This is a genomic window from Rhodococcus sp. T2V, assembly GCF_029269925.1.
Classification (GTDB): domain Bacteria; phylum Actinomycetota; class Actinomycetes; order Mycobacteriales; family Mycobacteriaceae; genus Rhodococcus_F; species Rhodococcus_F koreensis.
The window spans coordinates 56021-113691 of sequence record NZ_JARJBD010000003.1; the positions used below are offsets into that span (position 1 = coordinate 56021).

The following is a 57671-nucleotide window of genomic DNA, read 5'->3' on the forward strand; positions in this document are numbered from 1 at the left end:
TCCCCAGGACTCCCGGCGCAGGCGCAGCACCCGGCGCGGCGAGGTGCGGTCCTTCGACATCGTGACGTCCCCCTCACCCGTCGGCCCGGGTCCTCAGACTCTCCGAAGACCCGGGCCCGGTCAAGCCCGGGCGCGGAAATTCGGCTGCGAGTCCACGCGGGGTGTGCCAGTGTCGAACCATGACGAGCATCGGCGGAATCACGATCAGAACTGCGACCGAGCAGGACTGGCCGAAGATCGTCGTGCTCAACGAGATCTGCTTCGTGACACCGCAGACGGAGGAATTCACCGCCCACTGGAGGCAGCTCGTCAGCGGCGAACCACCGGTGATCGCACTGGACGGGGACGAGGTCGTCGGCGCGACGATGGACATTCCCATGACCGTCACCGTTCCCGGCGGCGGCAGCGTCGCGGCGGCGGGCGTCACCGCGGTCACGGTCGCGCCCACCCATCGTCGGCGCGGCGTTCTCCGCGCGCTGTACACCGAACACCACGCACGGATCCGGGAGTCGGGCGTGCCGCTGTCGATTCTCACCGCCAGCGAGGGCGGCATCTACGGACGGTTCGGGTACGGACCCGCGACGGTCGAGTCGACGGTGAGCATCGACCGCCGGTTCGCCGTCCCGCACCCGAAGGCGCCGGACCCCGGCGGTGTGCGGATGGTCCATCCCGCGGAGGCCCGGCCCGCATTCACGGACGTCTACCACCGCTGGCAGCAGGTGACGCCCGGTGCGCAGGTGCGGCCGGAGATCGTGTGGAACCGGATCTTCGCCGACCGCGAGAGCGAGCGCGGTGGCGGCACAGCCTTGTTCGGGCTGGTGCACGACGACGGCTACGTGCTGTACCGCCGCGCCTCCGGCGACAACGGATCGTTCGCCCGGGTGGAGGAGATCCGCACGGTCACCGGCGACGCCCACGCTGCGCTGTGGCGGGCGATGCTCGGCCTCGACCTCGTGCGCCGCATCGAAGCGAACCTCACCCCCGAGGATCCGCTGCCCTATCTGCTCACCGACGGCCGGCTCGTGCGCACCTCCTCGCGTCACGACGAGTTGTGGGTGCGGATCATGGACGTCCCCGCCGCGCTGGAGGCCCGCACGTTCCGCGGCGACCTCGACGTGGTGGTGCAGGTCGACGACGGGTTCCTGGACGCCGGTGGCACATTCGCCCTCACCGTCCGGGACGGCAAGGCCGTGTGCACACGGACCGACGCCGCACCGCAGGTGGTCCTCGACCTCGACGTGCTCGGCAGCCTGTACCTCGGGGCGCACCGGGCGCGGACGTTGGCGGCCGCGAACCGGATGTGGGCCGCCGACGCCGACGTCCTCGACCGGTTCGAGCACGCGTTCGGCTCCGACCGCGATGCCCAGATGGGCTGGGGGTTCTAGCCCGCCGTCCGTGCCTGTTTCGCGAACACGGCCCGCGCCCGCTCGGCGACGGCCCGGGCCCGCGCCGTACTCCGGACCCCTTTGAGCCGGGCGAGGACGACGGGGAGTCCGGGAACGTCGTCGGCGATCGGCAGTGTCGCGACCCTCCCGCCGTCGTACGTCCGGCCCTCCGCGGGCCGCTGGTTCAGGATCGAGAAGCCGTGGCCGCGGGCGACGAGCCCCCGCACCGTTTCGTAGCTCGCCGACCGGTAGCGGACCATCGGGGTGACCCCCGACCCCGACAGCATGGCGAGGAAGTAGTCGCGGCTGCTCGGCAGGTCCAGCAGCACCATCGGTTCGCCCTCGAGGTCGGCGAGCGCGATCGCATCGTGGCCGGCCAGCCGGTGGTCCGGCGGCAGGACGACGTGTGGCCTGGCGACGCCCAGCGTCTCCGTCTCCATGTCTTCGCCCAGCGCGAGGTCGTAGGTGAGGGCCAGTTCCGCGGTGCCGTTCCGCAACGCCGCCCGCACCGCCTCCGCCTGGGTCTCGACGACCTCGACCTCCAGGTCGGGGTGCTGATCGCGCAGATCCGAGATGAGCGTCGGGAGGATGAACGGGGTGAGGGTGACGAAGCAGGCCAGGCGCACCGTTCCCCGGACGTTGTCCTCGTGGCCGCGCGCCGCGTCGAGGACCTCCCCGAGATGGGCGAGGACGCTGCGGGTGTCGCGGAGCATCTCCTCCCCCGCCGCCGTGAGAACGAGCCCGCGGGACCGTTGCCGGATGAACAGCTGGGTGCCGATCTGGTGCTCGAGTTGGGAGATCGCCGACGAGACCGCCGACTGCGCGACCATCAGTTCGTCGGCGGCCTTCGTCATGCTGGAGAAGTTCGCGGCCTCGACGAAATACCTGAGCTGGGTGAACGTCACGTCGGGTCGTCGTTGCATGCGCTCTCCTCGGGATCTGAGGCCACCAGGATCGCAGGTCTCCGACCGGGGAGCCACCCACGGCACCCGGGGTGGCCGCGACGCCCTCAGCGGACGTCGGCCTTCACGAGGCCGGGGTCCGGCTCCGAGCCGGGGCCGTCCTCCCGCGCGGTGCGCGGGCCGGTCGCGGACCGCACCGACGCGCCCCGCACGTAGCCGACCGCGCCGAGGAGCGCGAGCACGGCCAGCGTTCCGAGGGTGAACAGTTCGAACGTCCCCTGGCTCACGCCCCAGATCTCCGCGAAGTCGTAGTCCAGGCCGAACACCGATTCCAGCGTGCCGGGGAACACCGCCACCCAGGAACCGAGCAGCACCCAGGCGAAGCAGAGGGAGCCGAGGACGCGGAAGCCGACGTTCCCGGTGGGCACCCGGAAGGGCCGCGCGACGTCCGGGAACCGGGTGCGCAGCCGGACCGCGGACGGGATGACGATCAGGTAGCTGAGCAGGAACGTCGAGATCGAGATCGTCAGCACCACCGCGAAGATGGAACCGCCGGACCCGGTGATCTGCATCGCCGCGATCATGAAGACGGTGGCGACGACTCCGGACAGGAAGTTGACGCGCACCGGCGTTCCGAGGCGGGGATGGAATCGGCCGAAGAACCCGCCGAAGAAGGCGCCGTCGGCCGCGGCCATCGCCTGCATGCGGTCGCTGATGATCATCCACGCCGCCCCCTGGGTCATCAGGATCACGGCGAAGATCACCCCGGTCACGGTCAGCATGGCGGGCGCGGCGGGTCCGTACACGCTGTACACGGTCGCGACCGCCTCGAGGAGGCCGCCGACACCGGTGATGTCGTCGGCGGGCACCACCAGGAGGATCGCGAAGATCGGCAGCAGGTAGGACGCGGCGGCGATGCCGCAGGCGCGGGCGATCGAGATCGGGACGTCGCGGGCGGGGTTCTTCATCTCGCCGGCGGCGCTGTTTCCGGATTCGAAACCGAGGTAGGAGAACAGCAGCAGCGGCGTCACCCCGAGGAGCCCGGTGAGGGTGGGACTGAAGTCGCCGGCGGAGATGCCGGCGAAACCGTTCTTCGCGGCATAGATCCCGGTGGTGACGAGGAAGAACAGCAGGAAGACGATCTTCAGGAACGCGCCGACCGTCGGAATCCATTTGCCCCGTGCGAGACTCACCACGGCCGCGAGCACCGTCAGCCAGATGAAGACGAGCTTGAACAGGTAGTCCGTCACCGACCCCTCCTCGAACGCGGTGACGTAGTGGTTCCAGGTCTCGGCGGCAATGAACGCCATCGACCCTCCGACCCACACGGGCTGGGTCACCCACGTCAGCAGCGACGCGAGGGCCGCGAGCGGCCGGCCGAACGCCCGCCGGACCCACACGTAGACGCCGCCCTCACCGGTGAACGTGCTGCCGATCTCGGCGAAGATCAGGCCGTACGGCAGCAGGAAGAACACCGCGAGAACCAGTGCCCAGGTGAAGGTCTCCGCGCCGAACGTGGAGACCTGACCGAGAACCTCGACCGACACCACCGCCGCGACGATGAGGAAGACGATGTCGAAACGGCCGAGGGACTTCTTCAGGTGTCGTGTCTGTTCGTCCGCCAGGGCGGTGGGGGTGTTGTCACTCATCGGTGCACCTCGTTGCTGGAGTCGATAGGAATGCGCTTGCGCGTTACCGTGTTTCGGCCGGAACGGTGTCGGTCTTCGGCGGCAACGTTGCAGTGATGCCGGTCACTACTCTCGTCCGCACCTCGCAAATCTGTACAGCACAAAGATCCGGGGTAGTGCATCAGTTCTGCAGATGCCAAGGCTCCGGTGAATCCCTGCGGCTAGTCCGCGGTGAACTCGGCGATCGAGCACGACAGCACGGCGCCGAGGTAGCGAAGGACGCTGTTCCGCGCGGTCCACGGCTCGATGCGCCGGTTCCGCGCGATGATGTGCAGGCCGTAGGCGTCCTCGAGGCTCACCGCGGTGCGGGCGATCTCCTCGGTGGGCATCGACGGCGTGAACACACCCTGGGACCGGCCGATCTCGAGCACCGTGCTGTACAGCGACACCTCCAGGTCGAACAGCGTCGACAGCAGCGCGGAGTGCGTCGCGTTGCGGCTCGCGTGGAGGTGCAGTTCGTAGAGGACCGTACACAGCGGATCGTCGGCGGCATCGGGGATGCCCAGCCGCACCGTGGTGCGCAGCCGCTCGACCGGATCGGCGAGATCCTGCACGGCGTCGTGCCTGCGCCGGTAGAACCGGTCGACCGCGTGCTCGTGCACCTCGACGAGCAGGTCCTCGAGTGACGGGTAGTAGTAGCTGACCAGACCCGCCGACAGGCCCGCCTCCTCCGCGACGTCCTTGATGCGCAGCCCGGTCATGCCCCGCTTGGTGATCGCGGTGGTGGCCGCCGTGACCATCTCACTGCGCCGGACTCCCTGCCTCTTCGGACGTGCCATGACCACCATTATTGATGAACTTCATCAATAAACAAGTAGCGACTGGATCGGAATTTTGCCGACCGAGCCTGGACTTTCCCTACTCGATCGACAATTATTTGAGACAGATCGCAAAGAATCGCCGTCTCGGCGACAGTGGAACGGCCGGCCGGCCGAGTGCGCAGGCCACCCACAGCGACCCCACTTTCCGTCTCCAGTCAGGAACCCACCGTGCGTGATCCGCGATACGACATCCTGTTCGAACCGGTCGAGATCGGACCGGTCACCGCCCGCAACCGGTTCTTCCAGGTCCCCCACTGCAACGGCATGGGCTACCGCGACCCCACCGGCGAGGCCTACATGCGGCGAGTCAAGGCCGAGGGCGGCTGGGCGGTCGTCTGCACCGAGCAGGTCGAGATCCACCCCACCTCGGACATCGGCCCGTTCATCGAACTGCGCCTGTGGGACGACCAGGACCTGCCCGCCCTCACCAGGATCTCCGAGAAGATCCACGAGGGCGGCTCCCTCGCAGGCATCGAACTCGCCCACAACGGCCTGAACAGCCCCAACCTGATCAGCCGCGAGACCCCGCTCGGCCCGCAGAATCTGCCGGTCGTCTCCTGGAACTACGACCCGGTCCAGGCCAGGGCGATGACCAAGTCGGACATCGCCGACCTGCGGCACTGGCACAAGGAGGCCGTGCGCCGGTCGCTGAAGGCCGAATACGACATCGTCTACGTGTACGCCGGGCACGCGATCGGCGGCCTGCACCACTTTCTGTCCCGTCGCTACAACAACCGGACCGACGAGTACGGCGGCAGCCTCACCAACCGCGTGCGCCTGCTCCGCGAGATCCTCGAGGATTCCCGCGAGGTCGCCGACGGCACGGCCGCGGTCGCGTGCCGCATCTCCGTCGACGAACTCCTCGGCGACGAGGGCATCACCCGCAGCGAGATCGAGGACGTGATCGGCCTGCTCGGCGAGACCCCGGACCTGTGGGACTTCGTGCTCGGCAGCTGGGAGGACGACTCCGTCACCTCGCGGTTCGGACCCGAGGCGGAGCAGGAACCGTACGTTCGGGGACTGAAGCAACTCACCACCAAACCCGTCGTCGGTGTCGGCCGTTTCACCTCGCCCGACACGATGCTGCACCAGGTCAAGAGCGGCATCCTCGACTTCATCGGGGCGGCCCGCCCGTCGATCGCCGACCCGTACCTCCCCCGCAAGATCGAGGAGGGGAACCTCGAGGACATCCGCGAATGCATCGGCTGCAACATCTGCGTGTCCGGTGACTTCACGATGTCTCCGATCCGCTGCACCCAGAATCCGACGATGGGCGAGGAGTTCCGCCGCGGGTGGCACCCGGAGCGGATCAAGGTCCGGTCGAGCGAGTCGAACGTGCTCGTGGTCGGTGCGGGTCCCGCCGGACTCGAGGCCGCACGTGCCCTCGGGCAACGCGGTTACGCCGTGAGCCTCGCCGAGGCCGGGAGGCAACTCGGTGGCCGGGTGACCCGGGAGTCGAAGTTGCCCGGACTGTCCGCCTGGATCCGGGTGGTGGACTACCGGCAGCAGCAACTTCGCACGTTGTCCAACGTCGACGTGTTCATGGAGAGCGAGATGACCGCCGACGACGTCATCGACAACGACTTCCACCACGTGGTCGTCGCCACCGGTTCGAGTTGGCGCCGCGACGGCGTCGGCCGGTGGCACACCCACGCCGTGCCCGTCGACGACCACGCCGACGTCCTCACACCGGACGACGTGATGGCGGGGCTGCGACCCGCGGGCAACAAGGTCGTGCTCTTCGACGACGACCACTACTACCTCGGGGCGGTCGTCGCCGAACTCCTGGCGAAGGAGGGGTTCGACGTCACCCTGATCACTCCGGCCGCGCACGTGTCGCAGTGGACGACGAACACCATGGAAGTGGTCCGGATCCGCAAGCGAATCATCAAGGCCGGGGTCCACGTTCAGGTGAACCGCGCCGTCACCGCGATCACCCCCGAAGGTGTCCGCACGGTGTGCGCGTTCACCGGCGACGAACAGTTCTTCGACGCGGACGGCGTCGTCCTCGTCACCGCCCGGCTCCCGCACGACGGACTGTTCCACGACCTGCAGTCGCGCGAATCCGAGTGGGCCGCCGCCGACCTGCGCAGCGTCCGCGGCATCGGCGACGCCTGGGCGCCGTCCACCATCGCAGCGGCCGTCTGGTCCGGGCACCGGTATGCCGAGGAACTCGACGAACCGCCCGCGCCGGGCCCCGTCGCCTTCCGCCGGGAAGTCACCGGCCTGTCGATCGAACCCGTCAGCACACTGACGATCCCCCCGTTCGCCAACGCACAGAATTGAGGAACACCGCGATGACCGGAGTACACCCGATCCCCACCGACGCCGAGAACGTCGCGGCGATGACCCCCAGCGCCTACGTCACCGCGGAGACGCTCCGGGCGGGCGATCCGCAGGAACACGAAATGGTCCACCTGAGCAGCGGCGACGAGAAGTTCACCGTCGGCTCGTGGCGCGCCGAGCCTTACCGCGAGTTCATCGAGTCCTACCCGGGCGACGAGTACACCCGGGTCCTGGAGGGCTCCGTGACGTTGACGGCGGACGACGGCATCGCCCACACCTTCGGCCCCGGCGACGCGTTCACCCTGACCAGGGGGTGGCGCGGGGAGTACCGCGTCGACGAACCGCTGCTCAAACAGTTCGCCATCTACGTTCCCTGACCACCACTTTCGAGCACGAGGATGACGATGCCTGATCCGACCACACTCGACGACTGGACAGCACTCGCCGCGACCATCACGCCGCGCCGCGAACTGTTCGTCGACGGCGCGTTCCGTCCCGCGAAATCGGACGAGACGTTCGATTCGATCAACCCGGCGACCGGTGAACTGCTCGCCCGGGTGTCCGCCGCGGACGCCCCCGACGTCGACGCGGCGGTCCGGTCCGCGCGGGAGGCGTTCGACTCGGGTATCTGGTCGCGCAGCCCGGCGTCCCACCGCAAACGGGTCCTGCTCCGGCTCGCCGAGCTGATCCTCGAGCACCGCCACGAGCTCGCCCTGCTCGATTCCCTCGACATGGGCAAGCTCGTGGTGGAGGCGCTGACCGTCGACGTCCCCTCGGCCGCTGCGCTTTTCACGTTCTACGCCGAGGCCCTCGACAAGATCGGTGGGGAGATCGCGCCCACCGATCCGGGAAGTCTCGCGCTCGTCTCCCGCGAACCGCTCGGTGTCGTCGCCGCCGTGGTGCCGTGGAACTTTCCGCTCGATCTGGCGGTGTGGAAGCTGGCGCCCGCTCTCGCCGCAGGAAACAGCGTCGTCGTCAAACCCGCCGAGCAGGCCCCGCTGTCGGTGCTGCGCCTGGCCGAACTCGCGGCCGAGGCGGGCCTGCCGGACGGCGTCCTGGGCGTTCTTCCCGGGCTCGGCGCCGCCGCCGGCGCCTCGCTCGGCCTGCATCCCGACGTCGACGTCGTCGCCTTCACCGGCTCCACCGAGACCGGGAAGAGGTTCCTCCGGTACGCGGCGGACTCGAATCTGAAGCAGGTCTGGCTCGAATGCGGCGGCAAGAGCCCGAATCTCGTGTTCGCCGACGCCGATCTCGACGAGGCCGTCGAGAAGGCCGTGTTCGGCGCCTTCTACAACCAGGGGGCGGTGTGCTCCGCCAACTCCCGGTTGCTGGTGCAGGAGTCGGTCGCCGATCAGGTCACCGACGCCCTCGTCCGCCGGGCGTCGTCGATCCGGCCGGGCAACCCGCTCGATCCCGGGTCCACGCTCGGTGCCATCGTCGACGAGAAACACACCCGGACGGTCGCCGGTGTCATCGAGCGCGCCCGCCCCGACAGCCGGGTGTTGCTGGGCGGCAACCGGACCACCGTCGACGGCCGCGGATGCTTCCTCGAACCGACGATCCTCGGCGACGTCGCCGAGGCCGCCGAGGTGGTGACGCAGGAGGTGTTCGGACCGGTCCTCACCGTCCAGACGTTCACCGACGAGTCCGACGCCGTCCGCATGGCCAACGACAGCATCTACGGGCTGGCGGCGTCGGTGTGGACGGAGAACCTGAACCGGGCCCACCGCGTCTCCTCCGCGCTGCGGGCGGGCACCGTCTCGGTCAACACCGTCGACGCCATCAGCGCGCAGACGCCGTTCGGCGGGTTCAAACAGTCCGGTTTCGGACGCGATCTGTCCCTGCACGCGATGGACAAGTACACCGGGCTGAAGACGACGTGGATCCGGCTGCGGTGACGCGCGGGCGAACGTACCTGTCGGCGCACCCGCGGCGCCCGGCGGTGCATCCGCCCCGAAACGTGGCACCCCACACCGGCCCGTCGAGCCGCTAAGCTGGCGCCATGTTCGCCCCCGTCCCTCCGGAACCAGATCCGCGATTGCGTTGTACCACAGCACTTCATGGCAACACCTCCACGATGGAGGCGATCACGGTACGCCGGCTCGCCGCGGCCGACTGGGAGGCGGTGCTCCGGATCTACTCCGAGGGGATCGCGACGCGACGGGCCACGTTCGAGACGGTGACCCCGACCAGGTCGGAGCTGGACACACGCTGGCTGGACGGGCACCGGTGGGTGGCCGAGGTGTCGGGGACGGTGGCCGGGTGGGCCGCCCTCTCCCCCATATCCTCGCGACGCTGCTTCCGCGGCGTCGCCGAGAATTCCGTGTACACCGCCCGGGAATTTCGCGGGGAAGGTGTCGGCACCGCACTGATGCGGCGGCTCATCGACGAGGCCGACTTCGCCGGACTGTGGACGCTGCAGGCCTCGGTGCTGGCGGTCAACACCGGCTCGGTCGCCCTGCACCACGCCGTCGGCTACCGGACGGTCGGCGTACGGGAGCGACTCGCGCAGATCGACGGCACCTGGCACGACAGCGTCCTGCTCGAGCGCCGCCGAGACGCCTGACACGGCAGCGCCCCGGGGATACCGTGGAGGAATGCTCCCCATCGTGGATCTCGCCGAACTGGACACACCGGCCGGGCGGGAGCGGTTGCGGGAAATCACCCACCACGTGGGCTTCTTCTACCTCGACGGGCACGGCGTGGACCGGGAGTTGCTCGACCGCGTGTTCACGGTCGCACGGGAGTTCTTCGCACTGCCCGAGGACTCCAAACAGTCCATCGCGATGCTGAACAGCCCGCACTTCCGCGGCTACAACCGCCTCGGCGGCGAGCTGACCAACGGTGAGACCGACTGGCGCGAGCAGATCGACATCGGGCCGGAACGGCCACCGATCCCCGGCGCCGTGGACTACCTGCGCCTGCAGGGTCCCAATCAGTGGCCCGGCGACCTTCCCGACCTGGAGAAGACGATCGAGGCGCTCGACGCCGCGTTCGCCGACGTCGGCATGCGACTGCTGCGCCACTGGGCCGCGTCGCTCGACGCCGACCCGGCGATCTTCGACGACGCGTTCGCGTACGCCCCCGCCACCCTGATCAAGGTGGTCCGCTACCCGGCGCGGCCGAGCGCGGACCACACCGGCGAGCAGGGGGTGGGCGCCCACAAGGACTCGGGTGTGCTGACGATGCTGCTCCTCGAGCCGGGGTCGTCGGGACTGCAGGTGGAGACCGAGGACGACGACTGGATCGACGCGCCCGCGCGGGCGGGGTCGTTCGTCGTGAACATCGGCGAACTGCTCGAGGTCGCGACCGGTGGCTACCTCCGGGCCACCCGGCATCGGGTGCTCACGCCCGCCGGCGCGCCCGAGCGATTGTCGGTCCCGTACTTCCTCAATCCCGCTCTCGACGCCACGGTCCCGGTGATCACCCTGCCACCGCATCTCGCCGCGCGAGCCCGCGGAATCGAGGACGACCCGTCGAACCCGCTCTACAACACGTACGGCGAGAACGCGTGGAAGAGCCGCACCCGCGCCCACCCGGACGTCTACGCACGCTGGTATCCGGACGAGGCGGAACCGGGGTAAAACTCCCGCCACCACCGGGAGTAATGTTCCGGCAGTGTTGCTCCTGACCTCTCGGCGTTACGTCGACCTCCGCCTGCAGGCGAGTGCCATCTGTCCGCGCTCGCGCTGACGCACCGCATCACTCAGGACTCTCTCTCGCCGTCACCGCCCCACCGGGCGCAGTCTCACGGCCCCATGCGAAAGGCACACCCATGCCCAGCCCCGCGCTGTCCACGCGCGCCGAGACCACCTCTCGGCGCCGACTCCCCCAGTGGGCCACGTCGTTCGGCCCCCAGATCGTCACCGGACTCGTCGTCGGCGTCGTCCTCGGTCTCGTCGCCCGCGCCATGCCCGTCGCCGCCGACGGCAACGAGAACTGGCTCGTCGGAACCGTCCACACCATCGGTTCGAGTTATGTGAAATTGCTTACCGTCGCGGTGATTCCGCTGGTGTTCACGGCCATCGTCAGCTCGATCGCCAACCTGCGCGAGGTGGCCAACGCCGCCCGCCTGGCCGTGCAGACGCTGCTGTGGTTCGCGATCACCGCGTTCGTCGCCGTGATCATCGGGATCGTCGTCGGGTCGATCACCCAGCCCGGAGCCCGCACCGGCGTCAGCGCCGCCACCGAAAAGGCGCCCGGCACCACCGGTTCGTGGTGGGCGTTCGTCACCGGACTGGTCCCCAGCAACTTCCTCGGACTGAACGCGAAGACCACCGTCGCCGAGGGCGCGGCCAGCACGTCGCTGAGCTTCAACGTGCTGCAACTGCTCGTCGTCGCGGCCGCGATCGGCATCGCCGCCCTGAAGGTCGGGGCGAAAGCCGAACCGTTCCTGCAGTTCAACGCATCACTCCTCGCCATCGTGCAGAAGGTGCTGTGGTGGATCATCCGTCTCGCGCCGATCGGGACCGCGGCACTGATCGCGAACGCCGTCGCCACGTACGGCTGGGACGCCATCGGCTCGCTCGGCTGGTTCACCGCCGCCGTGTACGTCGGCCTGGCCATCGTGTTCTTCGTCGTCTACCCCGTCCTGATCCGCGCGCACGGACTGTCGGTGCGCGCCTTCTACTCCGGCGTGTGGCCCGCAACACAACTCGGCTTCGTGTCGCGGTCGTCGATCGGCACCCTGCCCCTCACCGAGCGGGTCACCGAACGCAATCTCGGCGTCCCCCGCGAGTACGCGTCGTTCGCCGTGCCGCTCGGGTCGACCACCAAGATGGACGGCTGCGCCGCGATCTACCCGGCGATCGCAGCGATCTTCGTCGCCGAGTTCTACGGTGTGCCTTTGTCGTTCACCGACTACCTCCTGATCGTCGTCGTGTCGGTCATCGGTTCCGCCGCCACCGCGGGCACCACCGGAGCCACGGTCATGCTGACGCTCACGCTGTCGACGCTGGGGCTCCCCCTCGCCGGTGTCGGTCTGCTGCTCGCGGTCGAGCCGATCGTCGACATGGGCCGCACCGCGGTGAATGTCACCGGTCAGGCGCTCGTCCCCACCATCGTCGCCAAGCGGGAGGGCATCCTCGACGAAGCCCGCTACAACGCCGAGCGCACCGGCGACCCGTTCCAGGACGACGACACGGTCGTCGCGGCGTAGCGAACGCTCGACGAGAGCCTTCCCCCGTGGAAGGCTCTCGTCATGGCCGACCTCAGCGCGATCAAACGACGGATCGTCATGCAATTCCAGCGGCACGTCGCCAACCCGCTCACCGCGCGGCTGTCGAGCCAGACCCTCCTCGAGACCACCGGCCGGGTGAGCGGGCAGCCCCGCGTCACGCCCATCGGCGGCCGGCGCACGGGCACCGAGTTCTGGCTGGTGTCCGAGTTCGGGGAGAAGTCGAACTACATCCGCAACATCCGTGCGAACAATGCCGTTCGCCTGCGGATCCACGGTCGGTGGCACACGGGCACGGCGACACTGCTGCCCGACGACGACACGAGGGCGCGGCTGGCCCAGCTGCCCCGGATGAACAGCACCGCCGTCCGCGCGGTCGGTACCGACCTTCTGACGGTCCGGATCGATCTCACCGACTGAGTGGCCGAGACCCCACAGACGCCCACCGAATTGCCATCCGCACACGCAATAGCGTCAGCGTCCGGCCAATCGCTGTGCATCTACGGACCAGTCAGTCCGAACGGCCGTTCGGACATGCACGTTTTGCGGCCTGGCCAGGTGTGATGTTCGCAACTGCGCGTTCGGCCTGCACGCCGGGCGCGGATTTGCTACCGCTCGTCGCGCTCGAATCGAGCAGCTTGCAGATCCGACTTAGCCTCCGCTAATCTGCGGTTTCGCGTGGACATGCCAAAGTCCGCATTTCAGACAACGACGTCTGCCTCACCGGCGCATCGGTACGGGGCCGGTTCTCTGCCGTGATCCTCTCGCCGACGCCACCCGTGCGTCCAGCACGGACCCCAATTCGGCGAGTATCGCGAGGAGACAGTCGGTTGAACACGAGTGCCACCGAGTCCGGCCTGTACGACAGGACGCTCGACAAGAGCAGCTGCGGTGTGGGCTTCATTACCCGCAAGGACGGCATTCAGACCCATGACGTCCTCCTCCGCGGCCACGAGGCCCTGTGTGCCGTTCCTCACCGCGGTGGCATGTCCGCGGAGGGTGTCGGCGACGGCGCCGGCGTGTGCGTCGACCTGTCGGTGCCATACTTCCGGGCCCTGACCGGTGACGGCGACCTCGAGGCGGGCCGCTTCGGGGTCGGCAACTTCTTCCTCCCCACCGACGTCGCGTTCCACGGCGACGCGGAAGCCGTCATCGAGCGGGCTCTCGCCGAGCAGGGGTTCCGGGTGCTGCTCGAGCGGGACGTGCCCGTCGACGCCACCGTGCTCCGGCCCGCCGCGATCCGGCACCAGCTGCCGATCCGGCAGTGGGTGTTCACCGCGCCCGACGCGTGCGCCGACGAGACCGAGTTCGACCGCCGCATCCACGACGCCCTGCTCGCGATCGAGGCCGTCGCGTACACCCAGCCGGATCTGGCCGGGCTGTACCCGCTGTCGCTCAGCGCGCGCACCCAGGTGCTCAAGGGCCGCCTCAACTCGAACGAGGTGATGCCGTACTTCCAGGACCTCGTCGACCCGGCGCACGCCATCCACACGCTGTACTTCCACACCCGGTTCTCCACCAACACCGATCCGCATCCGACGATGGCGCAGCCGTTCCGTCTGATGGCGCACAACGGTGAGCTCAACACCGACAAGAAGAACCGGCTGTCCGAGACGGCGCTGGCCCGCGCCCGCAATCGGGAAATCGTCCGTCCGCACGGTCAGTCCGACAGTTGTCGCCTCGACCAGACGCTGCAGAGCCGCGTCGTGGAGGACGGTCTCGACCTGGTGACCGCGGTCGTGTCGATGATGCCGCCGGCGTGGGAGAACGATTCCACGCTGTCGCCCGAGGTGCGGGCGATGCTCGAGTACTTCTCGCTGTACGAGGAGAAGAACGACGGCCCGGCCGCGCTGATCTTCGGTGACGGCACCGTCGTCGGCGCCCGGCTCGACCGGCTCGGTCTGCGGCCGCTGCGTTCGGTGGAGACGGACGAGTACCTGTGCGTCACGTCGGAGGCCGGGCAGATCGACTTCGACCCCAACACCGTGCTGCACCGCGGACGCATCGAGGCCGGCGGGATGCTGTACTTCGACCACCGCGTGGGTCGCTCGTACTCCACCGACGAAGCCCTCGAACTGCTCGCCGCCCGCAACGACTACCCGACGCTCGTCGCGGAAGCGCGCCGGACCATCGAGGCGCTGCCCGAGGTCGAGGCCGAGCCGGGTCCGTTGCGCTACAACGGCGACCTCGAGCGCACCCAGCGCTACGTCGCGTACTCGCACAACCAGGAAAGCTTCAAGTTCATGATGGACCCGATGCTCGCGTCGGGTCAGGAGAAGATCTCCGCGATGGGCTACGGCAACGCCATCAACGCGCTCTCCGATCAGGAGGGTGGTGTCGCCAAGTACTTCTCGCAGCGTTTCGCGCAGGTGACCAACCCGTCGCTGGACAGCATCCGTGAGGCCGACGGCATGACACTGCGCGTCGCGCTGGGCGCCAAGCCGAACAGTGGCGCCCAGTCGGCCCCGCAGATCGTGGTGCCCTCGCCGATCCTCACCCACATGGACATGCTGCGGATCCGCAAGCAGTCCGAGACGCCGGTGCAGCGGTTCCCCATGCTGTACACCCCGGTGCACGGTGACTCCGCCGCCAACGCGGCGGCGCTCGAGGCCGCGGTCGACGGGCTCTGCGACGAGGTGGAGGCGTTCGCCCGCGAGCAGGGCGGCATCGCGATCCTCACCGACCGGCACGTGGCCACCGACCGCGCCGCGCTGCCGATGATCGTGGCGATCTCCGCGGTCAACCAGCGGCTGATCGAGGAGGGCCTGCGCCTGCGGGTGTCCGTCGTCGCCGAGAGCGGTCAGATCTCGTCCTCGCACCACGTGGCCGCCGCCCTCGGTTTCGGCGCGGCCGCGATCTACCCCCTCGCCGTCCGTCTGCGCGCCGAGGAGAAGTTCGCCGACGACGCCGACCAGGCGTTCAAGCGGTTCGCGAAGGCCGCCGAGAAGTCGCTGATGAAGACGATGGGCCGGGTCGGCCTGTGCACCGCCGAGAGTTACATCGGCGGCGAGTTCTTCGAACCCAACTACCTCGACACGGACGATCGGGTGCTGCGCCGCTACTTCGCGAACGTGAACACCCCGGTCGGCGGTGTCGGGTTCGCCGTCATCGCGCAGGCCGTCGCGGACTGGCATCAGCGCGCGCTGTCGGTCACCGGGGAGAAGGACGTCCCGCTGCTCGGCCTGTTCAAGGAGCGCGCGGAGGGCGCAGGCCACTCGTACGGCACGGCAGCCGTGCGCGGCTTCGTCGACCTCACCGAGGAGCCCATCGCGTTCGACACGGCGGGCACGCAGGACCACACGGAGTCACTGCGACTGCTGCCGCTGAACCGGCTCGAGGACGCGTTCGGTCTCGACGACGACGCGTACCGCAACGCCGGTTTCCAGACGCTGACGCACGAGGCGATCGACCGCTTCGAGATCACCCCCGGCTACCGCGCCTTCGCGCGGACGATGGCCGACGAGCGGACCCGTCGTCCCGCCGCGCTGCGCGACGTGCTGGATCTGCCCGCCGACGTCACGTTCCTCACCACGGCGGCGGAGTTCCGCAAGCAGATGGGCCGCTTCTCCCGCAAGGGCAACAACAGCTTCGCGGTGCGCGGACTCGCCTCCGAGGCCGTCGGCGACGACGGGTTCCGGCTCCGGCTCACCGGCCCCCATGCGGGCGAGGCCTCCGTGCTCGCGGCGCTCGGCGAGTCGCTGGTGATGCGGTTCGGCGACGACCTGCGCGAGCACCGCGTGGACGGCGACACCCTCGTGGTGCGCACATCCGGTGAGGCGCTGCGATGTCTGTCGCTGCTGCGCACCGCTCCGGCGAGCCTGCCGATCGACCGGGTGCAAAAGGCCAGCGAGATCACCCCGTTCCTCACGTCCGGCGCCATGAGCCACGGCGCGCTGAATTCCAACGCGCACGAGGCCGTCGCGCACGGCACCAACATGGTCGGCGGGATGTCGAACAGTGGTGAGGGCGGCGAGCACATCTCCCGTTACGGCACCATCCGCGGTTCCCGGATCAAGCAGTTCGCGTCGGGCCGCTTCGGTGTGTGGGCGGGCTACCTCGCCGACCCGATGCTCGAGGAACTCGAGATCAAGATCGCGCAGGGCGCCAAGCCCGGCGAGGGCGGGCAGCTGCCCGCACCCAAGGTGACCGTCGAGATCGCGGCCGCGCGCGGCGGCACCCCCGGCGTCGAACTCGTCTCTCCCCCACCGCATCACGACACGTACTCCATCGAGGACCTCGCGCAGCTGATCCACGACTGCAAGGCGGCGCGGGTCCGCGTCATCGTCAAGCTCGTGTCCTCGGAGGGCATCGGCACCATCGCGGTGGGTGTCGCGAAGGCGGGAGCCGACGTCATCAACGTCGCCGGCAACACCGGCGGCACCGGTGCCGCCGCGGTGACGAGCCTCAAGTACGCCGGACGTTCGGCGGAGATCGGCGTCGCCGAGGTCCATCAGGCGTTGTGCGCCAACGGTTTGCGGCAGAAGGTGCTGCTCCGCTGTTCCGGCGCGCACCAGACGGCGAGCGACGTGGTGAAGTCGGCGCTGCTCGGCGCGGACAGCTTCGAGTTCGGCACCACCGCCCTGATGATGCTCAAGTGCGTCATGGCCAAGAACTGCAACATCAAGTGCCCTGCCGGCCTGACCACCAACCCCGAGCTGTTCGACGGCGACCCGCGGGCGATGGCGCAGTACCTGCTCAACATCGCGCACGAGACCCGTGAGGTGCTGGCCGAGCTGGGTATGTCCTCGTTGCGTGAGGCCCGGGGACGCTCGGATCTGCTGCAGCTGCTGGACCACCCGTCCAGCGTCGGCCAGCTCGACCTGCGCGCGATGCTCGCCGTGGTCGACGAGGTCACCATCGGCGATCCTGTGTACCTGGAGAAGGACTACACGCTCGACGACGGCTGGCTCGTGCAGCTGCGTGCCGCGCTGGTCGAGCAGGGCGAGGCCACGGTCGAACTCGGCGACGGCGTGCACCTGAGCAACCGCAACAAGAGCGTCGGCGCCCAGCTGGCGGTCGACATCGAACGGATGCTCAATCACGAGCTCACCGACGTCGCGTTGCCCGCCGTCCTCCGCGACGAGCGCGGCCGCGGCTACCTGCGCGACGGCAGCGTCCGGATCGCGACGTCCGGGTCCGCGGGCCTGTCGTACGGCGCGTTCTGCAACGACGGCATGGCCCTGGTCCACACCGGCACCGCCAACGACGGCGTCGGCAAGGGCGCGAACGGCGGCAGCATCGTCGTCCGCTCCCCCGGTGGCGGTTCGGACCGCCACGGCGGCAACGTGCTGATCGGAAACTTCGCACTGTTCGGCGCCACCGGTGGCCGCACGTTCGTCGAGGGCCAGGCGGGTGACCGCTTCGCCGTGCGCAATTCGGGTGCCACCGCGGTAGTCGAGGGCGTCGGCGACTTCGCCTGCGAGTACATGACCAACGGCGCCGTCCTCAACCTCGGCGGCTTCGGCAAGGGCGTCGGCAACGGCATGAGCGGTGGCTTCGTCTACCAGTACGACCCCGAGAACAAGTTGCCCGGCAAGGCCAGCGCCGACTCCATTCTGCTCGGCTCGATCACCGGCGACGACGAGCACGCCGCCCTGCACCGTCAGGCCGTGCACGTGCTGCTCGGGTGGCACCTCGAGGCCACCGGCTCCGCCAAGGCGGCGTGGCTGCTCGAGAACTGGGAAACCGAGCAGCACCACTTCGTGTACGGCATGCCGCGCGCGCTGCTCCAGTACCAGGACAGCGACGAGATCCTGAAGGCCAAGCCCCGCAAGGACCTGGCCGACGAACTGGCCGCCGCGCTGGTCGCGCACCAGGTGCGCAAGTTCAAGCTGGACTACCGGGACGGTCACGCCGTGCTGGACGGCGCCGTACCCGGCTACGGCGAGGCCGACACCGAGGCCATGTTCGCGCTGCTGAACAATTACACCGTGCTGAACGCGGCGCAGGAGATGGCGCTGTCCAAGCTGCCTGGTGTCACGGATCCGTCCGACCCGGCCGTCGACAAGGCCGTCCGCAACCTGCTGCTCACCGAGGACTTCTTCCTCATGCAGCGGTTGCAGCGGTACGCACGGGAAGCGTTGAAGGACTACAGCGACGAGGATCTGGCCGTGATGGTGGCGGCCAAGCGGCTCGCCGACTACAAGGATGCGCTGCGCCGTCGCAACGTCCGGTCCATCGACGCCCCCGGCACGTACGGCTGGATCCTGCACCAGGATGCGAAGAACGTCGACAAGATCGGCCGGCTGCCCGGTTTCGAGGAGCTGTTCGCGCAGCACGCCCTCCCCGATCTGATCCCCACGAGAGACATCTCCACGAAAGACGTGGTGCCCTCATGAAATTGCCCTACATCCCCCAGGACGCCCCGTTCAGCGAGGACCAGCGTATCTGGCTCACCGGCTTTCTCGCCGGAATGAGCTCGCGTCTGGTCGTCGGCGGCTCCGACGCGCCGGCCACGGCGGCGGGTGGTCAGCTGCCCGCCATGCACGTGCTGTACGGCAGCCAGACCGGGAACGCCGAGGGTGTCGCGGAAGACGCTGCGGCCGCGGCACGTTCGCACGGCTTCGCGCCGGTCGTGAGCGCCCTCGACGACGTCGACACGGACGCACTCGCCGCGATGCAGCGCGTCCTCGTCGTCACCTCCACCTACGGTGAGGGTGAGATGCCGGACAACGCCGAACTGTTCTGGCAAGCGCTGGCCGCGGAAACCGCACCGCGGCTCGAGACCACGGACTTCGCGGTGCTCGCACTCGGCGACACCGGGTACGACGGGTACTGCCAGGCGGGCAAGATGATCGACACCAGGCTCGAGCAGCTCGGGGCGCACCGTGTGACGCCGCGCGTCGACTGCGACGTCGACTACGAGGACGCCGCCGCCGCGTGGGTCGCCGACACGCTGCCGCTGTTCGCGGCCGTCGAGGGCATTCGCGGCGAGTCCGCCGTCGCCGACGTCGCCGAGCCGGTGACGAAACCGGCCCGCACACGGTCGCAGTGGAACCGCAAGAACCCCTACAGTTCCACGCTGTCGGTGAACCGGCGGCTGTCGAGCGAGGAGTCCGCGAAGGAGATCCGCCACTACGAGTTCGCGCTCGCCGACAGCGGCCTCGACTACGAGGCCGGTGACGCGCTCGGCGTGATGCCGATCAACGATCCCGCCCTCGTCGACGCCCTCGTCGCCCGGCTGGGCATCCCGGCGGATGCCGCCGTCACTGGCAAGGAGCGGCCGTTCAGCGACCTGCTGCTGCACGGGTACGAGATCTCCACGCCGAGCCACGAATTCATGGACGAGATCGAGAAGCGGGCAGGCGACGAGGAGCTGAGTCACGTGCTGCGGCACGGCGACAAGGAAGCCCTCGACGCGTGGTTGTGGGGCAAGGACGTGCTCGACCTGCTGCTCCTCGAACCGTCGGTGACGCTGACGGCGGACGAGTTCGTCGGGCTGCTGAAGCCGTTGCAGCACCGGGCGTACTCCATCTCCTCCAGCCCGCTGGCCAACCCGGGCAGCGTGCACCTGACCGTCGCCAGCGTCCGCCACAGCTCGGCCGGACGCGACCGCGGCGGTGTGTGCTCCACCTTCCTCGCCGATCGGATCGCCGAGGGCGGCAACGGCGGCATCTTCGTGTCGAAGAACAAGTCGTTCCGGGTCCCCGCGGACGACGACGCGCCGATGATCATGGTCGGCCCCGGCACCGGTATCGCGCCGTTCCGTGCGTTCCTGCAGGAGCGGCAGGCGCGGGGCGCGTCGGGACGCAACTGGCTGTTCTTCGGCGACCAGCACCGCGCGTCGGACTACATCTACGAGGAGGAGATCGCCGCGATGAGCGACAGCGGTCTGCTCACCCGCCTCGACCTCGCCTTCTCCCGCGACCAGGCGGAGAAGATCTACGTGCAGAACCGGATGATCGAGAACGGCGCCGAGTTGTTCGCCTGGCTCGAGGACGGCGGCCACTTCTACGTGTGCGGCGACGCCACCCGCATGGCGAAGGACGTCGACCGGGCACTGCACGACGTCATCGCCACTCATGGCAGTCTTTCCACCGAGCAGGCCGCCGACTACGTGACCAAGCTCAAGAAGGAAAAGCGCTACCTGCGCGACGTGTACTGACCACGTCGGCAGCAACTCACGAGGAGCAAGAACAATGGCAGTGGTGATTCTGTACGGCAGCGAGGGCGGGACCTCCGAGCTGGTGGCCGACAACATCGCCGACGTGCTCGGCGACTACGGCGACACGTCCCTGTACGACATGATGGAGTTCGACGCGGGTGATCTCGACCCCGCGAACTTCCACGTCATCGTGTGCTCCACGTACGGTGAGGGCGAGCTGCCCACCGGCGCGGAACCCTTCTTCGAGGGCCTCGAGGAGGACGAACCCGACCTCACCGGCATGCAGTTCGCGCTGTTCGGCCTCGGCGACAAGGTGTACGAGGAGACGTACAACCGCGGCGGCGAGATCATCGCCGAGAAGCTGATCGCCCTCGGCGCGGTCCAGGTCGGCGAGCACGGCAGGCACGACGGCTCCAGCTCGATCCGCCCGAAGGATCAGGCCGAGGAGTGGGCCAAGAACATCGGCGAGGAATTCCTGGGCTGACCCCCTCAGGCCGGGAGCCGCGACTGCACGCTCCGCACCCAGTCGCGGCTCCCGGCGAGGTAGCGGTCCCGCGCCGACGCGAACAGGTGAACGCTGTCGGCGCCGGGCCAGTCCGCGGGCAGCATCGCAGCAGGCAGGCCCGGGTCGATGTACGGGATGATGCGCCATTCGTCGAGCAGCGGCACGAAACGCACGAACGCGTCGCGCGGCGACACCTCCCCCGCGGCGGACAGAGCGGCGCGGTGGCGGTCCAGGAAGTCGCGGTGCCGCGCGGCGATTCCACCCAGATCCCACCACCGAGCCGCCGCGTCCCCCATCGAATCGGGGACGAACACCGACGTCGACACGAACGTGGTCACGTGCTCGGACAGGCCCAGCGCGTCGACGATGTCCCCGACCTCGCGGGCGAGGTATTCGGGGGCGATCCACAGCCCCGGCGACACGGTCCCGCAGCCGATCCAGCCCAGCCGCCTGCGCAACTGGTGCCGCGCCGCTCGCTGCGATTCGGGGATGGTGAACGAGATCAGCCGCCACGGATCGGTGTCCGCCATCTGACGGAAACCGAAGATCCTCGGATCGCCGCGGGTGAACATCGACTCGGCCTGCTCGGTCACCTCGTACCCGCTGCGGCCGTCGCGGGCGCGCGGTCGGAGCACCCCCTTCTTCTTCAGCCGAGCCACCGCGATGCGCGTGGATTCGGGCGGGATACCGACCGCCTGCATCACTTCCACGAAGTCGGCGATCGCCACCCATCCGCCGAGGTCGCGCACGTACGCGCCGAGCACGGTTCGGATCAGCGACGTGGCGCTGCCGGGTCGCGAATCGAAGTCGTCGAGGATCGCGCTCGCCGGTTCAGTCGGCGAGTTCATCACGGATCGCGAGTATCCCTGTGCACACCTCGCCGAAGCTCGTGCTCAGCGGGCTCAGGCCGAGACGCAACCCCTGCGGGGCACGGAAATCGGGGATGACGCCCTTCGTCCACAGTCGCTGAACGACTGCCTCGAACCGCGGGTGGTCGATGATGACGTGACCACCCCGCTCGGCGGAATCCTCCGGCGAGCCGATCTCCACGCCCAGCGGAACCAGCACCTCGCGCACGAGGTCGAGTGCGTACTCGGTCAGGGCGATCGACTTGGCCCGGACGGCGTCCATCCCGACCTCACCCAGGAGGTCCAGAGTGTCCTGCAGTGCGATCATGCCGAGTACCGACGGCGTTCCGCTGATCACGCGCCGGATGCCGGGCGCCGGCTCGTAACCCTGCGCCATCGCGAACGGGTCGTGGCGCCCCATCCAGCCCCAGATCGGCTGCACGAAGTCCTGCTGGTGGTCGGCCCGGACGTACGCGAACGCCGGTGAGCCGGGTCCGCCGTTCAAATACTTGTACGTGCACCCGACCGCCAGGTCGACCCCCCACGCGTCGAGTTCGAGGGGAACCGACCCGACGGAGTGACACAGGTCGAGCAGCAGGAGCCCGCCCGCCTCGTGCACCACCCGGGCGGCCCTCGCCGCGTCCACCAGGTAACCCGAGCGGTACGCGACGTGGCTGAGAACGACGAGCGCGGTGTGTTCGGACACCACGGCCTTCAGGTCGTCGACGGTGACGCCGCCCCGGGTGTCCGACTCGATCCACCGGAGCGTGAGCCCGAGTTCCCCGGCAATGGACTCGAGCACGTACCGGTCCGTCGGAAAGTTGTCGCGGTCCACGACGATCTCGGTGCGACCCGGCCGCAACGCGAGCGCACCGCGCGCGAGTTTGTACAGCAGGACCGTCGTCGAGTCGCCGATGGTGGTCTGCCCGGCGGCCGCGCCCAGCGACACCCGCGCGAGGGTGTCGCCGATCGTGATCGGCAGTTCGTACCACTCCTCGTCCCACCCGCGGATCAGCCGGCCGCCCCACGACTGCGTGACGAACGCGGTGATGCGCTCGGCGCTCGCCTTGGTGGGCCTGCCGAGCGAGTTCCCGTCGAGGTAGGCAGGCACCGCGGGGTCGTCGGCGCCGATGAACAGGGTGCGGTACGCGCGCAGCGGGTCCGCGTCGTCGAGTTCCGCGGCCCGGGCCGCCAGCACCTCCGTCGACGCGGTCATCGTCGTCCGATCTCGGTGCGCACGGCCAGCAGCTCCGGGAAGAACGTCAGTTCGAGGGCCTTCTGCAGGAACCCGACACCGCTGGATCCTCCCGTTCCGGACTTCATCCCGATGGTCCGCAGCACCGTGCGCATGTGGCGGAACCGCCACAGCTGAAAGTTCTCCTCGAGGTCGACGAACTCCTCGAACGCCTCGTAGACGGCCCAGTGCTCCTCGGAGTTCTCGTACACGAACTTGATCAGCGGCATCAAGTCGTCGTTCAGGCTGTAGGCGGCGGTCACGTCGCGGTGCAGCGCGGATGCCGGCACGTCGTACCCCAGCCGCGACAGGCACTGCCAGAACGCGTCGTACAGACTCGGCTCACGGAGCAGCCGGTCGAGCAGCTCGTGGGCGGCGGGATCGGCCTCGAACACCGTCAGCATCCCGGCGTTCTTGTTGCCGAGCACGAACTCGACGGCGCGGTACTGATAGGACTGGAACCCGGACGAATTGCCGAGGAACTGCCGGAACTCGGAGTACTCGGTGGGCGTCAGCGTGGCCAGCACCGACCACTGCTCGGTCAGCGTCTTCTGGATGTGCTTGACGCGCGCCACGCATTTGAGCGCCCTGCCGATGTCGTCCGCATCGAATGCGTCCCGGGCCGCGAGGGTTTCGTGCAGGACGAGCTTCAGCCAGAGTTCGGTGGTCTGGTGCTGGATGATGAACAGCAGTTCGTCGTGATGCTCGGGCCTGCTCACCGGTTTCTGCGCGCTCAGCAGGGTGTCGAGGTCCAGGTACGAGCCGTAGCTCATCCGCTCGCTGAAATCGGTGACGATCTCTTTCTCGATGGCTCTGGTGTTGGCCTGCACGCCCATGGCCGTCCTCACTGCTGGTGTTCGAGTACCGGGCTCCGACCTCCATATTACATAATCGTGGCGACCGCCACAGTCGTCGAATACGTGCCGATGCTCGCCGCGGACCTCAGGCCAACTCGGCCGCCCAATCGGCGAAGCTCTGCCAGCCCACCTCGGGATAGAGCCGGCGCAGTTCGCCGATGTTCGCGTCGTACCCCGTGTCGGTGAGGAAGCGGAACATCGCGCGCATGTCCGGCGATGCGATGGCGTCCGCGTCGGACGAATGCGCATGTACCTGTGTGCCCAGCACCTCACCGAGCACCTCGGCCATTCGACGTGGCGTCGGATCATCCGAAGCCAGGTCGACTCTCGTCCCGGCAAATCGGTCCGGATCGTCGAACACGAGGGCGACGAACCGACCGAGGTCTCGGCGCGACAACTGCTGCAGCGGGGTATCGACGGGCAGAGGCAGGTCGAGCCGGCCGTGGCGGATGCCGTCGAGGCCCCCGAGCAGGTTGTCGTAGAAGTAGGTCGGGCCGACGATCGTGTACGAGACCGAAGATTCTCGCAGCAACGCCTCGGTCACGGCCTTCGTGTCGAAATGTGGCACCCCGGTGCTCTTGTCCGCGTCGGCCACCGAAGAGAACACCATGTGGGGAACACCGGAATCACCGAATGCGCCGACGAGCGCAGCGCCCTGAGCGATCTCCGCCTCCGGGCCGTCCTCGAAAGGCGTTGTCATGGCGAACACGCCCGCACACCCGTCGACTGCAGACGCGATCGCCGCCCGATCGGTGATGTCGGCCACGGCGATGTCGACGCCTCGCAGGCGCAACGCCTCCGAACGAGAGGAGCTTCGACGGACGAGCGCTCGGACCTCACGCCCTCGCTCGAGCAGCGCATCGACGACAGCGCCTCCTTGACCACCCGTCGCTCCGACGACTGCGTACGGCTCACTCATGGGCACAACCTTTCTCCTTCTCGACCGCGCCAGCGTACTCGCAGGCTCCACCACCGACAGCCCGCGAAATCCGCAGTCACCCTTTGCGGTGGCAGCCAGTTGGCACACCCGGCTCGAACCGGGCCACGACATCGAAACTGCCGACCGCGACCGGCCGGCGATGATTTTGCGGTCGTGGCGGTGTCAGTATTCGTATGAGAACACTCGCGATCACCCAGAACATCACCCTCGACGGCTCGATCGAGATGCTCGGCGACTGGTTCGACCCGGCGGACCAGGATCCAGAGTTGCTGGAGGCGACCAACCGGCAGTCCGAGCGCGCGGACGCCATGTTGCTGGGTCGGCAGACGTTCGAGGACTTCCGCAGTTACTGGCCCCGACAGACCGACGACCAGACCGGGATCACCGATGAGCTGAACCAGATTCAGAAGTACGTCGTCTCCTCGACCATGTCCGACCCCGAATGGGGGAACTCGACCGTGCTCACGGGCGACTGGATCGCCCAGGTGCTGGCCCTGAAGGGGCAGGAGGGCCGCGACATCGTCGTCACGGGCAGCATCACGCTGACCCATGCCCTGATCGAGTCCGGCCTGGTCGACGAGTACCGGCTGTTCGTATACCCCGTCGTCCAGGGTCGGGGACGAAGGCTGTTCCCCGATGGGTACGAGACGCCGAGGCTCCAGCTGGTCGAGGCCCGTGGCTTCCGGAACGGCGTCTCCCTGCTGCACTACACCGTCTGAGGGCTCCGCCGAGGCCAACGAGTCGTCACCGCCGCACCTACCGCTCCGCGTCAGCAGGAGCTGTGAGCGTGGTGGTGGTGGTCGTCGGTGTGGGTCTCTTCGTCCGCGTCGGTAGCTCTGGTGGTGGCGGCAGCAAAAAGGTGGTGGTCGGCTCCGACGAGCGTGTCACGGGGAGTACCTCGAACGTCGTCTGCACCACCATCGACGGGATCGGCACGCACCGCAGCCCGGCCACCTGGAAACCGCGACTGCCGCGGTTCGGCACCGTCGCGCGGAAGTCCGCGACGCTGCCGACCTGACGGGTCTCGCCCAGGACCCGATCGCCGAACTCCACCGACCACGGTCCACCGCAGGTCGGAAGATTCGTCGCGTGATATTGGATGCGGTCGCCCGGCTGCCCGCTCGGCGGAGTGACGAAGAGGACCGGTCCAGCGGGATCGAGCATGCGCGTCGCTTCCCTGTCGGGCTCGCTCGACGCACCGCCGCCGGTGTGGACGGCGAGCAGGACAGCAACGGACCCGACGAATGCCGTCGCCGCCAACCAGGGTGTCTGTCGCACCGGTCTCACCTCGCACCCTCAATTATGCGGCTTCGCCGCCCACTGCAGGCCGGCCTCGTCGTCGTACAGCGTGGGCGACGGGTACCAGTCGGGGTGCGGGGCGGCCCGTCCGGTTACGCGGCGGTACTGCGCCGACCACCGGTCGGCGACACCGAAGGCGAAGGCGTAGGGGACGGCGGCGAGGAAGCACTCACGGACCGCGGCTGACCCGATCGTCGTCGACCGGCCCGACAGCACGCGTTCGAACCCGGCGGCGGCCGCCGATACGTGCTGCCCCGTCGGCGTGTGCCGAAGGCCCGTTCCCGCCGCGAACACGCCGAGGGAGCCGGCGACGAACGCGACGAAGGGAACACCGAGGATCGTGGGACCGAGTACGCCGAGGAACCCGAGCGCGGCGACACCTGTGCACAAGCATGTCATTGCCCGCCCGATCCACGTCCTGATCGAGGGTACGAGCAGGTCATCCTGCGCCGCCCACGATCGGCATGCGTCGGACATCGCGCGCATGCCCTCTCTTACCGCGTAGCCGGATGTCGGCGAGCCGTCGGCGACGAATACCCCACCCGGCGAACGGATTCCGAGGCAGTCGGCCAACACCCGGGAAATGGGATCGATCTGCCTCCACTGTTGTGGGGTGCCGATCCCCTCGATCTGCCACAGACCGTCGTCGACCAACGTGAGCCGGACTACCGACTGCTCGGCCAGGTGGAGCAGTGTCGCCGTCGGCGCGCTGTCGCCGATCCACTTCCGCACGACGTATTCGGTCTGCGCAGGCCCGAGACCGGGAACGGGTCCGTACCGCACCGGCGCCTCGGGGAGTTTCTCGCGGGCACTTCGCGTCCACAGAACACCCAGACCCCATGCGACGACCGACAGACCGACGGCGACCCCGGCGAGCACGAACGAGTCGCCGACGATCGCGGCGAGTCCAGGCGCATTCGACGTCGGCCCCCACACCAGGGGCAACAGCAGTCCTGTGCAGGCCGAGGCACCGAGGAGTACGGCAACGGCAACGCGCATCCTCGCCGCATCCGCAGCGCGACCCTGCGCCGCGCTGCGGCCCGCCCCGCCGGAATCGGGCTGGTTCTCATCGCCGTTGTCGTACATTCGCTGACCTCGCTGCCGGGGATATTCGCTGATATCGCAATCCTCGGCACACTCACATCCGGCAACCAGCTGACACAGGGACTACCAACCGCACCTCGAGGTGCACGAATCCTCACCCCATCGGGGACGACGCTCCCGCGCACGGTGTGTTGCGTCGACACCTCTGTCCGGTCGGTGACGGCGAACGCGATTCACCAGTCCGCGATCACCGGGACGACGCGGTCGCCCAGGATCTCGAGGGGCGTGATCGACGCGACCTGCGGCACCCATCCGTGGACGTGGGTTATGCCGAGCTTCGACAGGTCCTCGAGCTGACCGAGCAAGGTGTCCACATTCTGTCCGTCCGCACCCGGGTCGAGCGGGAACATCACGGTCTTCTCGATGGCGTCGTAGTCGGTACCGAGCGCACTGCAATGATCCCTCAGCACGTCCAGTTTGTGGGCGACCTCGGGTCCACCGAACACATTGCAGGCCTGTGCATACTGCGCGACCATCCGAAGCGTCTTCTTCTCACCCCCGCCGCCGATGAGGATGGGCGGGTGTGGGCGCCGTAGGGGCTGCGGAACGTTCATGGTGCGGCCGAGCTGGTAGTGCTTTCCCTCGAACGGTCCGTCGTTCTCGCTCCACATCTGCAGGCAGATCTGCAGTGTCTCCTCGAGCCGTTCGAAGCGTTCGGCCGTCGGCGGGAAGTGGAGACCGAGGCCGACACTCTCGTCCTCGTTCCAGGCGGCGCCGATCCCGAGGTACGCGCGACCCTTCGACAGGACGTCGAGCGTGCTCACGGCCTTGGCAAGGAGGCCCGGCTCGCGATAGACCGTGGCCGTGACCCAGGCCAGCAAGTCCACCTTCTCGGTGACGGCAGCGAGAAATCCGAGGGTGGTGTACGCCTCGAGCATCTCGGTGTCGATCGGTCCTACCGGTTCGATCTGCCAGAGATGGTCCATGACGCTGAGCTTGGAGAAGCCCGCGTCCTCGGCGGTGACGGCAATGCGGCGCAGGTCGTCGGAGAGGTTCGACGGTCCGGCGGGAAAGGTGAAGTCGGCGATGTGCAGTCCAAGTTCCATAGCTCTCCACGCTAAACCTGTTGCCGCCCGCTACCCAGGGATCGTCAGTACCACCCACACGTGCCCTCGCCAGATGTCCTCACGGGTACGTACGGTGACCCGGTGACCGAATCCGCTCGCCGACTCGACGTCGTCTTCGCACCCGGGACCGTCGCGCACAGGGGAACCGCCGCGGAACTCCTCGGCCGGGTGCTCGATGCGCGGGGCCTCACCGGCGAGGTGACGTTCGCCGCGGACACTGCGGATCTGCGGCGCGCCGTGCAGACGGCGGCGGGCCGGGGCGAGTTCGTCGTCGTGCCCGGCGCGGGCGCCTCGTTCACCGCACCGGCCTGTGGGGCGATCCGCGTCGATTTCGGGGACTGCGAGCCGGACCCCTCCGAGGGCATCCGGGCCCACATCCGCGGGCGCGGACTCGACGGACTCCGATTCGCGGTCGACACCTGGTACCACCACCGCTTCCACCCGGGGACGATCGTCCATTACGGCGACGACCCCGATCAGCGCGCCGAACTGCGGGTCCCGGACGGCGACGGACCGTTCCCCGTCGCCGTGCTGATCCACGGCGGATATTGGCGTCCCCGTTGGGAGTTCGACCTGATGGACGGTCTGGCGGTGGACCTGACGGCCCGCGGGTACGTGACGTGGAACGTCGAGTACCGGCGCCCCGCCGACGACCGATGGGCAGCGATGACGTCCGATGTCGCCGCCGCCCTGCAGGCCGCCGGGTCCGTCCCGGACGTTGATCCGGGGCGCGTCGTGATCCTCGGCCACTCGGCCGGCGGACAACTCGCCCTGCGCGCCGCCGCCGATGCCGTCGCCGACGAGGCGGCGGTGCATCCGGCGCTGGCGGTCAGCCTCGCCGGGGTGCTGAATCTGCGACTCGCCGACGAACGCCGACTCGGCGAGGGCGCGGTGGCGAACGCCGTCGGCGGCCACTGGGCCGAAGACCGGGCGGCGTACGAGCGGTCGTCACCGCTCCATCGGCTGCCGCTCGGCGTCCCGCAACTCGTCGCGTGCGCCCTGGGCGACGAACCGGATCTGCTGGAGATGAGCAGGGAATACCACGCGACCGCAGCGGGGACTCCCGACGACGTCACCCTGATCGAGGGCCCCGGCGATCACTTCGCCGTCATCGATCCCGCGAGCGAGATCTGGCGAAGGATCGCCGGGGCCCTCGATGCCCGGATCAGACCTCGGACAGCGTAGACGCCGCCGACCGCAGCCCGGCCCCCGCGCGACCGCGCAGCAGGTCCGCACAGCGCTCGGCCATCGTCATGACGGTGATGTTCGGGTTGACGTGCGGCAGTTTCGGCATCGCCGACGCGTCGACAACCCGGAGTCCCCGCACCCCCTTGACCCGCAATTCCGGATCGAGCACCGCCATCGGATCGTCGACGCCGCCCATGCAGGCCGTGCCCGCCGGGTGATACACCGTGTTGTGGGTCTTGTGGATGTAGTCGAGGATCTCGTCGTCGGTCACCGCATCCGGTCCCGGCGCCAGTTCACGGGCGATCCACCCGCGCAGCGCCTTCTGCTCGGCGATCGTGCGGGCCAGCCTCACACCGGAGAGCATCACCCGGTCGTCGTGACCGTCGCTGTCGGTGAAGTACCGGGGATCGACCTTCGCGCGGTCGCGGAAGTCTCGCGAGCGCAGCCGCACCGTGCCGCGGGAACGGCCCTGCGTGACGTTCGGTGTCAGGCAGAATCCGTTGTCCGTGGTCGGGTAGCCCCACCGGAGGGTGTTCATGTCGAACGGCACGCTGCCGTAGTGCATCATCAGGTCCGGATGGTTCAGCCCGTCCTCGGTGGTGGCGAACAGGCCGATCTCCCACCACTGAGTCGACTCGGTGACCATCGGCCGGGACGCCTCCCAGAACACGAGACCCTCCACGTGGTCGTCGAGGTTCTGCCCGACCCCGGGCGAATCGACGCGGACCGGAATGCCGAACTCCGCGAGATGCGCCGCCGGACCGATACCCGAGAGCATCAGCAACTTCGGGGTGTCGATGGCGCCCGCGGTGACGATCACCTCGCGGCGGGCCGACACCGTGTCGTACCCGGTGAGGTCGGGACGCTGGTAGCGCACGCCCGTCGCCGCCTGCTGATCGTCGAACAGGATCTCGCTGACCCAGCAGCCGGTCCGGACCTCGAGGTTGGCGCGGGTGCCGAGGATCGGGTGCAGGTAGGCGTGCGACGACGACATGCGGGTGCCGTCCTCGGACGCGTTGATCTGGAACCACCCCGCGCCGTTCAGCACCGTCTTGCCGCGGTTGAACGCGACGGTCGGCAGGCCGACCGCGGCGGCAGCGTCGAGAACCGCGTGGCCGCACGGATCGTTCGGGGGGACGTCACGCAGCCGCACCGGACCGCTGCGGCCGTGGCCGTCACCGGGGGCGTCGTTGTTCTCCAGCCGGCCGACGTACGGCAGGATGTCGCGTGCACCCCACCCCGACGCACCCATCGCCTCCCAGTCGTCGAGCACCTCGGCCGGTGGCCAGAACGCGATACACGAATTGTGCGACGAGCAGCCGCCGAGCACCTTGGCCCTGGCGTGCCGCATGAAGCTGTTGCCCCGCTCCTGCGGCTCGACCGGGTAGTCCCAGTCGTACCCGGAGTCCAGCAGGTGCATCCACTGCGACAACTCGAGGATGTTGCGGTCACCGACGTCCGACGGTCCCGCCTCCAGCAGGCACACCGTCACCGACGGGTCCTCGCTCAGGCGGGCCGCGAGGACGCACCCCGCACTGCCGCCACCCGCGATCACGTAGTCGAATTCCCCTGCAGTGCTCTTCGATTCGCCGTCGGTCATCGGGCGAGCTCCTTGTCGTTCGGTTCCGATTCTGGCGCGGGAGTGACCACCGCCGCGCAGTGTGACGTCAACGTTCCGATGTGGTGCCGGCCGGTGGTGAGGTACCAGAGCAGTCCGAGCCCGAGGATGACGCCGATGTAGACGAAGGCGCCCCACGTGTTGTACCAAGGCTCCCCGTAGACGGCTTCACGCGGCCAGGCGAGGTTGACTGCCATGCCGATTCCCCACACCACGGCGACGATGTTGACGGGCAGACCCCATCTGCCCATCGTGAAGTAGCCGCCCTCCTTCAGGTCCCGCGGCGGCCACTGGCCGCGCAGCCTCCGCTTCAGCATCGGGCCGGTCACCATCAGGTAGGCGAGGTAGATCATGATGATCGCGATCGAGGTCAACACGGTGAAGATGTGCGGTTGGCCGATGTTGACCACCAGGATCAGCGCGGCCACCACTCCGATCGTCACCGCGGGCACGACGGGTGTCCGCGTCTTCGGGTGAACGCGGGCGAGCCGCTCCCCGAACGGGAGTGCGTTGTCGCGGGCCATGGCGAAGGTCAGCCGGATGGCTGCGGTGTGCACCGCCAGCGAGCACACCGTCACGGCGATCACGATGCAGATCAGGAAGATGGTTCCCAGCGGGCCCCACATCACCTGCTCCACGATGTACTGCAGGCTGCCGTCGGACGCGCCGATCTTCGGATCGTCCAGGTCGGGCGCCGCCATCACGGCGAAGACGAGGATCGCGCCGCCGATCACGAACGAGGCGAGGATCGCCCGGAGGATCGCCTTGGGGGCGGTGCGGCGCGGTTCCACCGTCTCCTCGCCCAGCGAGCTCGCGGTGTCGAAGCCGTACATCACGTATCCCGACGCGAGAGTGGCCACCAGGAACGCCCCGAGGTATCCACCACTTTCGCCGGCGCCGTACCCGTGGGTGGAGAAGAACACCTGCGGGCCGCGGGTCGCGTTGGCGGCGAGGATGATCGCGATCAGCACCGCCGCGATGAGTTCGATGAACACCCCGGCGCTGTTGATCATCGCCATGAGGCGGACACCGAGCGCGTTGACGACGGTGGTGAAGCCGATCATCACGGTCCCGAGAATGACGGCGTTGGTGGCGAAGTCGTGTTCCCCGGTGCCGTCACCCACGATCTGGAAGCCGCTCCACAGCCGCGGCAGATTGAGCTGCAGCGCCAGCACAACGGCCGACAGGGTGACGATCGACGCGGTGAGCATCAGCCAGCCCGCCGACCACCCCACCACTCTGCTGCCGAGCGTTTTCGCCCAGTTGTACACGGAACCGGCGATCGGATACTTGGCGGCCAGCTCCATGAAGCACAGTGCCACCGAGAGCTGGCCGAGGAACACCAGCGGCCACGACCACAGGTATGCGGGGCCTGCAGTGCCGAAACCGAAGTAGAACAATTGGAAAGTGCCGGTCAGGATGGAAATGTAACTGACGCCCGCGGCAAAACTCGCGAACTTGCCGATACTGCGATCCAGGGACTCCTTGTACCCGAAATTTTCGAGTCCACTGTCCTGATCGCCGGTCGTGTTGTCGGGTCTGGTCATTCGATCACTTCCTGAGAAGTCGATGGGGTCTGCTCGCGCGCCCTGCCGAGTGCACGTCAGGTCGCGGTGAACCACCCCGCGAGAGGTGAGGTCGTGTTATTCCAGATGTGTTTGACTTCCTGGTATTCGGAGAGCCCGGCAGGTCCGAGTTCGCGTCCGTTGCCGGACTTCTTGAATCCGCCCCACTCCGCCGCCGCCGTGTAATAGCCGAAGTCGTTGAGCCACACCGTTCCGTGGCGCAGACGGCGCACCACCCGCTCGCCGCGGGCGGCGTCCGACGTCCGGACCCCGGCGGCGAGGCCGTACTCGGTGTCGTTGCCGAGCCGGACCGCGTCCTCCTCGGTGGTGAATCGCTCGACGGTGAGGATGGGCCCGAACGTTTCCTCCTGCACGATCCGCATCGTGCGGTCGCAGTGGTCGAAGATGGTGGGCAGGTAGTAGCTGCCGCCGTCCAGCGCGGGATCGACGGGCCGGGAGCCGCCCGTCCGGAGCGTCGCTCCCTCGGCGATGCCCAGTGCCACATACGCTTCGATCTTGTCGCGTTGCGCCGCCGACACGAGGGGGCCGGTCTCGCTGCCCGGGTCGAGTCCCGGGCCGACGCGGATGGCCTCGGCACGCGCGACGAGGGCGGCGACGAAGGTGTCGGCGATCGACTCCTCGACGATCAGCCGCGTCCCGGCCGAGCACACCTGACCCGAATGCAGGAAGACACCGGTGAGCACCTGGTCTACCGACGACTCCCAGTCGGCGTCCGCGAAGACGAGGTGCGGATTCTTGCCGCCGAGTTCCACGGCGACCTTCGTAACGTGCTTCGCGGCCGTTTCCAGGATGGTGGTGCCGGTGGCGAGTCCACCCGTGAACGAGATGAAGTCCACGTCGCCGGTGTCGGTGAGGGCGGGACCGAGGTCGGCGCCGCTGCCCTGCACGAGGTTGACCACTCCGGCGGGCACACCGGCCTCCTCGATCAGCCGGGTGAACGCGATCGTGCTCAGCGGCGTGACTTCGCTGGGCTTGAGCACCATCGTGCAGCCGGCCGCCAACGCCGGCGCCACCTTCCAGGAGATCTGCAGCAGCGGGTAGTTCCACGGCGCGATGAGGACGCAGACCCCGATCGGTTCGCGGACGACGCGGGAGACGACGGCGGGGTCACCCACGTCGACGACCCGGTCGCTCGAGGCGAGGGCCAGCCGAGCGTAGTACCGGAACACGGAAACGACGTCGTCGATGTCGATTCGACTCTCCACCAACGTCTTACCGGTGTCGACCGTCTCGATGCGCGCCAGTTCCTCCTTGTCGCGCTCGAGGAGGTCGGCGATACGCGACAGCAGCGACGATCGCGTGGCGACCGGCGTCTCCGGCCAGTCCCCGGCGTCGAAGGCCGCCCGGGCCGCCCTTACTGCTCGCCCGGCGTCCTGGGGCGACGCCTCGTCGACGGTGGCGATCACGTTCCCGGTCGCCGGGTCGATGCAGTCGCGGGTGCGCCCCGATGTCGCAGCCACCCACTCCCCCGCGATGAAATTCACCGTGCCGAACAATTTCTGGACGTCGAGATCAGCGGATAGCGCCGACATCTTCATAGTGTGCCCGAAACCCTTTCGTGTGCAGATTCTTTCGTTGGGCCGACGATGAGCGGATCACGGGAGACGTCCCTATACAGCGAGACGCACAGTCCGATCATCACCAGCAGGAACGGTGCGGCCGCGATGATCGTCATCGTCTGCAGCCCCTGAAGGGCGTCCGAGCCGCCGGTCCAGAGGATGAGCGCCGCGGTGCCGCCGGTGAGCGTGCCCCAGAACACGACGATCCGTTTGCTCGGGTGCCGGGTCCCCCGCTCCGACAGGGTGCCCATCACGAGCGATGCCGCGTCGGCGCCGGAGACGAAGAACAGGGCCACCAGCACCATGACCAGCACGGTGGAGACACCGGCGAGCGGCAGGTGGTCGAGCATTCCGAACAACTGCCCCTCGGTCGACGACTGGGACGCCACATCGGTGCCGTCACGTTGCACCCCGATGGCGGAACCTCCGAACACCGCGAACCACACGAGGCTGACCGAGGTGGGAATGACGATCACACCGACGACGAACTGCCGGATGGTGCGGCCACGGCTGATCCGGGCCAGGAACATGCCGACGAACGGCGTCCACGACACCCACCACGCCCAGTAGAAGATCGTCCACGACGACAGCCACGACGCGGTGTCGTCGCCGGCACTCGCGGCGGTGCGACCCGACATCGTCGCGAGTTGCGCGCTGTAGTCGGCGATGGTGGTGGGCAGCAGATTGAGGATCAGCACCGTGGGGCCGAGGACGAACACGAAGACCGCCAGCACGATGGCCAGCACCATGTTGATGTTGGACAACCAGTGGATTCCGCGCGCCACGCCGGACACCGCCGAGGCGACGAACGCGAACGTCAGCAATCCGACGAGGGCCACCAGGGCGAACGTGCCGACCTCGCCCATCCAGCCGATGATCTCGAGCCCGGACCCGATCTGGAGGGCACCGAGGCCGAGCGACGCGGCGGTGCCGAACATCGTCGCGATGATCGCGAGCACGTCGATCACCTTGCCCGCCGCCCCCTCGGCGCGACGGCCGAGGAGCGGGATGAACGCAGAGCTGATGAGTTGCTTGCGGCCCCGCCGGTAGGAGCCGTAGGCGATCGACAATCCGACCACCGCGTAGATCGCCCACGGGTGCAGCCCCCAGTGGTACATCGTCGTGGCCATCGCCGACCCGGCGGTCCCGTCGGTCCCGGGTGGCGGGCTCACCATGTGCGCGAGGGGTTCGGCGACGCCGTAGAACATCAGCCCGATCCCCATGCCGGCGCTGAACATCATCGCGATCCAGCTGACCGTCCGGAACTCCGGCTTCTCGCCGTCCTTGCCGAGCGGAATCCGGCCGTACCGCGAAAACGCCAGGAACAGCGAGAAGAGGACGAACCCGGTGGCCGCGGTGATGAACAACCACCCCATGTCGGCGACGAGCCACCCGAGGGCCGCGTTCGACACGAGCGCGAGGTTCTCCGGCGCCAGCAGGCCCCACAGGATGATGCCCACCCCGACTCCCGCCGCGGCGCCGAACACCACCTTGTCGACACCGCCCCGCGCCTGGGTGTGAGCGGGTGTCGGACGCTCCGGTTCCGGCGCCTGCACTTCGGGAGGGTCGATCACCCTCGGTTGCTCGCCGGCGTACGTCATTGCGCGTCCCCACCCAGCCGGGTCAGTAACCAGTCGTGGAATTCGCCGATGTGATGCTCCGCGGGTACCAGCACACCCCCGTCGCGGTAGGCCTTCGACGACATCGTCGGCTGCGTCCGCTCGCACGCGTCGAAGTCCTGCTGATTGACGCGGTGGAACAGTTCGACCGAGCGGGAGACGTCGCGTCCCGACGCCGTGACGTCCGGCGCGTACAGCCAGTCGCATTCCACGATGGTGCGGTCCGCGGACATGGGGTACATGCGGTGGAAGATGACGTGGTCGGGCACGAGGTTCACGAACACCTGCGGCCGGACGGTGATGGCGTAGTACTTGCGGTCCTGGTCGTCGCTGATGCCGGACAACGCCTCGAATCCGCCGCTGCCGTCGATGGTGAAGCCCTCGACTTCGTCGCCGAAGGCGGCACCGTGCCCCACGAAGTACTGTGCGGCAAGGCCGTCCGCGAACTCCGGAAGCACCTCGGTGAGTTCCGGGTGAATGGTGGCGCAGTGGTAGCACTCCATGAAGTTCTCGATGATCAGCTTCCAGTTGGCCGCGACGTCGTAGGTGATCCGGCGGCCGAGTTCCAGGGTTCCGATCCCGTACCGATCGATGGCGGTCGGATCACCGAGCCGTTCGGTGACGGAACCGATGACCTCGTCCTCGAACGACGGCGGCTCGTCCGCGAGGCACACCCAGGCGTAACCGAGCCACTCGCGCAGCGCGACCGGCACCAGTCCGTACCGCACCCGGTCGATGTCGGCTCCGGTCTCGTCGCGCAGCGCGGCCATGTTCGGCGCGGCGACCAGTTTGCCGTCGAGTCCGTACGTCCACGCGTGGTACGGGCACTGCAGGTTCCGCCGGACCTGGCCTTCGTCCTCCGTGCAGAGCATGGCGCCGCGGTGCCGGCAGATGTTGAGGAACGCCCGCAGGGCGCCGTCCCGGCCGCGCACGATGAGGACGCTCTCCCGGCCGACGGTGACCTTCTTGAAGGCGCCGGCGTCGGCGAGATCAGCGGCGCGGGCGGCGCAGAACCACATCGCCTCGAAGACGTTCTCCTGCTCGCTCACGAAAATGTCGGGATCGGTGTAGTAGCGACCCCCCAGAGTGGGGATCAGTGCCGGGGCGGGCGCGGGGGCGGGTGCTTGGACGTCCGGAGCGGACATAGATGTCACCGTTCTTTCGTTACGGGAAAGATGCGTTCGGTCGGGGCTGTGACCTGGTGTCTGTGTGCGAATGGGGCGCAGATCGCAAGGGGCGTCGTTGCCGAGTGTGACGACATGGGTGCCCGATCCGCGACGATCGTTCGAACAGCGGACAGCTGTTCCCGCCGAGTCATCGCGGCGTCAGCATTGTTGCGTCATCAGCAACGCTATGCGATTTAGACAACTTAGACCGTCGTCGGCGGACGTGTCAAACATCACATTCGACAGTTCTTTCGCGGACGCGACACGGCCGAAACACCGCGTTAACCACGCGGCGCCGAAACCCGGGCAAACCGGACTATCGGTCCGTCCTGCGTTGAGGGAGAGCCACTTCCGGGCCGTCAGCCACCCGCGTCGACGGATTGCTGCGCTTCGATCCGCGCCACCGCGTCGGCGATTTCGAGCGCCACCGCCTCGAACTGATCGGGCGCCAGCCGGTACTCCGGGCCGGACACGCAGATCGACGCGACGATCCGGTTGGTGACCTTGCTTCGCACCGGCACGGCGATGGAATTGAGCCCCGCTTCGAGCTCCTCGGCCGTGGACGCCCACCCCCGCGACCGCACGCGCTCGAGTTCGACGTCGAACGCACGGAAGTCGGTGATCGTGTTGGGCGTGAGCGCGCTCAATTGCGGGCCCAGCCTGCTGCGGAGCTGGCCCGACGTCATCTCTGAGACCAGGACCTTGCCGGTCGCGGTCGCGTGTGCCGGGGTGACCTGACCCACCCACGTGCGGAGCGCGACGTGGCGATCACTGCGGGCCTCGAGCACGTTGAGCGTCGCCGCACCGTCCAGCACCGCCAGGTTGACCGTCTCCCCGAAGGCGTCGGCCAGGCGGTCGCACTCGGGCTGGGCGACCTCGACGAGGCCGCTCTGCGCGACCGTGGCCTCGGCCAATCGCACTACCGCGAATCCGAGCTGGTATTTGCCGCGGACGCCCGCTTCCTCGACGAATCCGCGTTGCTGCAGCGATGCGATCAGGCGTGAGACGGTCGATTTGTGCACGCCGAGGCGGACGGCGATCTCCGTGGCACCGACCCGGCCCTCCGCCGCGACGATCTCGAGCACGTCGATGGCACGTTCCACGGCGTGCACGGTCTTCGCCTTCCCTTCCGCGCCCTGGGCCGCCGATGCCGTCGCCTCGGATTCACTCATTCCCCGAGGTTATGCCCACCGACTTCCGGAACGCAGTTTTTACACGCGAATGCTTGACACCGCGGGGCAACACCGGAGAGCATTGTGTTGCACAGATTGCAAGTCGTCGCGCATAGCGCAACAACTGCTCCACAACTTGCCCCTCCTTCCCGACGCATCCGGAGGTATCGAGTGATTCTCGATAACGATTCCCCAGTTGTGATCCACCCCGGCACCACACCGTTCGCCGTCTGCGAACTCATCACCCTGCCCGTGGGCGAAGTAGTCACGGTGACGCCGCCGGGAATGGCTCCCATCTCCGTCTTCCACACCTCCGACGGTCTGTACGCCATCGACGACACCTGCACCCATCAGGACGCCTCCCTCGCCGACGGCTGGGTCGAGGACTGCACGGTCGAGTGCCCGCTCCACGAGGCATGCTTCGACCTCCGCACCGGAGTGCCGTCAGGCCCGCCGGCCAAGATCGCAGTCCGCACCCACGACGTGTCGATCGTCGACGGCACCGTGCTGCTCCATCTCGAACAGAAGGGCGACACCCGATGAATACTGTCCCGAATTCCATTGTGGTACTGGGTGCTTCACTCGCCGGACTGTCGGCGGTCCGCGCGCTGCGCGAGAAGGGATACACCGGCCGCCTCGTCGTGGCAGGCAGTGAAGAGTCCCTGCCCTACGACCGGCCACCCCTGTCCAAGGAATTCCTCACCGGCGAGGTGACGGACGAGGACCTGCTGTTGATGAACAGCGACGACGACACCCTCGACGTCGAATGGCGGATGAACAGCACGGCCACCGGCCTCGATTGCTCCCCCGACGGGCTCCACCGCGTCACCTTCGACGACGGGTCCCACCTCGACGCCGATGCCGTGGTCGTCGCGACCGGCGCGCGTGCCAGGACCCTGCCCGGGCACCTCGGTCTCGCCGGCGTCCACACGCTCAGATCCGTCGACGACGCACGCGCACTGCGCGATTCGCTGTCACGCGCGCAGAATCTGGTGATCGTGGGAGCCGGTTTCATCGGAGCGGAAGTGGCCTCCAGTGCGGCCGGAATGAGCCTGCACGTCACGGTCGTCGAGGCCTCGCCGACACCCCTTGCCGGTCCACTCGGCATCGAGCTCGGGGCGATCTGCGCGGGACAGCACGCCGCACACGGAGTCCGGCTTCTCACCGGGTCGGTCGTCGACGCACTGCTGGGCGACGACGCGGTCGAAGCCGTCCGGCTCAGGGACGGAACAGTCCTGCCCGCGGACGTCGTGGTGGTCGGAATCGGGGCCGTCCCCAACGTCGAGTGGGCCTGCGACTCGGAACTGATGATCGACGACGGCTTCCTCACCGACTCGTCGTGCCGCACGAATCTCCCCGGGGTGTACGCGATCGGCGACTGCGCACGGACTTTCGACGACACCCACCAGGTCCATCACCGGAGCGAGCACTGGAGCAACGCCGTCGCCCAGGCAGCCACCGTGGCCGACACCATCATGGCCACACCGTCCGGGCCCGCGGCGATCCCGTACTTCTGGTCCCACCAGTACGGCAAGATGCTGCAGTTCGCCGGAACGAGGCACAGCACCGACGAGGTCCGCTTCGTCGACGGCGACCCCGGAACCGGCACGTTCGTGGCCACCTACGACCGCGACGGCGACACCGTCGGCGTCTTCGCGATGAACAATCCCCGGCTGTTCACCCGGTACAAGAAGCAACTCGCCAGGTCGCGGGCCTGATGCCGGCGCTACGTGACCGCGTAGCCCAGGCGGTTGCTGATCTGCTGGGACGTGTCGAGCGCGGCGCGTGCGACGTCCTCGAACCGTTCCGGCAGCAGTCGGTAGGCTGGGCCGGACACACTCAGAGCCGCAATCATTTTCGACGTGTAGTCGCGGATCGGCACGGACACCGCATTCAGCCCGAGTTCGAGTTCCTCCTCGGACTCCGCCCAGCCCCGCTCGCGAATGGCTGTCAACGATTCCACGAGCGCAGACACATCGGTGAGAGTTTTGGCCGTGAGAGCAATCGGAGTTTCTCCCACGCGCTCCGCGAGTTCACTGTCGGACAATTCCGTCAGCAACAATTTTCCACTCGCCGTCGCATGTGCCGGGCTGCTCTGACCGACCGAGGTACTGGTGCCGACGCCGGACGGACCGTCCGCTTTGACGATGCTCACCGATCGATTACCGTCGAGTATCGACACATTGACGCTCTCACCGACAGTTTCCGCCAGTTCGGCACACAATTCCTGACTCTGCCGCACCAGATCGCCGTCCGGCGACGCGGTGCGGGCCAGACGGACGATCGAATTCCCGAGCTGAAACTTCCCCCGGTTCTTCAATTGCGCGACGTAGCCCCGCGAATCCAGGACAGCGACGAGACGCGACGCGGTCGACTTGTGGACGCCCAGCTCCTCGGCGATTTCCGTGACGCCGGCGGTGCCGAGCCTGGCCAGGATTTCGAGTACCGCCAGAGCGCGGTCCACTGACTGCACAGCGCCGGCCGGCCGGCTCCGATCTCCATTCGAGTTATCGTCCAATTCAGTCATCGCGACTTCAGGATAGGCGACATCACCGTGCGACGGTTACCTCCATCCACACCCGATTCCACGTCATCACAGTCCGGGACTGTGCGCATTTCCACGGTGGATCGCGGAATTGCTGCTATTTCCCCAACCAATCATTGTGGAATTTCCCGCGATTCGGGGTTGACCCCCTTACTCTCTCGGACCTAATGTGTTGATATATCAGTTGTCGATATTGGTTCGGATCACTCCGATCCGTTCCGTAATTCACAGTTCTCTCCGGCGCCGTTCGAGCCCACACCGAACACCGAATCTCCCGCTACTTCGCCACACACAGGCACCCACCCAACCAGGAGGACCATCATGGGGTCACCGCGCGTAGTGATCATCGGAGCCGGCATCGTCGGCGCGAATCTGGCCGACGAGCTCACCGCTCGCGGCTGGGATCGGATCACGGTTCTCGACCAGGGACCGTTGCCGCTCACCGGAGGCTCCACGTCACACGCACCGGGCCTGGTATTCCAGACGAACGCGTCCAAGACGATGACGGAGTTCGCCCGGTACACGGTCGAGAAGTTCGTCGGACTCGACGTGGACGGCGAATGGTGCTTCAACCAACTCGGCGGGCTCGAGGTGGCCACCACCCCCGAGCGTCTCGCCGATCTGCACCGCAAGCAGGGCTGGGCCACGTCCTGGGGCATCGAGGGCGCCGTCCTCGACCCGGCCGAGTGCGCGAAGCTGCACCCGCTACTGGACGAGAAGCGGGTGCTCGGCGGGCTGTACGTCGAAACGGACGGCCTCGCGAAGGCGTCCCGTGTCGTCGTCGCGCTGGCCCGGCGCGCCGAGGCTCGCGGCGCCGTGTTCCAGGGTTCGACGAAGGTGATCGGCATCGAACAGAGCGGCGGCAAGGTGACCGGCGTCGCCACCGCGGACGGTGTGATCCCCGCCGACATCGTGGTGTCCTGCGCGGGCTTCTGGGGTCCCGACATCGGCGCGATGGTGGGCATGGACGTCCCCCTGCTGCCCCTGGCGCACCAGTACGCGAAGACCGAGCAGATCCCCGAACTCGTCGGACGGAACACCGAACTCGCCGAGGCGGGTTTCCCGATCCTGCGCCATCAGGATCAGGATCTGTACTTCCGCGAGCACGTCGACCGTCTCGGCATCGGCACGTACGCCCACCGCCCGATGCCGGTGAACCTGCGCGACCTGGACGAGAGCGACGACGTCTCCGCATCCGACATGCCGTCGATGCTGCCGTTCACGGAAGAGGATTTCGCGCCGTCGTGGGAGCAGTCCAAGCTGCTGTTGCCGTGCCTCGAATCCGCGAAACTGGAAGCCGGTTTCAACGGGGTCTTCTCGTTCACCCCGGACGGCGGACCGCTCATCGGCGAGTCGCCGGACGTCGCCGGGTTCTGGATCGCCGAGGCAGTGTGGGTGACGCACTCCGCCGGTGTCGGCCGGGCGGTCGCGCAACTGCTCGTCGACGGCCGCTCCGAGGTCGAACTGCACGGTTGCGACGTGCACCGGTTCGAGGAGATCCAGCTCGCACCCGACTATGTCAGCGAGACGTCGCAGCAGAATTTCGTCGAGATCTACGACGTGCTGCACCCGCTGCAGCCCAAGGAGTCTCCCCGCGACCTGCGGGTGAGTCCCTTCCACGCTCGTCAGAAGGAACTCGGCGCCGTGTTCCTGGAGAGCTCCGGCTGGGAGCGCCCGCACTGGTTCGAGGCCAACGCCCATCTGGTGCAGGATCTTCCGGCCGAGTGGCAGCCGCCGGCCCGTGAGCCGTGGGCGGCGATGTTCCACTCCCCCATCGCCGCGGCCGAGGCCTGGCGCACCCGCACGTCGGTGGCGATGTACGACATGACACCGCTGAAGCGGCTCGAGATCAGCGGCGCCGGCGCGCTGGCCCTGCTCGATCGGCTGACGACCGGCAAGATGGACAAGTCCGTCGGTTCCGTGACCTACACGCTCGCGCTCGACGAGGCGGGCGGCGTCCGCAGCGACCTCACCGTCACGCGCCTGTCCGACACCGTCTTCCAGGTCGGCGCCAACGGCAACCTCGATCTCGACTACTTCCGCCGCCAGTCCCCGGACGACGGCAGTGTGCAGATCCGGGACATCACCGGCGGCACGTGCGGGATCGGGTTGTGGGGTCCGCGCGCCCGGGATCTGGTGCAGGCACTGAGTTCCGACGACTTCACGAACGAGAACTTCAAGTACTTCCGCGCGAAGCAGGTCCGCATCGGCGGTGTTCCCGTCACGGCGATGCGACTGTCGTACGTCGGCGAACTCGGCTGGGAGCTGTACACGTCCGCCGACAACGGTCTGCGGCTGTGGGATCTGCTGTGGGCGGAGGGGCAGAAGCACGACGTCATCGCCGCCGGCCGGGCCGCGTTCAACAGCCTGCGGATGGAGAAGGGCTACCGCTCGTGGGGCGCCGACATGACCACCGAGCACAACCCGTACGAGGCCGGTCTCGGTTTCGCGGTCCGACTGCCGAAGGGCGACTTCCGCGGGCGTGACGCGCTCGACGGCATCTCCGACGAGACGGTGGAACGGCGCCTGGCGTGCCTGACGATCGACGACCGCACGTCGGTGGTCCTGGGCCACGAGCCGGTGTTCGTCGACGGACAGCCCGCCGGGTACGTCACGAGCGCCGCGTTCGGTCACACGGTCGGGGCGCCGATCGCCTACGCCTGGCTTCCGGCGAATGCGACCGTCGACACGGCGGTGGAAATCGAGTACTTCGGACGCCGCATCCCGGCCACCGTCGTCGCCGAGCCGCTCGTCGACCCCGAGATGAAGAAGATCCGGTCATGACCTTCCGAAACGACACGATCACCGGCTTCCTGGACTCGCTCGCCGATCGAACTCCCGCGCCCGGCGGCGGTGCGACCGGCGCGCTCCACCTCGGCCAGGCGGCCGCGCTGGTGTCGATGGTCGCACGCTACACCACCGGCAAGAGGTACGCCGACCACGGGATGCTCGTCGAACGCATCTGCGCGTCCGCAGATGCGTTCCGCGAGAAGGCACTGCAATTCGCCGAGGACGACATGGCGGCGTTCACCGCCGTCATCGACGCCTACCGTCTCCCCCGGGAAACCGAGGAAGAATTGGGCGCCCGCACGTCGGCGATCGCGACCGCACTCGCCGGCGCGGCCGCGGTGCCCGCCGAGGTGGTGGTCGCGGCAGGCGACGTCGTCGCACTCGCCGACGTCCTGCTGCCGGTGGCGAACCCCACCGTCGTCAGCGACGTCGCGGCCGCCGCCGAGGCCGCCCGCGCCGCCGTCACCACCGCCCGGGTCAACATCGAGGTGAACCTGCCCGGTATCACCGATGCGGGCACCCGCCGGTCTCTCACCGAATGCCTGGCCGGCGTCGACGCGATCGTCGAGCGCGCCGAGGCCGTCACGACACGAGTACGAAAGCAGCTGAGTTCATGACCAGAAGCCTCGGTGGCGCCGAACTCGCCACCTCCATCCGCAACGACGCGTCCATCGCCGCCGCCGCTCTCACCGACCTCGGAATCCGGCCCAGGCTGGCGGTCGTGCTGGCCACCGACGACGAATCGACCGCCTGGTACGTGCGCTCCATCGCGGCGGCCGCGAAGCGCACCGGAATCCTGTGCGACATCGTCGATCTCGGCGCGTCGGCGACGACGGGGCAGATCCACGGCACGCTCGTCGAACTCGGCCACGACCCGGACGTCCACGGAATCATCCTGCAGACGCCCTTGCCGGACGGCACCGACCTCGACGCACTCCGGGAGGCGATCAACCCCGCCAAGGACGTCGACGGCGCGAACCCGGTCAGCCTGGGTCGTCTCGTCGCGCGCCTGCCCGCGTTCGCACCCGCCACTGCACAGGCCGTGATCGCGCTGCTCGATCACCACGGAATCTCCCCGCACGGCAGGACCGCCGCGGTGGTCGGTCGATCGACGGTGGTCGGAAGTCCCGTTGCGCACCTCCTGGTGCAGCGCAACGCGACGGTGACCGTCTGCCACCGGCACACCACCGATCTGATCGCCGGCACCCGTGACGCCGACATCCTCGTCGTCGCCGTCGGCATTCCCGGACTGATCACCGCCGACCACGTCGCCGACGGCGCCGTCGTCATCGACGTGGGGACCACAGCGACCGCCGACGGCCGGCTGCTCGGTGACGTCGATGCCGCGGCCGTGGACGGTCGGGCGGGCGCGCTGACCCCGGTTCCCGGAGGGGTGGGACCGGTGACCACCGCGTTACTGATCGCCCACACGGTCGATGCCGCCACCACCCAGCACGCCCAGAGCCGATCGGACTCGGTGCTCGCCGGATTCCGAAGCGGCGTCTGACTTCCGCCTCCAGCCCTTGACCGCCCGTCCCGCCTGAAATAGCATTGACCATCCTGATATATCAGTTTGCTCGGACTAATACCTCAATTTGATTCCGGCATCGAGGAGACCCACATGACCCAGACCTTCACCCTGACGCTCAGCTGCGCTCAGCGTCCCGGGATCGTTCACGCAGTCAGCTCCTTTCTCTTCGAGCAGAACTGCGATATCGCCGAGCATCAACAGTTCGACGACACCCGGAGCGACGCGTTCTTCCTCCGCACGTCGTTCGTGTCGGCAGAAGATGTCGACATCGAACGCCTCACGGCGGAATTCGGCAGCGTCGCCGCGAACTTCGGCATGACGTTCAATTTCAACGGCAGCGACCAGCCCCGCGTGATCGTCATGGTCTCCAAGATGGGCCACTGCCTCAACGACCTCATCTTCCGCTGGCGCGCGGGCAACCTCGGCGCCGAACTCGTCGCTGTCGTCTCCAACCACGAGGTGCTGCGCCCGATGGCCGAGGCCGCCGGCCTGCCGTTCGTCCACGTCCCGGTGACACCGGCCACCAAGCCGCAGGCCGAGGCCCGGCTACTCGAACTCGTCGAGGAGTTCGACGCGGATCTCGTGGTTCTCGCGCGGTACATGCAGGTGCTGTCGGACGACGCGTGCCGCGCACTGCGCGGACGCGCGATCAACATCCACCACTCGTTCCTGCCCGGCTTCAAGGGCGCGAAGCCCTACCACCAGGCGTTCGATCGCGGAGTCAAGCAAGTCGGCGCCACCGCCCACTACGTGACACCCGACCTCGACGAGGGGCCCATCATCGAGCAGGAAGTCATCCGCATCGACCACTCCTTCGACCCGGCGCGACTCGCCACGGTCGGGCAGGACGCCGAGGCCCTCGCGCTGTCGCGGGCCGTGCGCTGGCACTGCGAGAACCGAGTCCTGCTGCACGGCCATCGGACGGTCGTCTTCAGCTGAGGCGGCTCCGCCGCCCGTGCGTGGTTAACGAGTCCAGGGACTCGTTAACCACGCACGGGCGCGAAGCGCCTAGAGCAGGTCGCGGATGGCCCGCTCGAACCCCGCGACGTGCGACAACGTGAGCGCGGACGCGGTGTCCTCGTCCCCGTCGACGATCGCCCGGAGCAGGGCGACGTGCTCGCGGACGTGGGCGGCGACGTCCGGCAGACGGTCGAGGAAGAGGCACCAGATGCGGGTGGCGTGGGCGTCGAGGCTGACGAGGATGTCTTCGAGGTGCGGATTGCCGGACGTCCGGTAGATCTCGCGGTGGACCCGCACGTCCTTGCGCAGGACGTCGCGCGGGTCCTCGCTGTCGTCGATCTCCGCGATCTCGTCGGCGAGCGCGGACAGTCGCGCTCGTGCGTCCTGCGACGCCGTGCGCGCCGCCCGGGCGGCGGCCGTGGGTTCGAGTTGCTTGCGGATCTCGGAGATGTCGGCGAGGTCGGTCATGTCGACGGCGGTGGCGAACGTGCCGCGACGGGGGTAGGCGATGACGAGACGCTCCCGTTCGAGGCGCTTGAGCGCTTCCCGCACGGGCGTCCGGCCGAAGCCGAGTTCCTCGGCGAGGCGGTCGTCGTTGATCGGCTCGCCCGGCCGGATGTCGAGCATGACCAGGCGTTCGCGCACGATCTCGTACGCGCGGTCGGCGTTGGTGCCGCCGTTCGATGCCGTGTCCGCGACCGATGAATGCGCCAGGCTCATGTTCCGTCTCCCTGATTCTCCGGAGCTATTGACCTTTGTCCGGTACTGACCTTACGCTACTTTCCAGTTGATATATCAGTTCCAGTTCAACTGACCTTCCAGAAAGGCGAACCATGACCGTGGACACCGCAAACCTCACCGAGGTGGCAGCAGCGAACCCGACGCTGACTCATTCGCTCGCCGATCTCGATCCCGCCGTGCACCGGGCGATCGCGGCCGAACTGGAGCGGCAGCAAGGCACCCTGGAAATGATCGCCAGTGAGAACTTCGCCCCGCTCGCGGTGATGCAGGCGCAGGGGTCGGTGCTGACCAACAAGTACGCCGAGGGTTATCCCGGGCGCCGCTACTACGGTGGTTGCGAGCACGTCGACGTCATCGAGCAGCTCGCGATCGACCGCCTGAAGTCGCTGTTCGGCGCCGAGTTCGCGAACGTCCAACCGCATTCGGGGGCGCAGGCCAACGCCGCGGCGATGGCGGCGCTGCTGCAGCCCGGCGACGGCATCCTCGGACTGGACCTCGCCCACGGCGGTCACCTCACGCACGGGATGAAGCTGAACTTCTCCGGCAAGCTCTACGACGTCGCCGCCTACCACGTCCGCGAGGACGACCACCTCGTCGACATGGACGAGGTCGAGCGCCTCGCCCGCGAGCACCGCCCCAAGCTGATCATGGCCGGCTGGTCTGCGTACCCCCGCCAGCTCGACTTCGCCCGGTTCCGTGCGATCGCCGACGAGGTCGGCGCCTACCTGATGGTCGACATGGCGCACTTCGCCGGATTGGTCGCCGCCGGACTGCACCCCTCCCCCGTCCCGCACGCGCACGTGGTGACGTCGACGACGCACAAGACCCTCGGTGGGCCCCGCGGCGGCGTGATCCTCACCAACGACGCGGCGCTGGCGAAGAAGTTCAACTCCTCGGTGTTCCCCGGACAGCAGGGTGGCCCGCTCGAGCATGTGATCGCAGGCAAGGCCGTCTCGTTCAAGCTCGCCGCTGAACCCGAGTTCCGCGAACGTCAGGAGCGCACCCTGGCCGGCGCGAAGATCCTCGCCGACCGCCTGCTGCAAGCAGATTCGCGGTCCGCCGGTATCAACGTCGTCTCCGGCGGCACCGACGTCCATCTCGTCCTGGTGGACCTGCGCGAGTCGGAACTCGACGGCAAGCAGGCCGAGGACCGGTTGCACCGCGTGGGAATCACGGTGAACCGCAACGCCGTCCCGTTCGACCCCCGCCCGCCGATGGTGTCCTCCGGGGTGCGGATCGGCACCCCCGCTCTCGCCACCCGCGGTTTCGACGAGGCCGCGTTCACCGAGGTCGCCGACATCATCAGCCACGCGCTGCGCCCCGCCACCGACGAGGCCGGACTCGACGACCTGCGCACCCGGGTCGACGCCCTCGCCGCCGCTTTCCCGCTCTACCCCGACCTCACGGAGGCGAACTGATGAGTGCCACCCAGCCGCCCGGCGCGCACCTGCCCGACCACCCCGATTTCCTGTGGCGTAACCCGGAACCGAAGAAGTCCTACGACGTCGTGATCGTCGGCGGCGGCGGGCACGGTCTCGCGACCGCGCACTACCTCGCCAAGAACCACGGCATCACCAACGTTGCCGTCCTGGAGAAGGGCTGGCTCGCGGGCGGGAACATGGCCCGCAACACCACGCTGATCCGCTCGAACTACCTGTGGGACGAGAGCGCCAAGATCTACGAGCACGCCCTCAAGTTGTGGGAGGGTCTCGAGGACGACCTCGACTACCCGATCCTGTTCAGCCAGCGCGGCGTCCTCAACCTCGCACACAGCCTCCAGGATGTCCGCGACAGCGTCCGCCGGGTCGAGGCGAACAAGCTCAACGGCATCGACGCCGAATGGGTCGGACCCGACGAGGTCAAGAAGCTGTGTCCGCTGGTGAACATCTCGAGCGACATCCGCTACCCGGTGCTCGGTGCCACCTATCAGCCGCGGGCCGGCATCGCCAAGCACGACTACGTGGCCTGGGGATTCGCCCGCCGCGCCGACGAGGCCGGCATCGACATCATCCAGAACTGCGAGGTCACCGGCTTCGTGACCGACGGCAACAAGGTCACCGGGGTGCGCACCACCCGCGGCGACATCGCCGCCGGGCAGGTCGCGCTCTGCGCGGCCGGGCACACCTCCACCCTCACCGACATGCTCGGCATCCGCACCCCCGTGCAGTCCCACCCGCTCCAGGCCCTGGTCTCCGAGCTGCTCGAGCCGGTGCACCCGACGATCGTGATGTCCAACGCCATCCACGTGTACGTCTCCCAGGCGCACAAGGGCGAACTGGTGATGGGCGCCGGGGTCGACTCCTACAACGGCTACGGCCAGCGCGGCGCGTTCCACATCATCGAACGCCAGATGGCGGCCGCGGTGGAATTGTTCCCCGTGTTCGCCCGGGCGCATCTACTGCGCACCTGGGGTGGCATCGTCGACGTGTGCCCCGACGCCTCCCCGATCGTCGGCCGCACCCCCTACGACAACGTGTATCTCAACTGCGGTTGGGGCACCGGCGGATTCAAGGCCACCCCGGGATTGGGCTGGTGCCTGGCGGACACCATCGCGAACGACGAACCGCACGAGTTCATCGCGCCGTTCAGCCTCGACCGGTTCGTCACCGGCGCCCTCGTCGACGAGCACGGCGCCGCCGCCGTCGCCCACTAACCAGGAGCCACAATGCAACTCATCGAATGCCCGTGGTGCGGGTCCCGTGAGGAAACCGAGTTCCACTACGGCGGCGAAGCCCACGTCGTGTACCCGGAAGACCCGCAGTCGCTGACCGACGAGGAATGGGCGCACTTCGTATTCTTCCGCGCGAACCCGAAAGGTCTTTTCGCCGAACGGTGGAACCACAGCGCCGGCTGCAGGCGCTGGTTCAACGCCGTACGAGACACTGCCACCTACCGATTCCACAGCGTCTACCGCTTGGACGAGCAGAAGCCGACGATATCGTGAACGCACCCTTCCGCACCCGCCAGGGCGGTCGCCTCGACCGCGACACCTCCTACACCTTCACGTTCGACGGCCGGGAATTGACCGGTCACCCCGGTGACACCCTCGGCTCGGCCCTGCTCGCGAACGGCGTCCACCAGGTCACCACCAGCATCAAACTCGGTCGCCCCCGCGGCATCACCGCCGCCTGGGCCGAGGACACCGGCGGCCTCGTACAGATCGAGGAACCCTTCCCCGAGCCGATGCTGCTCGCCACCACCATCGAGTTGTTCGACGGTCTCGTCGCCCGCGGCATCCCCGGTCAGGGACGTCTCGCGACCATCGCCGATTCGGCGAAGTACGACGCCAAGCACGTCCACACCGACCTGTTGGTCGCCGGCGCCGGACCGGCCGGTCTCGCCGCCGCGCTGACCGCGGCCCGGGCCGGTGCGCGTGTCGTCCTCGTCGACGAGCAGAGCGAAGCCGGCGGTGACCTCCTCGGCAGCACGGATCTGATCGACGGCGCCCCCGCCCTCGACTGGGTGACGGCCGCGGTCGCCGAACTCGCAACCTACCCGGACGTGCTGCACCTGCAGCGCACCACCGCGTTCGGCAACTACGACGACGGCTTCGTCCTCGCCCTGGAGCGTCGCACCGACCACCTCGGTGGCCAGGCCCCGGCCGCCCTGAGCCGCCAGCGTGTCTGGCGGATCCGCGCCCGGCACATCCTCGTCGCCGCCGGAGCGCACGAGCGTCCCGTCGTCTTCACCGACAACGACCGCCCCGGCATCATGCTGGCGCACGGCGCCCGCACCTTCCTGCACCGGTACGGCGTCAAGGTCGGCGAGCAGGCCGTCGTGTTCACCACCAACGACAGCGCGTACGAGGCGGCGATCGACCTGCGCGACGCCGGTGTCCGCATCAACGCGATCGTCGAGGCCCGCGACGAGGCCCCTGCCCGCTGGCAGCGTGAGTGCGAGGCGCGCGGCATCACTGTCCGCACCGGATCCGTCGTCTGCGGCACCCGCGGCAACGGCCGGGTCAGCCACGCCCTCGTCACCTCCCGCGACGACGACACCGGCACCGCGGTCCCGCTCGCCTGCGACGCACTGCTCGTCAGCGGCGGCTGGAACCCGGCCGTGCACCTGTTCTCGCAGGCCCGCGGCAAGCTCCGCTACGAGGAGAACCTCGGCGCCTTCGTGCCCGGCGAGACCCTCGACGGCGTCTCCGTCGCCGGCTCCACCAACGGCATCTTCGACCTGGCGGGGTGTCTGCACGACGGCGAGCGCGCGGGCCGGGAGATTCTGGGCGCGCTGGGCTTCGACGCCCCCGCCCCCGGTTCGGACACCGACACCTCCGCCGCACCCGAGACGACGAAGCCCCTGGTGCTCTGGCGGGTCCCCGACGCCGCGGGGCAGGACACCCAGTTCGTCGATGTCCAACGCGACGCGACGGTTGCCGACCTCGCCCGCGCGGTCGGCGCCGGCATGACGTCGATGGAGCACATCAAGCGCTACACGACCATTGGCACCGCCCACGACCAGGGCAAGACGTCGGGTGTCATCTCCTCCGGCATCACCGCCGAACTCCTCGGCCGCCCGATCGAGACCCTCGGAACCACCACGTTCCGGCCCCCGTACACCCCGGTCGCGTTCGCCGCCCTCGCCGGCCGCAGTCGCGGTGCCCTCTTCGACCCCGAACGGGTGACGGCCCTGCACGACTGGCACGTCGGCCGCGGCGCGGTGTTCGAGGACGTCGGCCAGTGGAAGCGTCCCCGCTACTACCCGCTGCCCGGGGAGGACATGGACGCGGCGGTGCTGCGCGAATGCGCCGCCGTCCGCCGCAGTGTCGGCATCCTCGACGGCTCCACCCTCGGCAAGATCGACGTGCAGGGCGCCGACGCCGGTGTGCTGCTCGACATGCTCTACACGAACATGATGAGCACCCTCAAGGTCGGCATGGTCCGCTACGGCGTCATGTGCGGCGTCGACGGCATGGTCATCGACGACGGCACCGTGATGCGCCTGGCCGACGACCGGTACCAGGTCTTCACCACCACCGGCGGCGCCGCGAAGATCCTCGACTGGATGGAGGAATGGCTCCAGACCGAATGGCCCCACCTGCAGGTCCGGCTCACCTCCGTCACCGAACAATGGGCCACCTTCCCCGTCGTCGGACCGAAATCCCGTGACGTGATCGGTGAGGTCTTCCCCGACCTCGACGTCACCAACGACGCGTTCGGGTTCATGGCCTGGCGCGACACCGCCCTCGGCGACCAGCACGTGCGGGTGGCCCGGGTCAGCTTCTCCGGCGAACTCGCCTACGAGGTCAACGTGGGCGGCTGGCACGCCCCCGCGGTCTGGGCACGCCTGATCGCCGCCGGGGAAAAGTTCGACATCACCCCGTACGGCACCGAGACGATGCACGTCCTGCGCGCCGAGAAGGGCTACCCGATCATCGGGCAGGACACCGACGGCACCGTCACCCCCCAGGACCTCGGGATGAGCTGGGCGGTGTCGAAGAAGAAGGTCGACTTCGTCGGCAAGCGCTCCTTCAGCCGGGAGGAGAACCAGAACCCGCTGCGCAAGCAGTTCGTCGGACTGCTGCCGCTCGACAAGCAGACCGTGCTGCCCGAGGGTGCGCAGATCATCGAGGAGGTACTGGACGGGAACCTGCCACCCGCGCCGGTCCCGATGCTCGGGCACGTCACCTCCAGCTACCTCAGCGCCGAACTCGGCCGCCCGTTCGGTCTCGCCCTCGTCAAGGGCGGCCGAGCGCGAGTCGGCGACACCCTGCACGTCCCGGTGGACGGCCGTCTGGTCGCCGTCGAGGTCACCGGTTCCGTTCTCGTCGATCCCGAAGGAGCACGCCGCGATGGCTGACACCCTCGTCCCGCTCAGCCCCCTGCACGGCTGGGACCAGAAGTTCTCGGCGCTCCCCGAGTCGGTGCGCATCACCGAGGAACCGTTCGTCTCGATGGTCGACCTGTGGGTCGACCCGAGCGGCCCCGGTGGAGCGGCGGCGGGCGCCGCGCTCGGTGTGGACCTGCCCACGACACCGTCGACCCGCGTGGACAGCGGCGCGGTCACCGCGGTCTGGCTCGGCCCGGAGGAATGGCTGATCACCACGCGATCCCAGTCCCCCGAAGAGCTCGAGGGGACGCTGCGCACCGCGGTGACCCCGCACGGCGGCGCGGCGATCGACGTCTCCGGGCAGCGCACGACGATCCGGCTCACCGGAGCGCACGCCCGCGACATCCTCGCCAAGGGCTGCTCGATCGACCTGCACCCCACCGTGTTCCGTCCGGGATCGGCCGTACAGACGATGCTCGGTCTCGCCGGTGTCGTGCTGATCGCGCTCGACGACAGCGGCACCGACTACCGCATCCTGGTGCGAGCCTCGTTCGCCCGGTACCTCGCGGCGTGGCTGATCGATGCCGCCGAGGAATTCGGCGTCGATCCCGTGTAACGCGACAGTTCTCGGCCCGGGGGACGACATGACGGCGTCCCCCGGGCCGGTCTCGGTAAGGAGGTTCGCACCATGCGCCACCGCTCGACAGTGCACGCGCCCCCGACTGCCGGCGCCGAGCGACTGCTCGGCGCGCTCGCACGCGACATTCCGCTGGTCTGCGGAATCGTCAACGCGACCCCGGATTCGTTCTCGGACGGCGGCCGCTACCGCGACCCCGCGCGGGCCGTCGATCACGGATTGTCGCTCGTCGCCGAGGGGGCCGATCTCCTCGACGTCGGCGGGGAATCGACCCGGCCCGGATCGACACCACCGTCGGTGTCCGACGAGATCGAGCGCGTGGTTCCCGTGGTCGAGGCCCTCGCCCGGCACACGTCGGTCCCCATCTCCGTCGACACCTCACGCCCCGAGGTGATGCGCGAGGCGGTCGCCGCCGGCGCGTCGATGATCAACGACGTTCGCGCCCTGCGGCTCCCCGGCGCCCTGCAGGCCGCCGCCGACCTGCAGGTCCCGGTCTGCCTGATGCACATGCTCGGGGATCCGGCGACGATGCAGGACGCACCGCGATATCGGGACGTCGTGCACGAGGTCCAACGGTTCCTCGTCGCCCGCCTCGAGTCGTGTCTCGCGGCCGGGATCCCGCGTGAGCACATCCTGCTCGATCCGGGCTTCGGATTCGGCAAGACCCTGGCACACAACCTCCGGCTGCTGTCCGAACTCCGGCAGATCACCGAGATCGGACTTCCGGTCATGGCGGGCCTGTCGAGGAAGGGCATGCTCGGAGCCATCACCGGCCGCGACGTCGACCACCGCCAGGCCGCTTCGGTGGCCGCCGCGATGATCGCCGCCCAGAACGGCGCCGCCGTCCTCCGCGTCCATGACGTCGCCGCCACCGTGGACGCGGTATCGGTATACCGCGCGCTCGTATATCGTGGTCCCGCCAACTCCAGTCACGCGCCGAATCGAGATCCCGCCCTGTGAACACTTCCGTGTCCGCCGCAGCGGGGCTCGCGACGATCGACACAGCTGACGTTCAGCTGATGGAGACGATGTATCACGATCCCCGCACGGGCTTGCGGCATGTCGACCGTCATCTGTCGCGTCTCGCCCATTCGGCGGCGGTCCTCGGGTACGAATTCGGGGAACGAGAGGTCCGGCGCCACCTCGCGCACCAGCTGTCGTGCGCCGGAGCCGCCCGGGTCCGGGTGCGCCTGCACCGCGACGGCGAGGTGGACGTGGACGTCTTCGCGCCCCCGGTCGCGCCTGCCTGCGTATCCCTCGTCCTGGATGACGAGCCCGTCGACTCCCTCGACATCCTCCTCGGGCACAAGACGACGCTCCGCGAGCGGTACGACCGCCGGCGTCGCCGCAACCCCGATGCCGACGACGTCGTGCTCGTCAACGAACTCGGGCACGTCACCGAGACCACGATCGCGAACCTCGCGGCCCGGATCGACGGCGTCTGGTGGACGCCGCCGCTGTCGTCGGGATGCCTGCCGGGTGTCGAGCGGTCGTGGCAGCTCGACCGCGGTGTGATGCGCGAGCGGATCCTCACGCCGAGCGACCTCCTGGCCGCCGAGGCACTGGCCGTGACGAGTTCGCTCAAGGGCGTGCTGCCCGCCACCCTCCGGCCGTAGCCGCTCCGCTTCCGAACCCTTCCCCGGATCACCTCTTGACCCACCTCGATACCTGACCTACCGTTATCACCAACACTGATATATCAATATCCGACCTGTTTGATCACCAGTGAGACGTCCGCGACCCCAACGCCCGACTGTCAAAGGAAAAGGCATGAGAGCTCGACAGATTCCCTCGGATCGACGGTTCACGGCCACGCACAGCTGGGTGGCCCTCGCACCGGGACAGCACTTCTCCGACTTTCCGCTCCGCGCCGGCGTCACCGACACCGCCCTCGACGACGTCGAGGTGGTCCGGCTGGACCTTCCGGCAGTACGCAGCACGATCGAGGCAGGCGCCCCCTGCGCGCTGGTGTGGACGTCCGCGCGGAGCGCCCTCACCGTGTACGCGCCGATCAGCGGACTCGTCACGATGACGAACGCCGACGCCGCCGAGAATCCGCAACTCGTCGCGGACGACCCGTTTCACCGGGGCTGGCTGTTCGCAGTCCTGCCCTCGCCGACATCGTCCGCGTACGGACTCCTCACGCCCGCGCAGTACGCGACCGAACTCAGTGAGGCGGTGTAATCCCATGACCATCAGCGTGTTCGACCTGTTCTCCGTCGGTGTCGGCCCCTCGAGTTCGCATACCGTCGGACCCATGCGCGCGGCCGCGCGTTTCGTGTCCGACCTGCGCACGCTCGGTGCGTTCGACGACGTCACCGATGTCCGCGTCGACCTGTACGGCTCGCTCGCGGCGACCGGCGCCGGCCACGGGACGATGTCCGCAGTTCTGCTCGGCCTCGAGGGGTATCGGCCCGAGGCGATCGAGACCGAGGAAATGGAGCAGCGACTCGAGGCGATGCGGACCACGCGGCGCATCGCGCTCGGCGGTTCGCACCCCATCGCGCTGGCCGAGGACGAGATCGTGCTTCATCCGCTGACGATTCTGCCGTTCCACCCGAACGGGATGACGGTGACGGCCTATGCGGCCGGGAACGTGGAAATCCATCGGGAGACGTACTTCTCGATCGGTGGCGGGTTCGTGGTCACCGAAGCCGAGAGCACGGAACACCGGCCGGCGCCGGCGAGCGGGTCGTCGTTCGGGTCCGCGAAGGAACTCCTCGACATCTGCGCGCGGCACGGATACCGCGTCAGCCAGGTCATGCTCGAGTTCGAGAGCGAAACCCGGTCGGCCGCGGAGATCCGCGACCGGCTGCTCCACATCCGCGACGTCATGGTCGAGTGCGAGCGGCGCGGCATCTCCCGCGACGGGCTCCTTCCCGGTGCGCTGCGCGTCCGGCGCCGCGCCCGGGACTGGTACCTCCGGCTCGATCAGGAAGACCCGCATCGTGATCCCGCGTTCGCGGAGGACTGGGTCAACCTCGTCGCGCTCGCGGTCAACGAGGAGAACGCGTCGGGTGGGCGCATCGTCACCGCCCCCACCAACGGCGCCGCGGGCATCATCCCCGCCGTCCTGCACTACGCCGTCCACTACACGCCCGCCGGCCGGGCCGACCCCGACGAGACCGCGGTCCGGTTCCTCCTCGCGGCCGGCGCCGTCGGATCCCTCTACAAGGAGCGGGCGTCGATCTCCGGCGCCGAAGTCGGCTGCCAGGGCGAGGTAGGTTCGGCGGCGTCGATGGCCGCGGCAGGACTGGCCGAGATCCTCGGCGGCACACCGGAACAGGTGGAGAACGCCGCGGAGATTGCCATGGAACACAGCCTCGGCCTCACCTGCGATCCCATCGAAGGGCTCGTCCAGATTCCGTGCATCGAGAGGAACGCGATCTCGGCAGGCAAGGCCATCAACGCCGCCCGGATGGCCCTGCGCGGCGACGGGACCCACCGCGTCAGCCTGGACCAGGTGATCGAGACGATGCGCTCGACCGGCGCCGACATGCTGTCGAAGTACAAGGAGACGTCCACCGGTGGTCTCGCCGTCAACGTCCCCGTCAACTACGTCGAGTGCTGACATGATCACAGACGAACTCCGACTTCTCCCGGCCCGCGCCGCGCATTTCATCCGGCAGCACCCGGTTCCGGCGCGCGGCGCGTACGCGCCGGAGACCCGGCTGTCGGTGCTCGACGTTCTCGTGCAGTGCGCGCCGGTGCGCGGCGACGCGTTCGTGGCATTCCAGTTAGTGAGCCGAAGCGCCCTGCCGGACTCGTACCTTCTCCGCCCCGATGTACTGGACGACGCGCTGTCCGCCCTCGACTCGTTCACCGTGACCGAGGACGAATGCGAACAGTCCTTCGGCCCGAACTGGGAGGACGTCGTGCGGCACGCCGTCGATGCGGCAGCATTCGTCGACCTACGGTTCGGAGCACGGACGCGCACGAGCAGCGCCGTCGACGGCCGCCGGCGGCTCGGCGCCTGGATCTGCGCACGAGACGCGGCGTCGGAAGCCGGCCGGATCAGGTCCTGGTACCGCGCCCAGGACGCCGCGTGGGAACGCCACTACATGGACGGGGTGACCCTGCGCGAGGACGAGCGGATGCGTGCCGATCTCGCGACCGCCGTGCGCGACGCGGCGGCTGCGCACGCGGTGTCGGATCTCGTCGGAACACACGATTTCACCAGGGCACACTACGAAACCCTGCTGGAACCGTGGCGCCTCTGTTCACCGGAGGGCGCTAGTGGGCTGCCGCGAGCACTGCATCGGTGAACGTCCGCGGTAGGCCCTGATGACCGCTCTCCCGCAGCGCCGACAGCGCTGCGACGACGTTCGGGCCGCCGTCGGGTAGGAATCGGATCAGTTCGTGCCGAGCGCACTCCACGGCCGCGGGAAGAAGCGCCGCCTGCGCTTCGTCACGACGTCCGGCTGCCCATAGGCACGACACCAGCAACCGGATCGCCTGCAGCCCGGCCCGGCGCCGCCCGGTGCCGTCGAGTTGCCGCACCCAGTCGTTCGCCCACTCGCACGCCCGATCCGCGGCCGCCGAATCGCCCTGCGCCTCGAGCAACATGATGG

49 protein-coding genes (2 of these 49 running past the window's edge) are annotated in these 57671 nt (G+C 68.4%); 29 read left to right on the forward strand and 20 right to left on the reverse strand.

Annotation, left to right across the window (positions count from 1 at the left end):
- Positions 1 to 60, reverse strand: the 5' end (the start) of a protein-coding gene (locus P3H15_RS03805) for a hypothetical protein (protein WP_276136018.1). The gene continues 612 nt to the left of window position 1, outside the view; 60 of the gene's 672 nt are visible here — the first part of the coding sequence; the start codon lies at positions 58 to 60; its stop codon lies beyond the left edge, outside the window.
- A gap of 119 nt (positions 61 to 179) precedes the next feature.
- On the opposite strand from P3H15_RS03805, the gene P3H15_RS03810 reads away from it, so the two are divergent.
- Positions 180 to 1385 (forward strand): enhanced intracellular survival protein Eis, encoded by a 1206-nt coding sequence (locus P3H15_RS03810; RefSeq protein WP_276136019.1) that lies wholly within the window; start codon positions 180 to 182, stop codon positions 1383 to 1385.
- Here P3H15_RS03810 and P3H15_RS03815 read toward each other — a convergent pair.
- The 3 genes from P3H15_RS03815 to P3H15_RS03825 all read right to left on the reverse strand — a co-directional run bounded on the left by P3H15_RS03815 (position 1382) and on the right by P3H15_RS03825 (position 4754).
- The gene (locus P3H15_RS03815) at positions 1382 to 2308 is read right to left on the reverse strand and encodes a LysR family transcriptional regulator (protein ID WP_072944066.1); all 927 of its coding nucleotides are present in this window, start codon (positions 2306 to 2308) and stop codon (positions 1382 to 1384) included. The two genes, P3H15_RS03810 and P3H15_RS03815, sit on opposite strands and share 4 nt — an antisense overlap.
- A gap of 86 nt (positions 2309 to 2394) precedes the next feature.
- Complete coding sequence (locus P3H15_RS03820) at positions 2395 to 3936, reverse strand: APC family permease (protein ID WP_072944065.1); 1542 nt, start codon at positions 3934 to 3936, stop codon at positions 2395 to 2397.
- 200 nt (positions 3937 to 4136) lie between these two features.
- A complete protein-coding gene (locus tag P3H15_RS03825; RefSeq protein WP_276136020.1) occupies positions 4137 to 4754 on the reverse strand; it encodes a TetR/AcrR family transcriptional regulator in 618 nt (205 codons plus the stop codon).
- 210 nt (positions 4755 to 4964) lie between these two features.
- Between P3H15_RS03825 and P3H15_RS03830 the strand changes: the two genes are divergently transcribed.
- The 10 genes from P3H15_RS03830 (at position 4965) to P3H15_RS03875 (ending at position 20846) form a co-directional block, all read left to right on the forward strand.
- Positions 4965 to 7082, forward strand: coding sequence for an FAD-dependent oxidoreductase (locus P3H15_RS03830; RefSeq protein ID WP_276136021.1), 2118 nt, complete (start codon positions 4965 to 4967; stop codon positions 7080 to 7082).
- Positions 7083 to 7093: 11 nt separating this feature from the next.
- Positions 7094 to 7459: a cupin domain-containing protein gene (locus P3H15_RS03835; RefSeq protein WP_276136022.1), complete on the forward strand. Its 366-nt coding sequence runs from the start codon at positions 7094 to 7096 to the stop codon at positions 7457 to 7459.
- A 27-nt stretch (positions 7460 to 7486) separates the two neighbouring features.
- Positions 7487 to 8980 carry an aldehyde dehydrogenase gene (locus tag P3H15_RS03840; protein WP_276136023.1) on the forward strand — a complete coding sequence of 498 codons (1494 nt, stop codon included), beginning with the start codon at positions 7487 to 7489 and terminating at the stop codon, positions 8978 to 8980.
- A gap of 179 nt (positions 8981 to 9159) precedes the next feature.
- The gene (locus P3H15_RS03845) at positions 9160 to 9648 is read left to right on the forward strand and encodes a GNAT family N-acetyltransferase (protein ID WP_276136024.1); all 489 of its coding nucleotides are present in this window, start codon (positions 9160 to 9162) and stop codon (positions 9646 to 9648) included.
- Between the two features lie 31 nt (positions 9649 to 9679).
- Complete coding sequence (locus P3H15_RS03850; protein WP_276136025.1) at positions 9680 to 10666, forward strand: isopenicillin N synthase family oxygenase; 987 nt, start codon at positions 9680 to 9682, stop codon at positions 10664 to 10666.
- 191 nt (positions 10667 to 10857) lie between these two features.
- Positions 10858 to 12240: a dicarboxylate/amino acid:cation symporter gene (locus P3H15_RS03855; RefSeq protein WP_276136026.1), complete on the forward strand. Its 1383-nt coding sequence runs from the start codon at positions 10858 to 10860 to the stop codon at positions 12238 to 12240.
- Between the two features lie 42 nt (positions 12241 to 12282).
- Positions 12283 to 12678 (forward strand): nitroreductase/quinone reductase family protein, encoded by a 396-nt coding sequence (locus P3H15_RS03860; protein WP_276136027.1) that lies wholly within the window; start codon positions 12283 to 12285, stop codon positions 12676 to 12678.
- 410 nt (positions 12679 to 13088) lie between these two features.
- On the forward strand, positions 13089 to 18596 hold the full coding sequence (locus tag P3H15_RS03865; protein WP_276136028.1) for a glutamate synthase-related protein: 5508 nt from the start codon (positions 13089 to 13091) through the stop codon (positions 18594 to 18596).
- Positions 18593 to 20362, forward strand: a complete 1770-nt coding sequence (locus P3H15_RS03870) for a sulfite reductase subunit alpha (protein ID WP_276136029.1) — start codon at positions 18593 to 18595, stop codon at positions 20360 to 20362. Before P3H15_RS03865 ends, P3H15_RS03870 begins: the two co-directional genes overlap by 4 nt.
- 34 nt (positions 20363 to 20396) lie before the next feature.
- Positions 20397 to 20846: a flavodoxin domain-containing protein gene (locus P3H15_RS03875; RefSeq protein ID WP_276136030.1), complete on the forward strand. Its 450-nt coding sequence runs from the start codon at positions 20397 to 20399 to the stop codon at positions 20844 to 20846.
- A 5-nt stretch (positions 20847 to 20851) separates the two neighbouring features.
- Here the strand turns inward: P3H15_RS03875 and P3H15_RS03880 are convergent, their stop codons facing one another.
- The 4 genes from P3H15_RS03880 to P3H15_RS03895 form a co-directional block, all read right to left on the reverse strand.
- On the reverse strand, positions 20852 to 21715 hold the full coding sequence (locus P3H15_RS03880; RefSeq protein ID WP_276136031.1) for a PaaX family transcriptional regulator C-terminal domain-containing protein: 864 nt from the start codon (positions 21713 to 21715) through the stop codon (positions 20852 to 20854).
- The gene (locus tag P3H15_RS03885; RefSeq protein WP_276136032.1) at positions 21699 to 22931 is read right to left on the reverse strand and encodes a kynureninase; all 1233 of its coding nucleotides are present in this window, start codon (positions 22929 to 22931) and stop codon (positions 21699 to 21701) included. The genes P3H15_RS03880 and P3H15_RS03885 overlap by 17 nt, the downstream gene beginning before the upstream one ends.
- Positions 22928 to 23785: a tryptophan 2,3-dioxygenase gene (locus P3H15_RS03890; RefSeq protein WP_276136033.1), complete on the reverse strand. Its 858-nt coding sequence runs from the start codon at positions 23783 to 23785 to the stop codon at positions 22928 to 22930. The genes P3H15_RS03885 and P3H15_RS03890 overlap by 4 nt, the downstream gene beginning before the upstream one ends.
- A gap of 106 nt (positions 23786 to 23891) precedes the next feature.
- Positions 23892 to 24725: an NmrA/HSCARG family protein gene (locus P3H15_RS03895; protein WP_276136034.1), complete on the reverse strand. Its 834-nt coding sequence runs from the start codon at positions 24723 to 24725 to the stop codon at positions 23892 to 23894.
- 194 nt (positions 24726 to 24919) lie between these two features.
- On the opposite strand from P3H15_RS03895, the gene P3H15_RS03900 reads away from it, so the two are divergent.
- The gene (locus P3H15_RS03900; RefSeq protein WP_276136035.1) at positions 24920 to 25465 is read left to right on the forward strand and encodes a dihydrofolate reductase family protein; all 546 of its coding nucleotides are present in this window, start codon (positions 24920 to 24922) and stop codon (positions 25463 to 25465) included.
- A gap of 37 nt (positions 25466 to 25502) precedes the next feature.
- Here P3H15_RS03900 and P3H15_RS03905 read toward each other — a convergent pair whose 3' ends face one another.
- The 3 genes from P3H15_RS03905 to P3H15_RS03915 all read right to left on the reverse strand — a co-directional run bounded on the left by P3H15_RS03905 (position 25503) and on the right by P3H15_RS03915 (position 28195).
- Positions 25503 to 26024, reverse strand: coding sequence for a hypothetical protein (locus P3H15_RS03905; RefSeq protein WP_276136036.1), 522 nt, complete (start codon positions 26022 to 26024; stop codon positions 25503 to 25505).
- Between the two features lie 18 nt (positions 26025 to 26042).
- Entirely contained in the window at positions 26043 to 27131 is a 1089-nt protein-coding gene (locus P3H15_RS03910; protein ID WP_276136037.1) for a DUF2207 domain-containing protein, read from the reverse strand.
- A 191-nt stretch (positions 27132 to 27322) separates the two neighbouring features.
- Positions 27323 to 28195: an LLM class F420-dependent oxidoreductase gene (locus P3H15_RS03915; protein ID WP_276136038.1), complete on the reverse strand. Its 873-nt coding sequence runs from the start codon at positions 28193 to 28195 to the stop codon at positions 27323 to 27325.
- A gap of 102 nt (positions 28196 to 28297) precedes the next feature.
- Here P3H15_RS03915 and P3H15_RS03920 point away from each other — a divergent pair, with 102 nt between their 5' ends.
- Complete coding sequence (locus tag P3H15_RS03920; protein WP_276136039.1) at positions 28298 to 29401, forward strand: S9 family peptidase; 1104 nt, start codon at positions 28298 to 28300, stop codon at positions 29399 to 29401.
- Here the strand turns inward: P3H15_RS03920 and P3H15_RS03925 are convergent.
- The 6 genes from P3H15_RS03925 to P3H15_RS03950 all read right to left on the reverse strand — a co-directional run bounded on the left by P3H15_RS03925 (position 29382) and on the right by P3H15_RS03950 (position 38124).
- A complete protein-coding gene (locus tag P3H15_RS03925) occupies positions 29382 to 31004 on the reverse strand; it encodes a GMC family oxidoreductase (RefSeq protein WP_276136040.1) in 1623 nt (540 codons plus the stop codon). The genes P3H15_RS03920 and P3H15_RS03925 overlap by 20 nt on opposite strands.
- Positions 31001 to 32569: an APC family permease gene (locus tag P3H15_RS03930; protein WP_276136041.1), complete on the reverse strand. Its 1569-nt coding sequence runs from the start codon at positions 32567 to 32569 to the stop codon at positions 31001 to 31003. The genes P3H15_RS03925 and P3H15_RS03930 overlap by 4 nt, the downstream gene beginning before the upstream one ends.
- A 56-nt stretch (positions 32570 to 32625) precedes the next feature.
- Positions 32626 to 34146 (reverse strand): aldehyde dehydrogenase family protein, encoded by a 1521-nt coding sequence (locus tag P3H15_RS03935; RefSeq protein ID WP_276136042.1) that lies wholly within the window; start codon positions 34144 to 34146, stop codon positions 32626 to 32628.
- Positions 34143 to 35768: a BCCT family transporter gene (locus P3H15_RS03940; RefSeq protein WP_276136043.1), complete on the reverse strand. Its 1626-nt coding sequence runs from the start codon at positions 35766 to 35768 to the stop codon at positions 34143 to 34145. The genes P3H15_RS03935 and P3H15_RS03940 overlap by 4 nt, the downstream gene beginning before the upstream one ends.
- Positions 35765 to 36931, reverse strand: coding sequence for an aromatic ring-hydroxylating dioxygenase subunit alpha (locus P3H15_RS03945; protein WP_276136044.1), 1167 nt, complete (start codon positions 36929 to 36931; stop codon positions 35765 to 35767). The genes P3H15_RS03940 and P3H15_RS03945 overlap by 4 nt, the downstream gene beginning before the upstream one ends.
- 380 nt (positions 36932 to 37311) lie before the next feature.
- Complete coding sequence (locus tag P3H15_RS03950; protein WP_276136045.1) at positions 37312 to 38124, reverse strand: IclR family transcriptional regulator; 813 nt, start codon at positions 38122 to 38124, stop codon at positions 37312 to 37314.
- 198 nt (positions 38125 to 38322) lie between these two features.
- Between P3H15_RS03950 and P3H15_RS03955 the strand changes: the two genes are divergently transcribed.
- Positions 38323 to 38667 (forward strand): bifunctional 3-phenylpropionate/cinnamic acid dioxygenase ferredoxin subunit, encoded by a 345-nt coding sequence (locus P3H15_RS03955; RefSeq protein ID WP_276136197.1) that lies wholly within the window; start codon positions 38323 to 38325, stop codon positions 38665 to 38667.
- Positions 38664 to 39842: an NAD(P)/FAD-dependent oxidoreductase gene (locus tag P3H15_RS03960; protein WP_276136046.1), complete on the forward strand. Its 1179-nt coding sequence runs from the start codon at positions 38664 to 38666 to the stop codon at positions 39840 to 39842. The genes P3H15_RS03955 and P3H15_RS03960 overlap by 4 nt, the downstream gene beginning before the upstream one ends.
- 8 nt (positions 39843 to 39850) lie before the next feature.
- Here P3H15_RS03960 and P3H15_RS03965 read toward each other — a convergent pair whose 3' ends face one another.
- Entirely contained in the window at positions 39851 to 40651 is an 801-nt protein-coding gene (locus P3H15_RS03965) for an IclR family transcriptional regulator (RefSeq protein WP_276136047.1), read from the reverse strand.
- Positions 40652 to 40990: 339 nt separating this feature from the next.
- Between P3H15_RS03965 and P3H15_RS03970 the strand changes: the two genes are divergently transcribed.
- From P3H15_RS03970 to purU, 4 genes are all read left to right on the forward strand, one after another.
- Complete coding sequence (locus tag P3H15_RS03970; RefSeq protein WP_276136048.1) at positions 40991 to 43453, forward strand: FAD-dependent oxidoreductase; 2463 nt, start codon at positions 40991 to 40993, stop codon at positions 43451 to 43453.
- Positions 43450 to 44076, forward strand: coding sequence for a cyclodeaminase/cyclohydrolase family protein (locus P3H15_RS03975; protein ID WP_276136049.1), 627 nt, complete (start codon positions 43450 to 43452; stop codon positions 44074 to 44076). Before P3H15_RS03970 ends, P3H15_RS03975 begins: the two co-directional genes overlap by 4 nt.
- Positions 44073 to 44966, forward strand: coding sequence for a bifunctional 5,10-methylenetetrahydrofolate dehydrogenase/5,10-methenyltetrahydrofolate cyclohydrolase (locus P3H15_RS03980; protein ID WP_276136050.1), 894 nt, complete (start codon positions 44073 to 44075; stop codon positions 44964 to 44966). Before P3H15_RS03975 ends, P3H15_RS03980 begins: the two co-directional genes overlap by 4 nt.
- A gap of 114 nt (positions 44967 to 45080) precedes the next feature.
- The gene (purU, locus tag P3H15_RS03985) at positions 45081 to 45929 is read left to right on the forward strand and encodes a formyltetrahydrofolate deformylase (RefSeq protein WP_276136051.1); all 849 of its coding nucleotides are present in this window, start codon (positions 45081 to 45083) and stop codon (positions 45927 to 45929) included.
- Positions 45930 to 45998: 69 nt separating this feature from the next.
- Here purU and P3H15_RS03990 read toward each other — a convergent pair whose 3' ends face one another.
- On the reverse strand, positions 45999 to 46670 hold the full coding sequence (locus P3H15_RS03990) for a GntR family transcriptional regulator (protein ID WP_276136052.1): 672 nt from the start codon (positions 46668 to 46670) through the stop codon (positions 45999 to 46001).
- A gap of 113 nt (positions 46671 to 46783) precedes the next feature.
- On the opposite strand from P3H15_RS03990, the gene glyA reads away from it, so the two are divergent.
- From glyA to P3H15_RS04040, 10 genes are all read left to right on the forward strand, one after another.
- Complete coding sequence (gene glyA, locus P3H15_RS03995) at positions 46784 to 48109, forward strand: serine hydroxymethyltransferase (protein ID WP_276136053.1); 1326 nt, start codon at positions 46784 to 46786, stop codon at positions 48107 to 48109.
- Complete coding sequence (locus P3H15_RS04000) at positions 48109 to 49344, forward strand: sarcosine oxidase subunit beta family protein (RefSeq protein WP_159924938.1); 1236 nt, start codon at positions 48109 to 48111, stop codon at positions 49342 to 49344. The genes glyA and P3H15_RS04000 overlap by 1 nt, the downstream gene beginning before the upstream one ends.
- A 12-nt stretch (positions 49345 to 49356) precedes the next feature.
- The gene (locus P3H15_RS04005; protein WP_124389817.1) at positions 49357 to 49635 is read left to right on the forward strand and encodes a sarcosine oxidase subunit delta; all 279 of its coding nucleotides are present in this window, start codon (positions 49357 to 49359) and stop codon (positions 49633 to 49635) included.
- On the forward strand, positions 49632 to 52493 hold the full coding sequence (locus P3H15_RS04010) for a 2Fe-2S iron-sulfur cluster-binding protein (protein ID WP_276136054.1): 2862 nt from the start codon (positions 49632 to 49634) through the stop codon (positions 52491 to 52493). The genes P3H15_RS04005 and P3H15_RS04010 overlap by 4 nt, the downstream gene beginning before the upstream one ends.
- Positions 52486 to 53079: a sarcosine oxidase subunit gamma gene (locus P3H15_RS04015; protein WP_276136055.1), complete on the forward strand. Its 594-nt coding sequence runs from the start codon at positions 52486 to 52488 to the stop codon at positions 53077 to 53079. The genes P3H15_RS04010 and P3H15_RS04015 overlap by 8 nt, the downstream gene beginning before the upstream one ends.
- Positions 53080 to 53151: 72 nt before the next feature.
- Entirely contained in the window at positions 53152 to 54060 is a 909-nt protein-coding gene (gene folP / locus P3H15_RS04020; protein WP_276136056.1) for a dihydropteroate synthase, read from the forward strand.
- Positions 54057 to 54716: an aminotransferase class IV gene (locus P3H15_RS04025; RefSeq protein ID WP_276136057.1), complete on the forward strand. Its 660-nt coding sequence runs from the start codon at positions 54057 to 54059 to the stop codon at positions 54714 to 54716. The genes folP and P3H15_RS04025 overlap by 4 nt, the downstream gene beginning before the upstream one ends.
- Before the next feature lie 154 nt (positions 54717 to 54870).
- Positions 54871 to 55284 carry a glycine cleavage system protein H gene (locus P3H15_RS04030; RefSeq protein ID WP_276136058.1) on the forward strand — a complete coding sequence of 138 codons (414 nt, stop codon included), beginning with the start codon at positions 54871 to 54873 and terminating at the stop codon, positions 55282 to 55284.
- A gap of 4 nt (positions 55285 to 55288) precedes the next feature.
- Positions 55289 to 56671 (forward strand): L-serine ammonia-lyase, encoded by a 1383-nt coding sequence (locus P3H15_RS04035; protein WP_276136059.1) that lies wholly within the window; start codon positions 55289 to 55291, stop codon positions 56669 to 56671.
- Between the two features lies 1 nt (position 56672).
- The gene (locus tag P3H15_RS04040; protein ID WP_276136060.1) at positions 56673 to 57365 is read left to right on the forward strand and encodes a hypothetical protein; all 693 of its coding nucleotides are present in this window, start codon (positions 56673 to 56675) and stop codon (positions 57363 to 57365) included.
- On the opposite strand, the gene P3H15_RS04045 is transcribed toward P3H15_RS04040, so the two are convergent.
- Positions 57334 to 57671 carry the 3' portion of a hypothetical protein gene (locus P3H15_RS04045; protein ID WP_276136061.1) on the reverse strand. Its footprint extends 1714 nt past the window's final position, so only the last 338 of its 2052 coding nucleotides appear in the window; its start codon lies off the right edge, out of view; it ends in the stop codon at positions 57334 to 57336. The two genes, P3H15_RS04040 and P3H15_RS04045, sit on opposite strands and share 32 nt — an antisense overlap.

Excerpts from the sequence above, each read along its gene's own strand:
- P3H15_RS03960 (WP_276136046.1), top strand. The coding sequence starts at position 38,664 with ATGAATACTGTCCCGAATTCCATTGTGGTACTGGGTGCTTCACTCGCC.
- P3H15_RS03825 (WP_276136020.1), bottom strand. The coding sequence starts at position 4,754 with ATGGCACGTCCGAAGAGGCAGGGAGTCCGGCGCAGTGAGATGGTCACG.
- P3H15_RS03970 (WP_276136048.1), top strand. The coding sequence starts at position 40,991 with ATGGGGTCACCGCGCGTAGTGATCATCGGAGCCGGCATCGTCGGCGCG.
- P3H15_RS03965 (WP_276136047.1), bottom strand. The coding sequence starts at position 40,651 with ATGACTGAATTGGACGATAACTCGAATGGAGATCGGAGCCGGCCGGCC.
- glyA (WP_276136053.1), top strand. The coding sequence starts at position 46,784 with ATGACCGTGGACACCGCAAACCTCACCGAGGTGGCAGCAGCGAACCCG.
- P3H15_RS03820 (WP_072944065.1), bottom strand. The coding sequence starts at position 3,936 with ATGAGTGACAACACCCCCACCGCCCTGGCGGACGAACAGACACGACAC.
- P3H15_RS03845 (WP_276136024.1), top strand. The coding sequence starts at position 9,160 with ATGGAGGCGATCACGGTACGCCGGCTCGCCGCGGCCGACTGGGAGGCG.
- P3H15_RS03890 (WP_276136033.1), bottom strand. The coding sequence starts at position 23,785 with ATGGGCGTGCAGGCCAACACCAGAGCCATCGAGAAAGAGATCGTCACC.
- P3H15_RS03875 (WP_276136030.1), top strand. The coding sequence starts at position 20,397 with ATGGCAGTGGTGATTCTGTACGGCAGCGAGGGCGGGACCTCCGAGCTG.
- P3H15_RS04005 (WP_124389817.1), top strand. The coding sequence starts at position 49,357 with ATGCAACTCATCGAATGCCCGTGGTGCGGGTCCCGTGAGGAAACCGAG.
- P3H15_RS03930 (WP_276136041.1), bottom strand. The coding sequence starts at position 32,569 with ATGACCAGACCCGACAACACGACCGGCGATCAGGACAGTGGACTCGAA.
- P3H15_RS03860 (WP_276136027.1), top strand. The coding sequence starts at position 12,283 with ATGGCCGACCTCAGCGCGATCAAACGACGGATCGTCATGCAATTCCAG.
- P3H15_RS04000 (WP_159924938.1), top strand. The coding sequence starts at position 48,109 with ATGAGTGCCACCCAGCCGCCCGGCGCGCACCTGCCCGACCACCCCGAT.
- P3H15_RS03925 (WP_276136040.1), bottom strand. The coding sequence starts at position 31,004 with ATGACCGACGGCGAATCGAAGAGCACTGCAGGGGAATTCGACTACGTG.
- folP (WP_276136056.1), top strand. The coding sequence starts at position 53,152 with ATGCGCCACCGCTCGACAGTGCACGCGCCCCCGACTGCCGGCGCCGAG.
- P3H15_RS03940 (WP_276136043.1), bottom strand. The coding sequence starts at position 35,768 with ATGACGTACGCCGGCGAGCAACCGAGGGTGATCGACCCTCCCGAAGTG.
- P3H15_RS04035 (WP_276136059.1), top strand. The coding sequence starts at position 55,289 with ATGACCATCAGCGTGTTCGACCTGTTCTCCGTCGGTGTCGGCCCCTCG.
- P3H15_RS03855 (WP_276136026.1), top strand. The coding sequence starts at position 10,858 with ATGCCCAGCCCCGCGCTGTCCACGCGCGCCGAGACCACCTCTCGGCGC.
- P3H15_RS03900 (WP_276136035.1), top strand. The coding sequence starts at position 24,920 with ATGAGAACACTCGCGATCACCCAGAACATCACCCTCGACGGCTCGATC.
- P3H15_RS03980 (WP_276136050.1), top strand. The coding sequence starts at position 44,073 with ATGACCAGAAGCCTCGGTGGCGCCGAACTCGCCACCTCCATCCGCAAC.
- P3H15_RS04040 (WP_276136060.1), top strand. The coding sequence starts at position 56,673 with ATGATCACAGACGAACTCCGACTTCTCCCGGCCCGCGCCGCGCATTTC.
- P3H15_RS03880 (WP_276136031.1), bottom strand. The coding sequence starts at position 21,715 with ATGAACTCGCCGACTGAACCGGCGAGCGCGATCCTCGACGACTTCGAT.
- P3H15_RS03945 (WP_276136044.1), bottom strand. The coding sequence starts at position 36,931 with ATGTCCGCTCCGGACGTCCAAGCACCCGCCCCCGCGCCCGCCCCGGCA.
- P3H15_RS03915 (WP_276136038.1), bottom strand. The coding sequence starts at position 28,195 with ATGGAACTTGGACTGCACATCGCCGACTTCACCTTTCCCGCCGGACCG.
- P3H15_RS03840 (WP_276136023.1), top strand. The coding sequence starts at position 7,487 with ATGCCTGATCCGACCACACTCGACGACTGGACAGCACTCGCCGCGACC.
- P3H15_RS03895 (WP_276136034.1), bottom strand. The coding sequence starts at position 24,725 with ATGAGTGAGCCGTACGCAGTCGTCGGAGCGACGGGTGGTCAAGGAGGC.
- P3H15_RS04015 (WP_276136055.1), top strand. The coding sequence starts at position 52,486 with ATGGCTGACACCCTCGTCCCGCTCAGCCCCCTGCACGGCTGGGACCAG.
- P3H15_RS03950 (WP_276136045.1), bottom strand. The coding sequence starts at position 38,124 with ATGAGTGAATCCGAGGCGACGGCATCGGCGGCCCAGGGCGCGGAAGGG.
- P3H15_RS03885 (WP_276136032.1), bottom strand. The coding sequence starts at position 22,931 with ATGACCGCGTCGACGGAGGTGCTGGCGGCCCGGGCCGCGGAACTCGAC.
- P3H15_RS03835 (WP_276136022.1), top strand. The coding sequence starts at position 7,094 with ATGACCGGAGTACACCCGATCCCCACCGACGCCGAGAACGTCGCGGCG.
- purU (WP_276136051.1), top strand. The coding sequence starts at position 45,081 with ATGACCCAGACCTTCACCCTGACGCTCAGCTGCGCTCAGCGTCCCGGG.
- P3H15_RS03975 (WP_276136049.1), top strand. The coding sequence starts at position 43,450 with ATGACCTTCCGAAACGACACGATCACCGGCTTCCTGGACTCGCTCGCC.
- P3H15_RS03990 (WP_276136052.1), bottom strand. The coding sequence starts at position 46,670 with ATGAGCCTGGCGCATTCATCGGTCGCGGACACGGCATCGAACGGCGGC.
- P3H15_RS03910 (WP_276136037.1), bottom strand. The coding sequence starts at position 27,131 with ATGTACGACAACGGCGATGAGAACCAGCCCGATTCCGGCGGGGCGGGC.
- P3H15_RS03810 (WP_276136019.1), top strand. The coding sequence starts at position 180 with ATGACGAGCATCGGCGGAATCACGATCAGAACTGCGACCGAGCAGGAC.
- P3H15_RS03870 (WP_276136029.1), top strand. The coding sequence starts at position 18,593 with ATGAAATTGCCCTACATCCCCCAGGACGCCCCGTTCAGCGAGGACCAG.
- P3H15_RS03815 (WP_072944066.1), bottom strand. The coding sequence starts at position 2,308 with ATGCAACGACGACCCGACGTGACGTTCACCCAGCTCAGGTATTTCGTC.
- P3H15_RS03850 (WP_276136025.1), top strand. The coding sequence starts at position 9,680 with ATGCTCCCCATCGTGGATCTCGCCGAACTGGACACACCGGCCGGGCGG.
- P3H15_RS04030 (WP_276136058.1), top strand. The coding sequence starts at position 54,871 with ATGAGAGCTCGACAGATTCCCTCGGATCGACGGTTCACGGCCACGCAC.
- P3H15_RS03935 (WP_276136042.1), bottom strand. The coding sequence starts at position 34,146 with ATGAAGATGTCGGCGCTATCCGCTGATCTCGACGTCCAGAAATTGTTC.